We start from the raw sequence: 53,401 nt of genomic DNA on the forward strand, positions 1-53,401 counted from the left end.
GTGTAGGTGAGGTCGCGTCGGCTCATGGGGTCCTCCTATTCGTAGATCTCGGCGACTGTGCAGCCTCGAGAGTGCGTGCGTGTGCTCTCTCTAGCGAAAGCCGTTGGTAGTCGGGGGAGGGGAGTGTATAGATCGACGTGGTCGCGGCATGCTCGTGCCCAAGCTGGAGCTGTGCGAAAGTGACGTCGAAACCCTCGCCGGTGATGAGCTGCGTTGCATAGGAGCGCCGGAAGGAATGCAGGTCGAGGCCAGGAGGGAACCCAAGTTCGTCGACGAGCCCACGGAACCTCCCGAGAAGGTGCGACTCGGAGACGAGCCCGCCGGGACCGGTCGGGAAGATGTCGTCGATCGRATCCCCGAAGCGGGGGAGTCCACGATCAATCCAGTCCTCGATGACGTCCACCGTCCAGGGCCACACGGTCAAGACCGAGCGCACCTTCTTCGCGCTTCCGCGATGTGCCTTGCCCCACCGGACCCGCAGCACCCCGAAGTCGCGCATGTAGGGCGCGCGACCGTTGCGCGAGAAGTCAACGGTCTGCAGATGGCGCAGCTCGTTCGTCCGCAAACCCCAACCGTAGAGAGATTTGAACGCAACGGTATCGCGCCAGGCGGCTAGAGGACCGCGGCGTCCCGCATGGAGGATGCGCTGCACCTCTAGGTCGGCGAGGTCGAAGAACTGCTGCAGCTCGTGCTGGGTGAACGCGCGTTTCTCCGGTCGAGCAGTGTTTCCTTGAGAGTGCGTGACGCGGTTGAGCTCCGTGACGACCTGAGCGAAGACCTGGCCGAAGAGCTTCGCCGCCTGTTCGCTCCAGTCGTATGCGGGGTCGCACGCGAAGTCGCAGAACAGCTTGATCGCGGTCTGATACGACCGCACCGTCGCGTGCGACAGGTTGCGTATCCCTCGGGCGTGCGAGAAGTAGTCGTCGGCGTCGCCCAGAGTCCATTCCCACGGGTAGTGCCCGGTGAAGTCAATAAACGCAAGGACGAGCCGCCGTCGGGTTCGGATCGTCGCGGGGGAGAAGTCCTTCGCACGCTGCTGCCTGCCCCAGCCATCCAGGATCGCGGCCGTGAACAACTCAGGATCCGGCGCCTGCTGCCCGAAGGGTGCGAAGACCACGTTGTCATCGTCCGCCATACCTGCCTCCTGACGCGCCATCGGGGCAATCGAGGATGCTGCAGCAGCCTGCTGCAATCATTGCGAGTCTCGCACGCAAGTTGCGAGAAACGCAATCATCCATCCGGAATTGCCCGGTCAGGAACGGTTCCTACCGAGCCCATTGGCGCCTCTGATGCATGCAAGCCGCCACGCGAGGCGAACATCAGCTGACCGTAACCCCCAGATCAAACTCGAAATCCAACTGGTCGGGGAGGTGTTACCCGATTCTTCACGATTGCGAGAGGCGCACATAGTGTTGATTCTAACTGACATAATGTGCATTATCGGTGATATCGAAGGCGCCGCGGAGACTGCGCACGGTCGAAAAATGGACGGTCGGACGCGGCGACGATGCAACGCCACGTACGGGAGCTGTCTCGGTCGCTGGCCTCGCGCGCGCATCGGATCGTACGCGGTTTCCCGTGCGATCAACGGGACCCGGGGTCTTCGGCGCGAGCACCTTGGGCAGGACAACCGCGTCCGAGACGGATCGGCGCGCTCCTCCCCGAGAGCCCGGCGACGGGGGCCCGAAAAGCTGACATAACGTCGCCCCTCAACCCATTCCTGGTTCTCCCCACTGGCCACCGCCGGGCGGAGTTGGACACGTCGCGTTCTTCGCCTCGGCACCAATCTCCGCGCGGATCGCGACACCACCGTCGGGCATCGACTGCACGGTGAAGACAACACCTTCGAGGGCGCCTCGTCGCGGCACGTTGCCGATCAGAACGCCATCAGCCGGACGATCGGGATCGAGATGACTCGTGCGGTTCGCCAGGAGTCCCGGCGTCGGGTGATCCATCATCCAGTTCGCTACGTCCACGACCGTCGTGCCCGTGACGGTCCAGAAGCCCTTCTCCGTGATCGTCGGCGTGCAGACCCAGCCTTGATACGACGAGAAGGCAGCCCCTGTGCTTTCGACGCGCACCGCGCCCGGAGGCACCGACGCCGTCGCGAGCCACAGATCTGCTCGCTGCTGAGCCTCCTCGACGGCCGGGTCCGCAGGCGTGGGCGACGGCGATGGCGTGGCCGCGACGGCGGTCGGATCTGCCCCGGTGACGCTCTGCGCGCCGCATCCGCACAGCAGGACAGCGGTCGCGATGACGCACAGCGCGACAGGAGTCCCTCTCACCCGGTTCACGCGCTCCCCCGCATGGCCGCGCGCTGCCGTGCGGCCTCGTACAGCATGAGTGTGGCGGCGTTCGAGGCGTTCAGCGAGCTCGCGGAACCGCTCATCGGCACGCGGACGATCACGTCCGCGGCCTCGCGCCATCCGCGCGCGAGGCCGGTCGTCTCATTGCCGATCAGCACCAGCGAGGGCTGGGCGAAGTCGTAGTCCCACACATCGACATCGCCGTGCTCGTCGGTCGCGACCAGCGTGAGCGGCGTGCCCTGCGCGCGAACATCTCGCACCCAGTCGAAGACCGGGCCGCCCGATGCCGCGCGGACCACGGGCGTCGCGAACAGCGACCCCGTCGAGGCGCGGACCGACTTCGGGTCGTACGGATCGGCCGCATGACCCGAGACGATCAGACCGTGCCCGCCGAGCGCGTCCATGGAGCGCAGGATGGATCCGATGTTGCCGGGCTGCGTGGGCCGGTCGAACACCATCCCGAGGAAGTCGCGCGGCACCGGGATCCGGGACAGATCGTCCGGCGGCATCGCCACCACGGCGATGATCTCGGTGGCACCCTCGTCCTTGTCCGCCAGCTCGGCGAGCAGGGCCGGGCTCATCGCGATCGTCTCCTGCGCCTGCTGCAGCGCGTCCCGGGCCCACGGCGACAGCGTGCGCTGTGCGTCGTGGATCACGGTGAGGATCGTCCAGCCGTGCTCGATCGCCTGCGAGATCGGTCGAACGCCCTGCACCACGAAGCGGTGCTCGCGTGAGCGGTGGTTGCGGTTGCGCGTCAGCGCCTCGAGCAGCTGGAACCGCGAGTTGCGCGTCGAGATCCGGAGGTCTGCCATCGTCGCCCCCTCACGCACCCACGTAGGCGGCGAGGTGCTCCCCCGTCACGGTCGACTTCGCCGCGACGAGGTCGGCCGGAGTGCCCTCGTAGACGATGCGCCCACCGTCATGGCCGGCACCAGGGCCGACGTCGATGATCCAGTCGGCGTGCGCCATCACGGCCTGGTGGTGCTCGATCACGATCACGGATCTGCCGGAGTCGACCAGGCGGTCCAGCAGCCCGAGCAGGTTCTGCACGTCGGCCAGGTGCAGACCCGTCGTCGGCTCGTCCAGCACATAGGTCGCGGCGCCGTCGGCCATCTGGGTCGCGAGTTTGATGCGCTGACGCTCGCCGCCCGACAGCGTCGACAGCGGCTGGCCGAGCGAGAGGTAACCCAGGCCGACATCCTCGAGGCGGCTCAGGATCGTCACCGCGGCGGGAATCTTGGCCTCTCCCCCACGGAAGAACTCGTGCGCCTGCGCCACGGGCATATCGAGAACCTCGGTGATGTCCTTCCCGGCCAGCTTGTACTCGAGCACCGCTGCCTGGAAGCGCTTTCCGCCGCAGTCCTCACAGGGACTCTCCACCGTGTCCATGAAGCCGAGCTCTGTGACGATCACCCCTGCGCCCTTGCATGTAGGGCAGGCGCCCTCGGAGTTCGCGCTGAACAGCGCCGGCTTCACGCCGTTGGCCTTCGCGAACGCTTTGCGGATCGGTTCCAGCAGCCCGGTGTACGTGGCGGGGTTGCTCCTCCGCGAGCCCTTGATGGCTGTCTGGTCGATCGAGACGACGCCCTCGCCCTTGGCCACGGAGCCGTGGATCAGCGAGCTCTTGCCGGAGCCGGCGACACCGGTCACCACAGTCAGGACGCCGAGCGGCACGTCGACGTCGACGCCCTGCAGGTTGTTCGTCGTGGCGCCCCGCACCTCGATCGCCCCCGTGCGCTCCCGCACCGAGGGCTTGAGCGCTGCACGGTCGTCGAGGTGACGCCCCGTCAGCGTCCCGCTGGCACGCAACCCTTCGATCGTGCCCTCGAAGCAGATCTCGCCACCGGCAGAGCCCGCACCGGGCCCGAGGTCGACCACGTGATCGGCGATCGCGATGGTCTCGGGCTTGTGCTCGACGACCAGCACGGTGTTGCCCTTGTCGCGCAGCTGCTCGAGCAGCCGGTTCATGCGCTGGATGTCATGCGGATGCAGGCCGATCGTGGGCTCGTCGAACACGTAGGTGACATCGGTGAGCGAGGATCCGAGGTGGCGGAGCATCTTGATCCGCTGCGCCTCTCCCCCGCTCAGCGTGCCGCTCGGCCGCTCGAGAGAGAGATAGCCGAGTCCCAGCGTGACGAATGCGTCCAGGTTGGCCCGCAGCGCCTCGAGCAGGGGTCCGGCACCGGGGAGGTCGAGCGAACGCACCCATGCGGCGAGGTCGGTGACCTGCATGCGGCAGGCATCCGCGATGCTCACGCCGTCGATCTTCGAGGAACGCGCCCCCTCAGTGAGCCGTGTGCCGTCGCACTCCGGGCAGACCGCGAACGTGGCGACCCGCTCGACGAAGGCGCGGATGTGCGGCTGCAGCGCGTCGATGTCCTTCGACAGCATGGACTTCGTGATCTTCGGGATGAGTCCCTCGTAGGTGATGTTGATCCCGTTGATCTTGACCTTGGTGATCTCGCCGTACAGGAACAGCTGACGCTGCTTCTCCGTGAATGTCGAGACCGGCCGGTCCGCCGGATAGAAGCCCGACTCGGCGAACTGACGAACCATCCAGCCGTCAGCGGTGTACCCGGGCACCATGATCGCGCCGTCGTTCAGCGACCGGGTCTCATCGACGACCTGAGTGAGATCCAGATCCGAAACCACCCCTCTGCCCTCGCACCGCGGGCACATGCCGCCGAGGTAGATCGCATCCTTGACGATCTTCTTCTCGCCGCCGGGCCCGGTCATCACGCCGCTGGCCTTCTGCGTAGGGATGTTGAAGGAGAACGCCGTCGGCCCGCCGATGTACGGCGTTCCGAGCTTCGAGAACAGGATCCGCAGCATCGCATTCGCGTCCGTGACGGTGCCAACGGTCGAGCGGGGGTTCGCACCGAGACGCTCCTGATCGACGAGGATCGCCGTGGTCAGCCCGTCGAGCACGTCGACGTCGGGGCGCGGTACCGAGGGCATGAAACCCTGGACGAAGGCGCTGTAGGTCTCGTCGATCATGCGCCGGGACTCGGCGGCGATCGTGTCGAACACGAGCGAGCTCTTACCCGAACCCGACACTCCGGTGAACACCGTCAGCCGGCGCTTCGGSAWYTCGAKSSWGACGTCCTTSAGGTTGTTCTCSCGGGCGCCCTGCACCCGGATCACATCGTGAGTGTCGGCGACGTGCGGCTCTATCATCGGCGTGATTCTCCGGATCGGACGGGGTGGCAAGGGGCGCGTCACAGGATATCGGTGCCCGGCGTCGTCGCCGGGGGCACCGCGCAGGCTTCAGCCCACCTGCTGCAGACGGATCATGTTGCCAGCCGGGTCACGGAACGCGCAGTCGCGGATCCCATAGGGCTGGTCGATCGGCTCCTGCACGACGTCGSCSCCGCGCGMCTCGATCTCGGCGAACGCSGCRTCSACATTCTCCGTCGCGAGCACCACTCCCCCGAAGCTGCCCTTCGCCATGAGCTCCAGGATCGTGCGCCGCTCGTCGTCGTTGATGCCCGGATCCACCGCCGGCGGGGTGAGCACGATGGAGGTGTCCGGCTGGTTCGCCGGTCCCACCGTCAGCCAGCGCATCTGCTGGTAACCGACGTCCTTGCGCAATTCCCACCCGAGCACATCGCGGTAGAAGTGGAGCGACTCCTCGGCATCGGTGTGCGGGAGGAAGCTGGCGTTGATCATGATGTCCATGCCGCTCACGCTACGCGGGTGGATCCTGCGGGGCTTCTCGATTCCTGATCGGTCTGGTGGCCTGCTTCTCGATCCACGACGGGATCCCCGGTCCCAGGCCCGGGTCGGCGCGATAGCGGCTCGGGGAGACACCGACGAGTTCCGAGAACCGAGTGCTGAACGTCCCGAGCGACTGGAATCCGACGGCGAAGCACGCCTCCGTCACCGACACGTCGCCGCGACGCAGCAGCGCCATCGCCCGTTCGATCCGACGCGTCATCAGATAGGAGTACGGAGGCTCGCCGTAGACGATCTTGAACTGGCGACTCAGATGCCCCGCCGACATATGCACTCCTGCGGCCAGTGCCTCGACGTCGAGCGGCTGGGCGTAGTCCCGATCGATGCGGTCCCGGACCCTTCGCAGTGCGGCGAGATCCCGCAGGTGATCCTCGTCGGCGGCCGGGCTCATCCCCCGATCCTCGCACGGCGGCGCGGGGTTCGCGGATCCCTTCCGTGCCGAGCGGTACAGTAAGGCCATCCCAGATTCTCAGGGATTACTCAGAAAGGGTCCCCCATGTCCGAAGCAGTTGCCGATGCGAAGAGCCTCGTGAAGTCGCTTCGCATCTTCCTCGCCGTGTCCGGCATCATCGCACTCATCGCAGGCATCGTGATGCTGGTGTGGCCGGTCAAGACGGCTTTCGTCCTCACCGGAATCGTTGCCGCCTATCTGATCGTCGCCGGCGTGGTCTACATCGGCCTCGGCATCTTCAGCGCCGCGAAGTCCGGTTGGGCCCGAGTCGGCCACATCGCCCTCGGACTCCTCTACATCGTCGCGGGCGTCATCGCGTTCTCGAACATCCAGGCGGCGACCGTCGCGTTCGCGCTCGTCACCGTGATCTTCATCGGCGTCAGCTGGATCTTCGACGGCGTCGTCTCGCTGAGCCTCATGGGGCAGGACGGGTCCAAGACCTGGACGCTGCTCTACGCGCTGCTCAGCATCGTGGCGGGCATCGCCGTGATCAGCCTGGGGCTCGCGGCCGTGCCGTTCTTCTGGCTGTTCCTCGGCATCTCGCTCGTGGTGCTCGGCGTCATGCAGATCGTGCGCGCGATCACGATCGCGAAGGACGCTAAGGCCGTCGCGGACGCTGCCGGTCTCTGACTCCTCCTGCACGCGGAAGCGGCCCGGCGCATCTGCTCCGGGCCGCTTCCGCGTGTTCGGACTACTCGGCGACGAACCCGCTGACGTCGCCGATCAGACGGGTGTGGTCGGCGGGCACGGGCTCGACGGCCGCCAATGCCACCTCAGCGGCGAACTCGGCGACGTTGTACAGACGCCCCGCCGACTCGCGACGCTGCGAGATCGCGCCCGGGTTCGCGCGCTCGAGCAGCGTCGCCGTGATGGTGCCCTCGATCATGTCGCCTGAGACGACGACGAACTCGACGCCCTGCGCCTCGATCGTGGGGATCAGCTCGCGCAGCGCGTCCTCGCCGGCACGCTTGGACAGCGCGACCGGCACGTACTCCGGCATCGTCGGCGTGGTCCGGATGAAGTGGGCCTGGTGGCTGGTGACGAAGACGATGCGCCCGCCCTCGCGCAGCAGGGGAAGCGCGGTCTCCAGCACGTTGACCTGGGCGTCGCGGTTGAGGCGCAGTGCGTAGTCCTCACCCATGTTCGCCTCCATGCCTCCGGAGGCATTCAGCACCAGCACGTCCAGCCCGCCGAACTCCGCCTTGACCGCGTCGAACATCCCGGCGACAGAGGTCGGATCCGTCAGATCGGCGCCGATCACCAGCGCGCGGCGGCCCAGCGCCCGCACCTCGCCGGCGAGCTTCTCCGCGCGCGGAGCCTTGTTGCGGAAGTTGATGACGACGTCCGCCCCGGCCTCAGCGAAGTACCGGATCGTGTCGGCGCCGATGCCACGGGAGGATCCGGTGACGAGGGCGACCTTGCCGGTCAGCGATTCTGCGGGAAGGGTCTGAGACACGGGGACTCCTCGGAGAGGGTGCGCACGCGGCGCGCGGGTGGGACCAGAACACCCTACCAATCCGCGTGATTCCGCGGAGAGTGACGCGGAAGAGGCGCACTGACCGCGTGATAGGTTGGCAAAAAGAGGGGGCGGTATGGACACGATCCTGCAGATGTTCCAGGACTGGGCGTGGATCGGCTGGCTGGTCCTCATGGTCCTGTTCTTCGTCATCGAGATCTTCACTCTCGACATGACCTTCCTCATGCTCGGACTCGGATCGGCCGTGGGCCTGCTCTCCACGCTCACCGGATGGCCCGTCTGGGTGCAGGTGATCATCGCCGCTCTCGCCGCCGTGCTGCTCATCTTCGTGCTGCGCCCGCCGCTGCTGCGTCGCCTCCATCGCGGCGAGGACCAGACCCGATCCAACGTCGCTGCACTGATCGGGCTGCACGGCACTGTGCTGCTCGAGGTCACGACGCTCACCGGTCAGGTCAAGCTCAGCAACGGCGACACCTGGACCGCCCGCCTCGCCTCCGAGGCTCCCGTCATCGCGCCCCTCTCCCCCGGCGCCCCCGTGACGGTGGAGCGGATCGAAGGCGCCACCGCGTACGTCCGTTCCACCCACGTCTAGGAGAAACAGGAGCAGCCCTTCATGGACAGCGCGTCCTTCATCCCCACCGCCATCGGATGGATCCTGGCGATCGCCGTCATCATCTTCGTGCTGGTGACCATCGCCCGTTCGGTCAGGATCATCCCCCAGGCCACCGCCGGCGTCGTCGAGCGGCTCGGCAGGTATCACAAGACTCTGATGCCGGGCCTGAACCTGCTCGTGCCGTTCATCGATCGCCTGCGCCCTCTCATCGACATGCGCGAGCAGGTCGTCTCGTTCCCGCCGCAGCCCGTGATCACCGAGGACAACCTCGTGGTGTCGATCGACACCGTCGTGTACTTCCAGGTGACCGACGCCCGCGCCGCGACCTACGAGATCGCGAACTACCTCGGCGCCGTCGAGCAGCTCACGACCACCACGCTGCGCAACGTGGTCGGTGGACTGAACCTCGAGGAGGCGCTGACCAGCCGCGACAACATCAACGGTCAGCTGCGCATCGTCCTCGATGAGGCGACCGGCAAGTGGGGCATCCGGGTCGGCCGCGTCGAGCTGAAGGCGATCGACCCGCCCGTCTCGATCCAGGACTCGATGGAGAAGCAGATGCGCGCCGAGCGCGACCGTCGTGCGGCGATCCTCACCGCGGAGGGCACCAAGCAGTCGCAGATCCTGGAGGCCGAAGGTCAGCGGCAGGCGGACATCCTCCGTGCCGAGGGTGAGAAGCAGGCCGCGGTGCTGCGCGCCGAGGGTGAGGCGGAGGCGATCCAGAACGTCTTCAACGCCATCCACCAGGGCCAGCCCGACGACAAGCTGCTCGCTTACCAGTACCTGCAGATGCTGCCGAAGATCAGTGAGAGCGCGTCCAGCAAGCTGTGGATCATCCCGAGCGAGTTCACCGAGGCGCTGAAGAACTTCGGCGGCGCCTTCACRCCGGGGGCGGGCGGATCCACTCCGTTCACCTCGACGGCACCCGCAGCGGCGGTCCCGACCACGCGCGCGGCGGCTGCCGCTGCTGCCACTCCTCCCGCGTCAGCTTCAAACGGCGCCGCGTGACGCACCCGTACTTCCAGGGCGCCTCGGCGCCGCGAGTCCTCGCTCATCGCGGTCTGGTGGGCGAGGACTCGTCCGTGTTCGACAACTCCGCTCTCGCCATCGCCGCCGCTGACGCCGCGGGCGCGGAGTACGTGGAGACGGATTGCCGGGCGACCGCTGATGGCGATGCCGTGCTGTTCCACGACGAGACGCTGCAACGACTGCTCGGAGATCCCCGCCCGGTCGCCGAGGTCACGACGGCCGAGCTGGTCGCGCTGTTCGCCGCCCACGGCGGACTGCTCACACTCGCCGACGCGCTCGAGTCCTTCCCGCTGCTGCGCTTCAACGTGGATGTGAAGGCGCTCGCAGCTGCCGGGGACGTGGGACGCGCTGCGGCCGCGCACGGGCATCGGGTGCTGCTCACGAGCTTCGACGACCGCAACCGTCGCGCCGCGCTGGAGGCCGCCGCGGCTGCGGGCGCCGAGGTGCTGCCGGCTTCCTCCGGCGGGCGGACCGCGATCGCGCTGCTGCGTCTGGCGTCGGCCCTGCGTCTTCGCGGCTGGGCGCGCCGCATACTGCGAAGGCTGGACGCCGTGCAGATCCCCGAGCGGTTCGGTGCGCTGCGGGTGTTCACGCCGGCACTCGTGCGCGCCGCGCACGACGCCGGCGTCGAGGTGCACGTGTGGACCGTCAACGATCCCGAACGCATGCGCGCGCTGGTGTCCGCCGGCGCCGACGGCATCGTCACCGATCGTGCGGACGTCGCGATCAAGGCCCTCGCCCCGCACTGAGATCCAGTTTCGTCGTACGGCGGACCCAGTCCCATTTCGCAGGCTGAGCGCTCCCGGGCTGGGTATCGACTGTGAAAGCCTTCATGGTTTGCCCCCTTCGCACCTTCTGCACAGCCCGGGCCGATATACCTGAGGGCGACGAGAGGACCACACAATGGCAGATYGCAGCCTTCGGGGAATCCGACTCGGCGCCCAGAGCCTTCAGAGCGAAGAGGGCGTCGTCTTCATGGAACGCCAGCAGACCGCATACTCCTGCGACACCTGCGGCCACGTGACTACACTGATGTTCGCGGCCGATGCCGAGCCGCCGGCCACCTGGGAGTGCCGCGCGTGCGGCGCTGACGCCCGACTGCAGATCGACGGCAAGTCCGTCGAGATCGCRGSGGACGGCGACAAGGSMGGMCGCACGCACTGGGACATGCTTCTGGAGCGCCGCACCCGTGCCGAGCTCGAGGAACTCCTGGAAGAGCGCCTCGCGTTCATCCGCGCACGTCGCGGCGCCGGCGAAGACCCGACCCGCGAACGGATCGGCGCCTAAGCCTCCGACCGGCCCCGTCGTACCCGACCGGACACACCCGCGACGACGACCACGAGCAGCCCGCCCCACAGCAGGACCTGCTCCAGCCAGGGCCCGATGAGCACACCCGCAGTCGCCCCGGTGCGCAGTTCGACATCTTCGAGCAGTGCACCGGGGCGATCCTCGTCCAGAGAGGCCTGCGTGGAGCCGTCGGCACGGATCACCTGACTGGTGCCGACCGTGGAGATGTTCACGACCGCTCGCCCGGTCTCGACGGCCCGCATGCGCGCGATCCCGAGCTGCTGCAGGTTCTCGACCGTGCCGCGGAAGTCCGCGTTGTTCGTCTGGAACACCAGCACCTGGGCACCGCCGTCGATGCCCTCGGCGATGACCTCGTCATAGATCACGTCGAAGCAGATGGCCAGCCCCACCGTCGTCGCGCCCACGCGCACGGTCGGTGCATCGGCGCCCGGCGTGTACCCTCGGCCGATCAGGCCGATCAGATCCGGCACGATCGCGTTGTAGAACGCACGATCGGGCACGTACTCGCCGAACGGCACGGGGTGCCGCTTCGAATGCGTCTGCACGTCACCCCTCGCCAGCGTGCGGTGATTGTCGGTCGGCCACAGGAACGAGGTGTTGTAGAACAGCTCGCCCTTCTGCGTGGCCGCATTCGCGAGGATCGGTGCCTGCGCGCGTGTGGCGATCCCGTCGAGCGCGTCCGACAGCACCGGGTACTGGAACGGATCGCCGTCGAGACCGCCCTCCGGCCAGACCAGCAGATCCATGCGCTTGCCGTACAGCGGCTCCGTCGCCGCCGCCTGCGCKGTCAGCACGTCGAGTGGCTCGCGCTTGTCGAAATACCCGGTCGGACCGTTGCCCTGCACCGCGCCGATCCGCATCGTGCCGTCCGCTGCGGTGGGGAACGCCGGAAGGAGCGCGAGCAGCGCCACCAGCACGATCGGCGGCACCAGCGCCGCGCCGCGCGAACGCGGGCGACTGCGTGCGAGTTCGACGAGGAACGCCACGAGGAGCACCATCAGGAATCCGAGTCCGCTGATCCCGATCCAGCTCGTCACCCGCGCGGCCGCGGTGTCGGACATCGTGTAGGCGATGCGCGCCCAGGGGAACCCGCCGTAGGGCCAGTTCCCGAGGAACAGCTCGCGGCCGATCCACAGGGCCGCCACCACCACGGAGAGGATGCCGGCGCGGAGCAGACCCGGACGGACCAGCACGGGGATCCAGCGGTACGCGAGCGTCACCGGGATCAGGGCGACCGCCGTCAGCGCCGCCTCGAGCAGGCCGAGTGCGAGCCACGGTATCGGCCCCAGGTAGCGCGCCGTCCAGGAGACGAGGACCAGGAACAGCACTGCGCCGTACACGAACCCCACCAGCAGCGCGGACGAGGTACGGCGTCCGATCAGCGCCACCAGGAGGAGGGCCACGGCGGGGAACGCGGCGATCCACACCGACAGCGCGGGGAACGCCAGGTTGAGGAGCCCGCCTGCCGTCGCCGCGGCGAGCAGCGCCGCCCAGAGCGGCAGCACAGGGCGGGATGCGGGGCGTGTGGAGCGCGCCTCGGCGGGCTCGGCGATGCGGGCGGTCACGGTCACATCGAGGAGTAGGCGACGATGCCGCGGCGGACACCGTCAAGCGCGGCACGGGCCGTGCGCGCGGTGTCGGCGTTCGGAGCGACGATGGAGAGCTGGTCCAGCAGGTCGATGGTCTGCTTCGCCCACCGCACGAAGTCCCCGGCTGCCATGTCGGCATCCTCCAGCACGGCATCGAGCGACATCCCCCGCGCCCAGGCGTGCATCGCGCCGGCGAGTCCCGCCGAGGGGCGATCGGATCCTGGTAGCCGGTTGTCGTGCTCGAGGTCGTCGAGCTCTGCCCAGAGCTCCTGCGTGCGCTCCCAGGCGATGCGGAAGCGGCCGCGTGGCAGATCGCGGGGGTCGATCGAGCCGTCGTCGCGCCGGGGCTCGTAGACGAGGGCGCAGGCCATGGCCGCGAGGGCCGGCGCGTCCAGACCGTCCCACAGTCCGCGTCGGAGCGACTCCGCCACGAGCAGGTCCCGCTCCCCGTAGATGCGCTGCATGGTGCGGCCCGCGTCGGTGAGGGTGAGCTGGTCTCCGCTCCCCTGCACATAGCCGACCTCGGCGAGCACGTCGAGCACCCGGTCGAAGACGCGGGCGACCGTGCCCGTGCGGTTCTCGATCTGGCGCCGGGTGCGGTCGGTCTCCCGCTTGAGCTTCCAGTACCGCTCGGCCCACCGCGCATGCTGTTCACGATCCGGGCAGCGGTGGCAGGCGTGGCGCTGCATCGCGCGACGGAGCGACTCGATCTGATGCAGTCGCTTCTCGCGCACCGCGCGCGGCGCCTGCTGGTCGGCGCGGTTCTTCTTCTCCAGATCGCTGAGCTCGCGCCGGATCCCGGAGTACTCCGTGAAGTCACCACGGTCACAGGTCATCGACCCGAGGTAGCCCTCCAGCGATGCTTCGGCTTCGCGCACGGTGCGCGCGAGTCCGACGACCGCGCGGTCGGCCTGGAACTGGGCGAACGACGACTCGAGGACCTCGCGAGAGCGGTTGCGACCGAACCGGTCCAGCAGGTTCACCGCCATGTTGTACGTGGGCCGGAAGCTGGAGTTCAGCGGGTAGGTGCGCCGCGAGGCGAGCGCGGCGACGGCCTGCGGGTCCATGCCCTCGGTCCACTGCACGACCGCATGCCCCTCGACGTCGATGCCGCGGCGGCCGGCACGACCCGTGAGCTGGGTGTACTCCCCCGAAGTGATCGCGACCCGCGCCTCACCGTTGAACTTCTCCATGCGCTCGAGCACGACAGTGCGCGCCGGCATGTTGATGCCCAGGGCGAGCGTCTCCGTCGCGAAGACGACCTTGAGCAGGCGCTGCTTGAAGAGGTCTTCGACGACCTCCTTGAACGCCGGCAGCAGGCCCGCGTGGTGCGCGGCGACTCCGCGCTCCAGGTTGTCCAGCCAGTCCCAGTAACCGAGCACCGCGAGGTCCTCGTCGCGCAAAGTGCGCACGCGGTCTTCGACGATCGCGCGGATCTCGCGACGCTCCTCCACCGTGGTCAGCCGCAGCCCGGAGCGCCGCACCTGCTGCACCGCGGAATCGCAGCCGACGCGGCTGAAGATGAAGAAGATCGCCGGCAGCAGGTTCGCGCGGTCCAGCAGGTCCACGACCTGGGGGCGGTCGAGCCGCTCGATGCGGCGCACATTGGCCGAGCGCACGGGGCGCTTGCCCCCGCGTTGCGGTCGTCTCCCCTGGGCACCCGCGTGGCGCGCACTGCGGTACTGCTGGGCATCGCGGTTGCGCTCGTAATTGGCCCCACCGAACGAGCGGATCCGGAGCAGCTCCTGGTTGACCTGCGCGGTCGCGATCCCGGCGCGGTCGTCGAACAGCGGGAGCAGGTCGTCTCGCACGAGCACGTGCTGCTCCAGAGGCACCGGACGGATCTCGGAGACGATCACCTCGGTATTGCCGCGGACCGTGTCCAGCCAATCGCCGAACTCCTCGGCGTTGGACACCGTCGCACTCAGCGCGACGAGCCGCACGCTCTGCGGGAGGTGGATGATGACCTCTTCCCACACCGCGCCGCGGAAGCGGTCGGCGAGGTAGTGCACCTCGTCCATGATCACGTAGCGGAGATCCTCGAGGGCGCGGGAATCCGCGTAGATCATGTTGCGCAGCACCTCCGTGGTCATCACCACGATGCGGGCCGAGCCGTTGATGTTGACGTCACCGGTGAGCAGACCCACCTGGTCCGCGCCGTACACGTCGACGAGCTCTCGGAACTTCTGGTTCGACAGCGCCTTCATCGGCGTCGTGTAGAACGCCTTGTCCGCCGGAGTCGACATCGCCTGGTGGATCGCGAACTCGCCCACGATCGTCTTGCCGGCACCGGTGGGCGCCGCAACGAGGACGCTGCTGCCGCGCTCCAGGGCATGGCAGCCCTCGATCTGGAACGGATCCAGCTGAAAGCGCTGCATCGCCGCGAAGGCGGTCGTGGCGGGGTGGTCCTGAGCGGCGCGGGCGGCGGCGTATCGATCCGCCGGCGACGTCATACCGTGGACTCCTCGAGGAACTCCTGCTGGCGCTTGTGCTTGCGCCTGTCGAAGAGCATCGACAGCCCTGCTGCCGCGAAGTACAGCACGATCAGGATGCCGGCGAGCATGAGCATGCTCACCACGTCGGCGGCGGGCGTCGCCAGGGCCGCGAACAGGCACGCGATCAGGATCGCGATCCGCCAGGCCTTCAGAATCGCCCGGCCGGACATGATGCCGGCGAAGTTCAGGGCCACCAGGAACACCGGGATGATGAAGGAGACCCCGATGACGATCATCAGCTTGAAGATGAAGTCGTAGTAATCCTGCGCGTTGTAGAGGTTCTGCGCACCTTCAGGTGTGAAGCCCGCCATCAACTCGATGATGTGCGGCATGACCAGGACGCCCACGTAGCAACCGGCGAAGAACAACGGGACGGCCGACGCGACGAAACCGATCGTGTACCTGATCTCCTTCCGCGTGAGACCGGGCATGATGAAGGCCCAGATCTGCCACAGCCACACGGGCGCGGAGAGGAAGATGCCGATCGAGAACGCCATCCGCATGCGCAGGTCGAACGGCGCGGTCACCGACGAGAACGTGAACCCGACGAGGTCCTTGCCCCGCTCCTCGGCGACCTGACGGATGGGCCCGGTGACGAAATGCAGGATCGGGTCGGTGACGAAGAACGCGATCACCATGCCGAGGACGAGAGCGCCGGCGGCGAAGACGAGTCGCTTGCGCAACTCGATGAGATGCCCGGCCAGGGGCATGGTGCTGTCGCGACGCGGCTTCCGCCCCTTCGTCGCCGGTGACGCGTCGGTCACGCCCGTCAGCGCTGGGTACCGGCGTCGTGCGGCGGGTTGACGGCGGTGGTGTCGGCCGCGTTCTGCACCGGGGTCGGCAGAGCGGTCGTCGCGGGCGCCTGGGTCGATGCGGCGGCGTCCGTCGCGGAAGCTGCTGCGTCCTCGTCCTTCATCGCCTTCATCTCACCCTTGAAGACGCGAGCAGACTGGCCCATGCTCTTGGCGAGCGCGGGAAGCTTGGCCGCGCCGAACAACAGCAGGATGACGGCGAGGATGATGACCAGATGCCATCCGTTGAGTCCGGCGAACATGATGATCTCCCTTGATGGATCGGGTGTTGCGCACAGTCTACCGTGACTGCGGGTTGGTTTGTTCGGAGTACAGCGCAAGTGCTGCGACGGCCCATTCCCGAGCGGCGCAACGCGCCGATGCGGGTTCGAGGATCTCCACCGCGCCGCCGAAACGAGCGGCCAGCCGCTTGAGGCTGAGCGGATCCCCCACATGCAGCGTAGCGGTCATGGAATCGTCCTGGACGCCGGCCTCGGCGCGGCGCAGATAGTCGCGCAGCAACGGCGCGAGGCGCTCCGGGAAGCGGATCACCGCCTCGTCGCTCTCCCCGTCCCCGGCGAACAGCTCGGGCACGGGTTCGTCGCCGTGCGTGATCGCGATGTCGGTGAGCCGCGGCTCGCTGACGCGGTCCAGGTGGAAGGTGCGCATCGCGCGGCGCAGATGGCACCAGCCCTGCAAGTACCACTGCCCGTTCGTGATCAGGACCGTCACCGGGTCCACGGTGCGGGTCGTGGGCGCCGCGTCCGGCGCGCGGTACGTGAACGACACCGCGACGTGCTCTTTCAGGGCGGTCGCGACGACGGTGCGGACTTCATCGACCGGACCCGGTGCGACGATGACGTCCGCCGGCAGGCCGGCGGCACCCCTGGACAGCTTCGCGATGAGCGCCTGCACGACAGTGGAGTCGGCGACGCCCGGCACTGCCGAGGCCAGCTGCAGGCCCGCGACCAGGGCCGCGGCTTCGCGAGCGGTGAACTTCGGCACGCGGCGCAGGCCGACATCGTTGGTGATCTCGATGATCCCCTGCTCATCCAGCAGGTCCCAGTTGATGTCGAACAGCTCCTGCGGCGCCTGCCAATAGCCCTCGTCTCCGGGCAGGCCGATCACCGTGAGCTTCTCGACCATGGCGCGCATCTGCGCCTCGGTCATGTCGAACTCGGCTGCTGCCTCGGCCAGCGAGACCTCGCCGCGTTCGAGCAGATAGGGAACGAGCGTGAGATAGGCGCGGACGCGGTCCGAGCTCAGCAGAGGCTTGCGCTGCGCCATCATTCCCCGTCCTTCGCGTCTGCATGCGCCGCGGCCGCCGCGCGCAGACGCACGATCACCGCGTCGCGGAGCACGGCGGGTTCCACCACGCGGACCTCCGGCCCGTACGAGGCGAGCTCGTCCGCGAAGATGTGCAGATCGACGTAGCGCACGCGGATGCCCTGCGCAGCCGGCTCGGCACGCCGGCCGAGGCGGAGCGCCGCCTCCGTTCCGGGCGTGACCTCCAGCAGGGCCGAGTGCGCAGCGGCGACGGCCCCGAGGCTCGCAAGTGCCCGCTCCCCCGCGCCCTCGCGCATTTCGGCGGGGAACGCGTTGTTCGTGACCGTGACGTCGCCCACGATGCGGGTGAGGAGGAACATGCGATCGCCTTCGGCATCCACATCCCGACCGAACACGTGCCAGCGCGCCTCGTATTCCACGAGGGCGAGCGGTTGCACACGGCGGCGTCGGGGAGCCTGCTCCCCCGGCTTCAGGTAATCGAAGGCGACGGAGACACTGCGTTCGATCGCACCCTGCAACGGGGCGAAGGCGGCCTCGCGCGCGGTGATGCGCGGCGCGAAGCCGATGATCGGCTCGTCCACGTCGATCCCCAGGGCGCGGATCTTGCGCACCCCCGCCTGGGCGTCGGCGGACAGCGACTCCTCACTCCAGACACTGCCGGCCAGGCGCAGCACGGCGAGCTCGGCCGGCGTGAACTCTATGTCGACGGGCAGATCGTATTCCGCCTTCGGAATGCGATAGCGGGCTTCGCGCAGATCGTTCGGATCGGCGTGATCGCCCAGCGTCTCGATCGGGATGCCGAGCGAGCGCAGCTCTTCCTTGTCGCGCTCGAACATCTTGTCCAGGGCGTCCGCCTTGCCCTCCGCCCGCTGGCGGTAGCCCGAGACGGACGCGAGGATCTGCTGCTTGGTCAGCCCGATCTCCGTGGCCATGAGCGCCACGACGAGATTCGTCAGACGCTCCTCCGCGGGGATCCGTTCCGCCATCTACTGACCCGTCGTGGCGGAGTCGTCGATGCCGAGGATGTCGACGACGATCGCCTGCGTGCCGTTGCCGTCGGCACCGGTACCCGCGCTCGCATCCGCAGGCGGAACGATCAGGAGGACCTGCGATCCGACGGTCTGGCCCTCGATGCCCGCGGCACCGGAGATCACCGCGGACTGGGAGTCCCACGTGCTGTTGACCACCTTGCGGGTGTCCCAGTCCACGCTGGTGAACTGCACGCGGACGCCGTCGGTCTTCTTCACCTTCTGGCCCTCGCCGCGGATGAGTGTCTGCACCACCTGCTTGGCGGGCTTCTTCGCGTCCGGGACGATGATGCCGGGGCGCCCGTCCGGGGCGCGCACGACGGTGGGCAGGCCCAGCGCGTCGTTGTACTGCAGCGAGCCCTCCGCGTGCGGCAGGAACACCGTGCGCACGTCGAGCACCGCGACCGCGGCCCCCTCGGCCGCGGTCCCGGCGGGGAAACCTACCAGCAGCCGCGATCCGGCGGTGGCGCACTGCAGCGCGTCGCCGAGCGGCTTGGCCTGTGATGCCAGGGTGTTCACGTCCGAAGCGGCCGTCGTCTTGTCGAAACCGGTCGCGCCGATCTTCTGCCCGGTCCGCGCGTCGTACAGCGCGATGTCGACGACGATCGGCTGGTTCTTCGCCGTGATCGGAGTGCCGGTGCCGACGATGAGATCGTCGACGCTCGCCTTCTGCACCTTGGTGGGCGACGCGATGGTGACGGTCGGCTCGGCGCCGAAGTCGCCCTTCACCGTCACGGAGTCGGTGAGCCCGGACGAACTCGGCTGCGTCGGGCAGGCCTTCCCGGCGAACGAGGGGCCTGCGGAGCAGCCGGCCAGCGCGAGGGCGGCGAGGCCGAGGGTGATCAGAGCAGCGGCAGTCTTACGCACGCGCTCCAGTCTATGCGGACGGATCGCCCGCCTCGGCCCGTTCGGCATCCGCGTCGCGCGATGCGGCGAGGCGGGCGCCGCCGGCGGCCCGCTGCGCCTCGCGGACGCGCTTGCGCAGGTTCTTGTCGGTGATCTCGCGATCGCCGACGGCGCCGGGGGTCCATGCCTCCACATCCTCATCGCCGTAGCTGGGCTTCTTGGCGGCGCGGCGCTTCACGTCGGGCGGGATGGCGCCGGGGGCGAGACGACGTGCGGTGATGAGGAAGCCCGTGTGCGCGACCATGCGGTGATCGGGTCGCACCGCCAGGCCCTCGACATGCCAGCCGCGGACCATGGTCTCCGAGGACTCGGGCTCTGTGAACAGACCCGTGCCGCGCACGTACTCCGCGACGCGGGAGAGCTGCGTCGCCGTGGCGATGTAGCAGAGCACCACTCCGCCGGGAGCAAGAGCCTCGGCGACGGCATCGATGCACTCCCACGGCGCAAGCATGTCGAGCACCACGCGGTCGACCGTGCCCGGCTCGAACACGGCGCCGAGCTCCTGCTGAAGGTCGCCCACGACGATCCGCCAGGAGTCCGGGAGCTCACCCAGGAAGGTCTCGACGTTGGCGCTCGCCACCTCGGCGAAGTCGTCCCGGCGCTCGAATGAGACCAGTCGCCCCGTCGGCCCGATGGCACGCAGAAGCGAGAGCGAGAGCGCTCCGGACCCGACACCGGCCTCGACCACGGTCGCGCCGGGGAAGATGTCCGCCTGGGTGACGATCTGCGCAGCGTCCTTCGGGTACACGATCGCGGCACCGCGTGGCATCGACATCACGAAGTCCCGCAGCAGCGGGCGCAGCGCCAGGTATTCGTTGCCGGAGCTGTTCTCCACGACCGATCCGTCGGGAAGGCCGATCAGGTCGCGGTGCCGTAGTACGCCGTGGTGGGTGTGCAGCTCCCCGTCCGCGCGCAGCGTGATCGTGTGCATCCGCCCCTTGGGACCGGTCAGCTGCACGCGGTCGCCCTCGCGGAACGGCCCGCTCGGCCGCTGCGCGGTCACAGCGCGGCCTCCGCACGGAGCGAGCGGACGCGAGTGAACTCGGCGAGGAGATCGTCGACACTGCGGCCTGCGAGCGACTCCCAGATCGCGTCGGCCCCGAGTCCGTCCAGCTCGACGATGTGCGGGATGCCGATCGCCACCGCACGGGCGGACAGCGCCGCCTGCAGGCCGGTCGGCGAGTCCTCGAGCGCCACCGTGTCGGCGATGTCGACGCCGAGCGCGTCGGCGGCCCGCAGATACGGGTCGGGGAAGGGCTTGGGCCGCTCGACGTCGTCACCGCCCACGATCACATCGAAGGCATCGAAGCCGATGAGCGAGACGATGTCCTCGGCCATCCTCCGCAGCGACATGGTGACGAGCGCCGTCGGGATGCCCGCCGCGCGCAGCTCGCGCAGCAGCTCGCGTGCGCCCGGCCGGAAGGGCACGCCGTCCTGCTGCAGGCGCACGCGCACACGCTCGGTGAGTTCGTCGACGATCTCCTGAGCGCCCATCTTCACCCCGGCGCCCTGGAGGATGATCGCGCTGTCGATCAGGCCGTTGCCGACCAGCTGCAGCGCCTGCTCATGCGTCCAGGTGCCGCCGAAGGACTCGATGAGATCGGTCTCGGCGTCCATCCAGTACGGTTCGGTGTCGACAAGGGTTCCGTCCATGTCCCAGAGGACCGCGCGAGGGTGCTGATTCACTCCCCCATCGTACCGGCGGGCCGCGCCGCCGATGGTGGCGGGGACTAGCCTGGACGGAACACGCGGCGCAGGTCGCCGCAGGAAGGAACACCGTGCAGGTACTCGGAACCCGGATCGTCGTCGCCGCCTTCGACGGCTGGAACGACGCCGGCGAGGCCGCGTCGGCCGCCGCCGAGCAGATCGACGACGGCGGTTATGACGTCGTGCACGCGGCGGATCCGGAGCTGTACTTCGACTACCAGTGGGCCCGCCCGACGCTGGAACGCGACCAGGAGGGCAACCGCAGCCTGCGCTGGCCCTCGGCGCGGATGCTACGGCCCACCGGGAGCGCGGACGGTGCGGAGCCGCGACTCTGGCTGCTCACGGGCACCGAACCCGCCCGCGCGTGGCAGGCGTTCAGCGCGGAGTTCATCGACGCGGCGCTGAGCGAGGACGTCACCGGATTCGTGACCCTCGGCGCGATGCTCTCCGACGTGCCGCACACGAGGCCGATCTCGATCTTCGCGTCGAGCGAGAACGCCGAGGTCCGCGAGGCGCTCGGGATCGAGCGCTCGACCTATGAGGGCCCGATCGGCATCCTCTCAGCGCTCGAGCACGCCGCGGAGCAGGCCGGGATCCCCGCCCTGTCGCTGTGGGCCAACGTGCCGCATTACGTGCAGACCGGCGGTTCGTCCCCGAAGGCCACGCTGGCGCTGCTGGACCGGCTGCACGAGGTGACCGGGGTCGATGTGCCCCGGGGATCGCTGTCCACCGAGGCCGCCATGTGGGAGGCGACGATCGATGCGGCCGCCGCGGAGGACGAGGAGATGGCCGCCTACATCGCGCAGCTCGAGACGAAGCGCGACACCTGGGAGTCGCCCGACGCTTCCGGCGAGGCCATCGCGCAGGCCTTCGAGCGGTTCTTCCGCCGCAACGGCGAGGGCCCGGGCGAGCACAAGCGCTGACGAGCCGCACCCGCCTGGCCGCGTCGACGGGCTCAGGGAGCGATCCTGTGGCCGTTCAGGGCTTGATCACGCCGAGCGAGAGCAGGACGATGAGCACGATGCCGAGCAGGATCCGGTAGACCACGAACGGCAGGAAGCTGCGCTGGGAGATCCAGCGCATGAAGAACGCGATCACGCCCAGGCCCACGACGAAGGCGATGCCCGTCGCGGCGAGCGTCTCGCCGGCGGAGAACACGCTAGGCTCGCCGATGCTCTTCACCGCCTGGTAGACGCCGGATCCGAACACGGCGGGGATCGCGAGCAGGAACGCGTAGCGCGCGGCTGCCTCGCGCTCGTAGCCGAGCAGCAGCCCTGCCGTGATCGTGCCGCCGGACCGGGACACCCCGGGGATCAGCGCGAGGGACTGGGCGAGCCCGTACACGATGCCGTGTCCGAGAGTGAGGTCCTTGAGGGTGCGGCGCCGCGCGCCGATCGCGTCGGCGACACCAAGCAGCACGCCGAAGACGATCAGCATGATGGCGACGAGCCACAGCGAGCGGAAMACGGTCTCGATCTGGTCCTTGAACACCAGCCCGAGCACCACGATCGGAATGCTGCCGATGATGATCAGCCAGCCCATCCGGGCGTCAGGGTCGTTGCGCGGAATGCGGCCGATCAGCGCCGACCACCAGCGCCCGACGATGCGCACGATGTCGCGCCAGAAGAACACCACGACCGCCGCCTCGGTGCCGATCTGCGTGATCGCGGTGAACGCCGCACCGGGATCCTGCGCGCTCGGCAGGAAGGCGCCGACGATCCGCAGATGTGCGCTGGAGGAGATCGGCAGGAACTCGGTGAGTCCCTGCACGATCCCCAGGAAGATGGCTTCGAGAAGGTGCATGGATCGCTTTCGCGTCGTGCGCAGGCTCGCGCGGGTCGGTGTGTGGTCGTGATCCGCAGCGGCGGTCAGTAGGTGCGCAAGAGGTCGGTCAGAACGCGCTGCCCGAAGACGAGGGAGTCGATCGGCACCCGCTCGTCCACGCCGTGGAACATGCCGGTGAAGTCCAGGTCGGCCGGCAGCCTGAGCGGCGCGAAGCCGTAGCCCGTGATGCCGAGGAAGGCGAGCGCCTTGTTGTCGGTGCCGGCGCCGAGCAGGTACGGGATGACCGGGACACCCGGATCGTGCCGCTCGAGCGCCGCCACCATGGCATCGACGAGTGGACCGGCGAACGGGGTCTCCATGCCGATGTCCTGCACGACCATCTCCAGCTCGATGTCGTCGCCGACGAGCGCACGCAGCTGCGCGAGCACGTCTTCCTCCTGCCCCGGGATCACTCGCACATCGACGAGCGCCTCGGCGCGCTCGGGGATCACGTTGTGCTTGTAGCCGGCCTGCAGCACCGTGGGGTTCGTGGTCGTGCGCAGTGTGGAGCGCAGGAACGCCTCCGCGGGGCCCGCCGTCGCGGCGAGGGCATCGGGATCGTCCACAGGAACGCCGGTCAGGGCGCTCATGCGATCGAGGAATTCGCGGGTCGTGTCGGTGAGCTGGATCGGCCACGCCGTACGTCCGATCGTGGCCACGGCCTCGGCGAGCTTCGTCACGGCGTTGTCGGGGTGGAAGCGGCTGCCGTGCCCGGCCCTGCCCTTCGCGATGAGGCGGATCCACATCAGCGCCTTCTCSCCGACCTGCAGCAGGTAGGCGCGCTGGTCACCGACGGGGATCGAGTATCCGCCGACCTCGCTGATCGCTTCGGTCGCACCGGCGAACCATTCCGGACGGTTCTGCACCACGAGGGCAGAGCCTTCGACGCCGCCGTTCTCCTCATCGGCGAAGAACGCCAGGATGAGGTCACGCTCGGGCTGCTCCCCCGCCCGCAGGATCTCAGCCACCGACGTCAGGATCATGGCGTTCATGTTCTTCATGTCGACGGCGCCGCGTCCCCAGAGCATGCCGTCCCGCACGACGCCGGCGAACGGATCCACACTCCAGTCGCCGGCCATCGCCGGCACGACGTCGAGATGTCCGTGCACGACGAGCGCCGGCTTGTCCCGGTTCCGACCCTCCACCCGCGCCATGACGTTGGTGCGCCGCGGGATGGGCTCGTAGTACTCCGGCTGCAGGCCGAGCGACTCCAGGTACGCCCCGACGTACTCCGCAGCCTCGCGTTCGCCCTTCGCGTCGCCACCGCCGAAGTTGGAKGTGTCGAARCGGATGAGCTCTGCGGCGATCCGCGCGACCTCGGGAAGTTCGGCATCCGGCTGGGGCATGGCACCAGGCTATCGAACCCGCGCGACGCGCCCGACGCGCACCCTGGTTCGAGCAGCCCCCCGGATCGTGCTAATCTCGATCTTCGGTTGGGAACAGCCGAAAACACCAGCGCGGGTGGCGGAATAGGTAGACGCGCTAGCTTGAGGTGCTAGTGCCCGAATAGGGCGTGGGGGTTCAAGTCCCCCCTCGCGCACGCTGGTAGGAAGGCCCCGGGTCCGAAAGGATCCGGGGCCTTCTTCGTCTGCGGATCGGCGGTCAGAGCGGAGCCTCGCCGGGATCGGGCCGTTCGGACGCGATGACGCCTATTCCTGTGGCGCGATGGCTCGGCTCCGGTTCATCGTGCTCGTCGTTCGGCGCCTTCGGCTCTTCGTCGACGTCCTTCTCCGTGCTCGGCTTGCGCATCTCCGCGGCGGTCGGTTCATCGGATCGATCGCCTGCATCCGATTCCTGGGAGGTGCGGCTCGGCGTCTGGTCCTGCACACCCTCACGTTCGGCGTTCGACTCGTCGTGCGAGTTGCCCTGGTCACTCATCGCATGCTCCTTTCGTCTGCGCCCAGGATGCGCGCGCAGACGCAGCATGACCAGCGGGTTGACAACAGGGCGCCGTAGCGGGCGGACGATACGCAGCCGGCCGCGTCGCGGAGGGTTCAGCCCATGCTGACGTTGAAGAGCAGACCCAGCACGTAGGTGACCGCGGCCGCGCCGAAGCCGATCGCCAGCTGGCGCAGGCCGCGACGCAGGGGCGGGCCGCCGGACAGAACACCCACGGTCGCGCCGGTGCCGAGCAGAGCGACGCCGACCAGGGCGAGGGCCACGAGCACCGCGGGAGTGCGCTGCATGCCGAAGATCCAGGGCAGCACCGGCACGATCGCACCGGAGGCGAACAATAGGAAGCTCGAGATCGCAGCAGGCCAGGCGTTGCCGATGATCTCATGCTCGTCGCCGTCGCCGGTCGGCACGCGCAACGGCCCGGTGGCGCGCTGCGCCATGCCCGCCTTGGCCGCGCTCACGACCCGGCGGGCGCGCTGCAGCGACTCGTCGGCGTCCATGCCTCTGGCGCGGTACACCAGGGCGAGCTCGTTCTCATCGAGGTCGAGGTCGCTCGCGGTGGCGTCCCCGTGCCCGTTCTCCTCCGTCGCCTCCAGCAGTTCGCGCTGCGAGCGCACGGACACGAACTCGCCCGCGCCCATCGAGAGTGCTCCGGCGAGCAGGCCCGCGAAGCCGCTGAACAGCACGAATCCGCTGCTCACGCCCGTGGCGCCGATGCCGAGCACGAGCGCGAGGTTGCTCACCAGGCCATCGTTCGCACCGAACACCGCGGCCCGGAACGAACCGGAGAGCTGGCGCCGGCCGCGTGCGGCGAGACCGCGGACCACCTCGAAGTGCACCTTCTCGTCGGCGCGCATCGCCGGAGTGGCGTACACCTCGGAGTCGTACGGAGATCGCGCCTCGGCACTCTGCGCGAGGGCCAGCACGAAGATCGATCCGAAGCGGCCTGCCATCCAGCCGAGGATGCGGGCGCGCAGGCCGGGGCGCGGCAGACGTTGCGGCTCCCCGCCCAGCAGCTCGAGCCAGTGCGCCTCGTGGCGTCCCTCGGCCGCGGCCAGTTCGAGCAGGATCTCGCGCTCCTCGCCGTCGCGACGCTGAGCGAGCTGCTGATAGACGTGCGCCTCCGCGCGCTCCTCCACGAGATAGCGCGCCCAGCGGCGGCGATCGGCCGCAGTGGGCTCGGCAGGGGCAGTGGCGGGGCTGTTCATGAGGTCCTTCACGAGTCGGGCAACCGCTCCACGCTATCGATCCGAAGCCGCGGATTCCGCGCCAGGACGGGGATTGACAGCATTTCGGGGATCCGAACCCTTCGACAGGCTCAGGGGCCGATTCCGGGCGCGTCCTTCCGGACGGTTCAGCGGCCGGCCGGCTCAGGAGCGCACGCGGCGCCGGAGCAGATCGATCCGAGACTGCAGCTGGGTCACGGTGGCCTGCGCGACCGCGGGACCGCCGCACAGCCGGCGCAGCTCGGCGTGCACGGCACCGTGCGGATCGCCGGTCTGGCGCGCATAGACGCCGACGAGGCTGTTCAGCAGCTGCCTCTGTTCACGCAGTGTGCGATGCAGCGGCTCCGGCAGCGTCGTGGTCGGTGCGGGAGTGACGGCCTCGCGCGCTTCCCGCAACCGCGACTGCCGGGACTGACGCTGCATGAGCAATTCGTGCACGTGCTCGGGCTCGAGCAGACCGGGGATCCCGATGAACTCCTCCTCCTCGGGCGTGCCGGGCTCGGCGAGCTGGCCGAACTCCTTGCCGTCGAAGACGACGCGGTCGAAGTGCGCGAGCGAGGAGATCGCCTGATAGCTGAACTCCTGGGTGAGTGCGTCGGAGGCTTCGTCCTCGCGGTTCGCGCTCTCCAGCAGCGAGTCCTCGAGGCCGTCGTCGTCCTTCGACTGCCTGTCCAGCGCGTGGTCCCGCTGCCTCTCGAGCTCGTTCGCGAGCTTCATGAGGACGGGGACGTTGGGCAGGAACACGCTCGCGGCCTCGCCGCGACGGCGGGCGCGCACGAAGCGGCCGATCGCCTGCGCGAAGAACAGCGGGGTCGATGACGACGTGGCGTAGACGCCGACGGCGAGCCGGGGCACGTCGACGCCTTCGGACACCATGCGCACCGCGACCATCCAGCGGTCGCCCGACGCGCTGAACTTCTCGATCCGCTCCGACGCGGTCGCATCGTCGCTCAGGACCACGGTGGGGCGCTGCCCTGTCAGCGAGTGCAGGATCTTTGCGTACGCGCGGGCGACGGTCTGATCGGTCGCCAGTACAAGACCGCCCGCGTCGGGGACGTGATGGCGGATCTCGGTGAGCCGGCGGTCGGCGGCCGAGAGCACGGCAGGCATCCACTCCCCCTCCGGGTCCAGCGCCGTACGCCAGGCCTGGGAGGTGACGTCCTTGGTGTTGTCCTGACCGAGGTGCGCCTCGAGCTCGTCGCCCGCGCTCGTGCGCCAGCGCATCTTGCCCGCGTACATGTGGAACAGCACGGGACGCACCACGCCGTCCTGCAGCGCTCGCCCATACCCGTACGCGTAGTCGGTGCTGGAGATCCGCGCACCCGACTCGTCGGGGAGGTACTCGACGAACGGGATCGGCGCGGTGTCGCTGCGGAACGGAGTGCCGCTCAGGAGCAGGCGTCGCTTCGCCGGTCCGTAGGCGTCGCGGATGGCGTCGCCCCAGCTGAGCGCGTCGCCGCCGTGATGCACCTCGTCGAGGATGACGAGCGTGCGCGCATCCTCCGTGAGGTGCTTGTGCACCGACGACTTCGCYGCGACCTGCGCRTASGTCACGACGACGCCGTGGTACTGCCGGGAGGGCGCCCARTGGCTGTTGCGGAAACGCGGATCCAGCCGGATGTGCACGCGCGCGGCGGCGTCCGCCCACTGCGTCTTGAGGTGCTCCGTGGGCGCGACCACGATCACGCGGTCGATCTCGTTCGTGCGCAGCAGTTCGACGGCGAGCGTGAGCGCGAACGTGGTCTTGCCGGCGCCCGGTGTCGCGGCGACGAGGAAGTCCCGGCGCTCGGGAACGCGGAAGTACTCCTCAAGGGCCTCGCGCTGCCACGCCCTCAGCCTGTCGGCGGTACCCCAAGGGGCGCGCTGAGGGAAGGACGGGGAGAGCATGGGATTCCACGATAGACGAGGCCGGAGACATCCCGGACCATGAGCRAACCTCGCCCGCGGTGTCCGCCCCGATGCCGTCGCGCGCGGGTAGTCTCGGATGCTGTGCCGCGCCGCGCAGGCGCCCGCGAGGAGGAGACGATCATGTCCGGTCACGAACCGCGCACCCCGTACATCCCCAACGAGACGCCGCATCCGTGGCACCGCTACGTGGCGATCGGCGACTCGTTCACCGAGGGCATCGGAGACCCCGATCCGGCCGTCCCCGGAGGCCATCGAGGCTGGGCCGATCGCGTGGCCGAGGTGCTCGGGGCGCAGAGCGAGGACTTCGCGTACGCCAACCTGGCCGTGCGCGGCAAGCTCATCGGGCAGATCAGCGACGAGCAGATCGCCCCGGCGATCGCACTGAACCCCGACCTGATCACAGTGTGCGCCGGAGGCAACGACGTCATCCGTCCCGGCACGGATCCCGACGAGATCGCGGCGCTGCTGGACGACATGGTCACGCGTCTGGATCGCACCGGCGCCGCGATCGTGCTGTTCACCGGCATCGACACGAACTTCACCCCGGTGTTCCGCCCGTTTCGCGGCAAGGTCGCGATCTACAACGAGAACGTGCGGGCGATCGCGGAACGGCACGACTGCATCGTCGCCGATCAGTGGGGTCTGAAGTCCATCCAGGATCCGCGCTTCTTCGCCGACGACCGGCTGCACATGAACCCGCTCGGCCACCACGAGGTCGCCCGCATGGTGCTGCGCGCCTTGAACGTGCCCAGCGATCTGCAGGAGATGGTCGCCGACCCGTTCCCCACACGCACGTGGCGCGAGGCACGCAATGAGGACCTGGTCTGGGCGCGCACGCACCTGGTGCCGTGGGTGCTGCGGCGTCTGCGCCACCAGTCGTCCGGGGACAGCATCGAGGCCAAGCGCCCCGAGCCGATGCCGGTGGTGCTGCCGCACGACGAGTGAGTCGTCCCACATGGCATGAGCCGGCCGCGTGCGCGCGACGCGAGCGGCCGTTCAGTCGCGCGGCGCGTGCTGCAGTGCCCAGAGCGCGACGGCCGCAGCGGAGGCCACGTTGAGCGAGTCCACCCCGCCCGACATGGGGATCGTCACCACCGAGTCCGCGACCTCCAGCGCCTGGGCGGTCAGGCCGGGCCCCTCGGATCCGAATGCCAGAGCCACGCGTTCCGGGCGCTGCGCGGCGTMGGCCTCGAGTGTCTCGGCGTCGTCCCGGAGCGCGAGCGCGGCGAGCCGGATCCCCTCGCTCCGCAGGATCGGCGCCAGTTCATCCCAGCCATCGAAACGCGTCCACGGCACCTGGAACACCGTGCCCGTGCTGACCTTCACACTGCGGCGGTACAGCGGATCGGCGCAGCGCGCGGAGACCAGCACCGCGTCGGCGCCGAGCGCCGCGGCCGCGCGGAAGGCGGATCCGACGTTCTGATGTTCGATGAGATCCTCCAGCACCAGGATCGTGCGGGCTCCGCGCACGACATCGGCGAGGGCCGGGAGCGCGGGCCGGTGCATGGCCGCCAGCGCCCCGCGGTGCACCGGGTACCCGGCCACCGCCTCGACCACCGTGTCCGGGCAGATGTAGACCTCGACTTCGGCGTCGCCGCTGAAGAGCGAGCGAAGGCCGCGCAACCAGCGCTCCTGCGTCAGGATGGAGCGAGGGCGGTGTCCCGCGCGCACGGCGCGCTCGATGACCTTGAGCGATTCGGCGATGTACAGACCGTTGTCGACATCGCCGCGAATGCGCAGCGCGGTGTCGGTGAGCCCGCGGTAGTCGTCCAGGCGAGGATCTGCGGGGTCGTCGATGCGGGTCTCGGGCACGGACCCACTCTTGCAGGTCGCTCGGACGGATGACGTCCGCAGCCGCCCAGGGACGCACTGGCGACGCGGCGGGCGTCCATGATCGCGCCCGTAGACTCGAGCGGGGAGGCCGGATGAACAGCAGCATGTCGTCGTTGCACGCGCAGCTCGAGCCCGTCGCGGAACTGCTCGCCGGCCGTCGCATCGCCTTCCTCACAGGGGCCGGGCTCTCCACCGACTCGGGCATCCCCGCATACCGCGGAGCCGGATCGACACCGCGGCGTGCGCCCATGACTGTGCAGACTTTCCTCGGTTCCCAGGACGCGCAGCGCCGGTACTGGCTGGGCGGACATCTCGGCTGGCGCTCGTTCGGCACCGCCGCGGCGAATCCCGGCCACCGTGCCATCGCCGGGCTCGAGAAGGCCGACCGCGCGGCCGGCGTCATCACGCAGAACGTGGACGGCCTCCACCTCGCCGCCGGATCCGCGCGCGTCGTCGAGCTGCACGGCACCATGCGCGCGGTGCTCTGCCTGCACTGCGGGCAGAGCTTCTCCCGCGACGCCGTGGCAGCGCAGATCGAGGCGCGCAACGCCTGGCTCGACGTTCCGGACGAGGTGCTGCTCGGGCCCGACGGCGACGTCCGCCCCGAGACCACCGAGGGCTTCGTCCTGCCGATCTGCACGGTCTGCGCAGGGCCGCTGAAGCCCGACGTCGTCTTGTTCGGCGAGTTCATCCCAGCCCAGCGGTTCGCCACTGCAGAGGCGCTGCTGCGCTCGGGCGACGCGCTGATCGTCGCCGGATCCTCGCTGGTCGTGAACTCCGGGATCCGCATCATCGAGCGCGCCCGCCGCCGCAGTCTTCCCATCGTCATCGTCAATCTCGAGCCCACCCGGGCCGACGCCTGGGCCTCCGCGACCATCGCGGCGTCCACGAGCGTCGTCCTCCCGGCCCTTCAGGAGCTGCTCTCATGACCCTCATCACCCTGATCCGACACGGCGAGACGGACTGGAACCTCGAGGGCCGGATCCAGGGATCCACCGACATCCCTCTGAACGACACCGGGCGCGCCCAGGCGCGAGCCGCCGCCGCGCGACTCGCCGGCGCCTCTTTCGATCACATCTATGCGAGCCCGCTCGGCCGGGCGCGAGAGACCGCGGAGATCATCGCCCACGAGCTCGGGCTCCCGGCGCCGCTGATCACCGTGGGAATGCGCGAGCACGAGTTCGGTGAGGCGGAGGGCCTGCTCTGGGACCAGTACCGGGAGCGGTTCGGAGCGCGTCGCGACGAGGTGCCCGGTGCCGAGACTGCACAGCAGCTGACGGAGCGCGCACTCGCATCGCTCGCCCGGATCGATCTGGCGGCGCGGCGCCGCTCGGCACCACGAGTCGAGTCGGTGCTGGTGTGCACCCACGGCGGCGTGATCCGGGCCCTGCTCGAGCATGCCTCGGGTGGCACGCTCCCTGCGCCCGGCGAACGACTGGGGAACGCCTCCGTGCACCGCTTCGCAATGGACGGCGGCGGGTTGCGGCTGCTCGACACGGCCACCGTCTGAACGTCGATCCCGTGGGGCGGCGACCCGGTCGGGAACGAGGTCGGGCGTAGGATCGAAGACGCCGCCGATCCCGAGGAGAGCCGTGAATCCCGCCCCTGCACCGACCTGGCGGATGTGGCTGATCTGGATCGTGGGCGTGTCGGCCTACGTGCTGTCGATCACGAACCGCACGTCCCTGTCCGCCGTCGGAGTGGACGCCGCGCACCTGTTCCAGGCCGACGCGTCGACGCTGTCGCTCTTCGCGGTGCTCCAGCTCGCGGTGTACGGGCTCATGCAGATCCCCGTGGGTCTGCTGCTGGACCGTTTCGGATCCCGGCCGATCATGGTCGCCGGCATGCTGCTCATGGCCGTCGGCCAGCTCGTGATGGCGTTCGCGCCGAACGTCGGGGTCGCGATCGTCGCGCGCATGATCCTCGGCGCCGGCGACGCCGCGATCTTCCCCGGCGTGCTGCGCCTCGTCGCGATCTGGTTCCCCGCGCAGCGCGGCCCGCTGATGGCCCAGCTGACCGGGATCGTCGGCCAGCTCGGTCAGCTCGTCGCGCTGCTCCCCCTGCCCGTCCTGCTGCACTCCACCACGTGGTCCGTCACGTTCGGCTCTCTCGCGGGGCTCGGCGTGCTGTTCACGGTCCTCGTATTCGCCCTGATCCGCAACCGCCCGCCCGAGCTGACCGAGGACGTCTCGGTCAACACCGACACCGGCGCGATTCGCGTCGTCACCTCTCAGGCGGATCTGCGCGTCTCCCTGCGTGAAGCTCTCGCGCATCCCGGGACCCGACTCGGATTCTGGACCCACTTCACGACGCCGTTCGCCGGTACGGCCTTCATGATGCTGTGGGGCATCCCGTTCCTCACGAGCGGCGAGGGCCTCTCGATCGGCGCGGCCTCGCTCGTGACGACGGTCTACGTGTTCTTCGGGATCCTGTTCGGTCCTGTCCTCGGAACGCTGTCGGCGCGCCATCCGACGAGCCGATCGCTGATGCTCGTGCTGCCGACGATCGCCCTCCAGGTGCTCGTCTGGCTCGGTGTGATCCTGTGGCCGGGCACGGCTCCACTGTGGCTGCTCATCCTGCTGGCCATCGCGCTGGCGACCGGCGGCCCGGCCTCGATGGTCGCGTTCGACCACGCGCGCACGCACAACCCCCAGCATCGGCTGAGCACCGCCACCGGAGTGGTCAACGGCGGGGGCTTCCTCGCCGCACTCATCGCGATCTTCCTGATCGGCCTCGCGCTCGACCTGCAGGGCGCGGGCACGCCCGCCACCTACTCGCTCGATGCGTTCCGCTGGGCGTTCCTCACCCAGGTCCCGCTCTGGGTGCTCGGCACCGTCTTCATCGTGCGGGAACGGCGCCTGACCCGGCGGGTGCTCGGGCTGGACCGCCCCCGGAACCGCTGACCGCGCGGCCCGGGACCACGCGGTCAGTCACGTTCAGCCCAGCAGCATCGCCCGGCCGGGCTCCTGCAGCACGTCGGCGACGGCCTTCAGGAACTGCGCCCCCTCGGCCCCGTCCACGATCCGGTGGTCGAAGGACAAGCTGAGCGTCATGACGTCGCGCAGCGCGATCTCGCCCTTGTGCTCCCACGGCATGCGCCGCACCGCGCCGAGCGCGAGGATCCCGGTCTGCCCCGGCGGCAGGATCGGGGTGCCGGCATCGATCCCGAACACGCCGATGTTGGTGAGCGAGAACGTGCCGCCGACCAGATCGGCCGGCGGGGTCTTGCCGCTCCGCGCCGTGCGGGTCAGCTCGGCGACCGCCGCCGCGAGTTCACCGAGCGGCATCCGTTCGGCATCGCGGATGATGGGCACGATCAACCCGCGCTCGGTGGCGGCGGCGATGCCGAGGTCCACGAAATGCTGCTGCACGATCTCGCCCGCCTCGCCGTCCCACCGCGAGTTCAGCCCGGGATAGGACGCGAGCGCGAGGCAGACGGCTTTCGCGACCACGGTGAGCACTCCGATGCGCGGTGCGTCCGGTGCGGCGCTCGCCCGCAGCGAGGCGATCAGTTCGGTCGTCGCGGTGACGTCGACCGTGTGGAACGTGGTCACGTGCGGTGCGGTGAACGCGCTCTGCACCATCGCCTCGGCGGTGTGCTTGCGCACGCCCCTGATCGGGACGCGGGTGGTCGCCCGTTCCCCCCTGGCGGCGCGGGCGGGCGCTGCGGTCGGCGCCGGAGCTGCAGTCGTCTCGGCGGGCGCGCCTGCGCCGCGCTGCCCGACGCGCTCACGGTAGGCGTCCACGTCCGCGCGGGTGATCACCCGGTCGCCCAGCTCGGCGGAGACGAGCGCGAGGTCCACGCCCAGGCTCTTCGCGTAGGCCCGCACCGGCGGCGTCGAACGCGGACGCTCCCCGCGCACGGGCGGCGCGGGGACGACCACGATGTCATCGTGCGGTGCGGCGACGCGCACGTCGACGTCGGAGGCTACCGTGGTCGTCGCGGACGCGGATCCGGCCGCGGCCCGGCGGGCACGACGCTGCGGGCGGCCGTTCGACGGCGCCGCACCGTAGCCGACGAGGTTCGGCCCTGAGCCCTCCTCGACCTCGGCGGACGCCGGAGCCTTGGGGGCCGTGGCAGCCTGACCTTCGATCTCGAAGCCCACCAGCGGGGCGCCGACCGGAACGACGTCGCCGGCGGCGGCGTGCAGCGACGTGATCACGCCGGCGTGCGGTGAGGGCAGTTCGACGATGGCCTTGGCGGTCTCCACCTCGGCGAGCGTCTGGTTCAAGGTGACGGTGTCGCCCTCGGCGACCAGCCACTGCACGATCTCCGCCTCGGTGAGGCCCTCACCGAGGTCGGGGAGAAGGAACTCCTGCTTCATCGGTCGACCCCTTCCAGCAGTTGCTCGTCGTCGCAGACCCGGTCGACCGCGTCGAGGATCCGGTCGAGGTCGGGGAGGTGGAACTTCTCCAGCTTCGCGGGCGGGTAGGGGATGTCGTGGCCGGTGACGCGCAGCGGTGCCGCCTCGAGCCAGGTGAAGCACTTCTCGGTGATGCTGGCGATGACCTCGGCGGCGACCCCCGCCTCGCGCGCGGCCTCGTGCACGACCACGACGCGACCGGTGCGGCGCACCGAGGCACACACCGTGGCGTAGTCGACCGGCGACAGCGAGCGCAGATCGATCACCTCGAGCGACCGTCCCTCCGCCTCGGCGGCCTCGGCCGCATCGAGCGCGGTGCGCACCATCGCACCGTAGGTCACAACGGTGACGTCGGTACCGTCGCGCACCACTCGGGCGAGCCCCATCGGTGCCGCGTCCGCAAGTGGGGTCTCCAGGTCCACCTCGCCCTTGGCGTGGTAGAGCCGCTTGGGCTCGAAGAAGATGACCGGGTCGTCGCTGGCGATGGCCTGGCGCAGGCACGTGTACGCGTCCTGAGGATTCGACACGGCGACCACGCGGAGCCCTGCGGTGTGCACGAAGTACGCCTCGGGCGACTCGGAATGGTGCTCGGCCGCGCCGATGCCGCCGCCCCAGGGGATCCGGATCGTGATCGGCATCGGGACGGTGCCCTGCGTGCGGTAATGCAGCTTCGCGACCTGGGACACGATCTGGTCGAAGGCGGGATACACGAATCCGTCGAACTGGATCTCGACGACCGGGCGGTAGCCGCGCATGGCAAGGCCGACCGCGGTGCCGACGATTCCGGACTCCGCCAGCGGAGTGTCGATCACCCGCTCCGCGCCGAACTCGTCCAGCAGCCCGTCCGTGATGCGGAAGACTCCGCCGAGCTTGCCGATGTCCTCGCCGAGCAGCACGACCTTCGGATCTGCCGCCAGCGACTGCCGGAGGGCGGCGCCGAGCGCCTTGCCCATCGTCATCTGCGCCATGTCACACCTCCGCGAGAGTCGCGAGGTAGCGCTCGTAGTCGGCGCGCTCCTCGGCGATGCCGGTGTGCGGTTCCGCGTACACCCCGTCGAACACGGCGAGCGGTTCGCGCGTCCTGAGGCTGAGGCAGGCCGCCCGCATCTGCATGGCGGCCTCATCGGCCTCCGCCGCGAAGCCCGCGGCGATCTCGTCGGTGAGCGCACCCTCGGCGCGCAGCAGGGCCTCCACACGCGCCAGCGGATCCTTGCCGCGCCAGTACTCGAGCTCGGCCGGGTCCCGATAGCGGGTCGGGTCGTCAGCCGTGGTGTGCGGACCCATACGGTATGTGACCAGCTCCAGGAACGCCGGGGTTCCGCCACGGGCCTGCTCGAGAGCCCAGCGGGTCGCGGCGAACACCGCGAGCACGTCGTTGCCGTCCACGCGCATGCTGGGGATGCCGAAGCCGGGGGCGCGTCCGGCGATCGGATGCTGCGACTGCACGGCGACCGGCTCGGAGATCGCCCAGTGGTTGTTCTGGCAGATGAAGACGACCGGGGCGCGGTAGGAGGAGGCGAAGACCATGGCCTCGTTGACGTCGCCCTGGCTGGTGGCCCCGTCGCCGAAGTACGTGACCGCGACCTGGTCGGAGCCGTCGTGCAGGATGCCGAGCGCGTAGCCGACCGCGTGCAGGGTCTGCGCGCCGATGATGATCTGCAGCGGAGCCATGTGCATCACGGCGGGGTCGTAGGCGGAGCCTTCCTCACCGCGCCACATCCGCACGTAGTCGCCGGGTTGCGCCCCGCGCGCCAGCATCACGCCGGTCTCGCGGTAGCTCGGGAACACCACGTCGTCGTTCTTAAGGGCGCGGGCGGAGCCGATCTGCGCAGCTTCCTGGCCCTGRCACGGGGCCCACAGGCCGAGCTGWCCCTGRCGCTGCAGYGCGACACCCTCGKWRTCGAGSCKGCGCAGCACGATCATGTCGCGCAGCAGSGASAGCAGCTGTGCGGAGCTGATGTCGGCCACGTACGGGGTCAGACGCGTGTCATTGCGGCGACGGCCGTGGGCGTCGATGAGGCCGGCCGGTTCGTCCAGGCCGATGCCGGTGACGGTGATCGGATCAAGGTGGGTTGACATCTTCGTCCTCCTCAGTGGATCCGCCCTCGTGAGAAGGATCCGGTGCGTCTTCGCTTTGCCTTRAGAGTACGTCCGCTTGACACGTCGCTCAAGCATTCCCGCAGGTCCTGAGCATGTTGCCAAATCAACGCCCTGAGCAGGGTGCTAGCCTTTGGCAACATGGCAACCCTCGATCGCACCGATCTCGACATCCTCGAGATGCTCTCGGCCGACCCTCGCACCACCGTGGTCGCAATGGCCGAGAAGCTGCGGCTCTCCCGAAACACGATCCAGGCTCGGATGGCCCGCCTCGACCAGACCGGCGTGTTCCTCCCCTACGAGCGCGCCTTCTCCCCCGCCGTGATCGGCTACCCGTTGCAGGCGTTCGTGAGCATCGGCGTCCGTCAGACCGAGCTGCCGYGGATCATCGCGGAGCTCGCGCGCGTGCCGGAGGTCGTGCAGGCGCACGGGCTGAGCGGSTCGATCGATCTGCTCGCCCTGGTCGCGTGCCGCGACGCCCGCCATCTCTTCGACACCGACGCCCGCATCCTCTCGATCGACGGCGTCGAGCGGACCGAGACCTCGCTCGCGATGGGCGAGGTCATCCCGTTCCGCGTCGGTGGTCTTATGGGGCTGGCACGGCGAGAGGCCGGAGGAAGCGTCTGATCGCTCCCGCCGCCTCGGCCGGTGTCTCGTAGTGGATCAGGTGCCCGACGTGTGCGATCTCGACGAGCTCGGCGTCGGGGAACAGCGTCGCCAGGCGCCGCTCCGCCTCGATCGGCGTGATGTCGTCGCGTTGCGCCGCGATCAGCAGCGTCGGGACGGCGATGTGCGGCGCGAACTCCCGGACATCGTGCGAGACACTCGTGCGGAAGGCCTGACTCAGGACCCCGCGGTCAGCGAACCGTGAGAAGTACGTGTCGTGCTGGTCGTGCACGAACCGGCGCAGTTCGGGATCCCGGGTCTTCGCCATGGCGATGCTCATGCCCCGCACGATGATCCTGTTGCGCAGGAGCTCGGTGCCGATGCCCTCGGGCAGCCGCGCACCGAGCGCGTAGTAGAGGATCGCGAGACGCGTGAGCACAGCCTTCGGACCCTCCAGTGCCGGCGCGCCGATCGGGTTGACCAGGATCAGCCGCGGGGTCTCCAGCCCGCCGGCGACAGCGGCAGAGGCCACGATCGAACCGAACGAATGCCCGAGGATCACGGCTCCGGGAGCCACCTCCGCGGCGAAGTCGATGAGCCACTGCGCGTACGCATCGATGTCGTGCACGCGGCCGGGCAGCGGCGCGGTCTCACCGAACCCCGGCAGATCAGGCATGATCACGCGGATCCCGGCGGCGAAGCCTGCCCCACCGGCACCGTGCAGGTGCGCGACAACGGGCTCCAGCCCGTGGTGCTCGCCACGGAAGCCGTGCACTGCCAGCACGGTGACCTCGGCGTCGTCGGGGCCGTAGCTCCAATACGCCGTACGCCCGCCGAGGACCTCGGCCTCCTGCCGGTGCACCGCGATGCGATCCAGACGCGCAGCATAGGGCGAGGGTGCGGGCATGCATCGAGTCTACGGGCGGGATCGGCATCGCCTGAGCGCACTGCCGCGTGCCGGAACGGCGATGTCCGAGCCGCACCCTACGGTGGCGTCATGACCGCTTCGACGCCCCTTCCGCCCTGGTTGACCCGCGTCGGAGTGTTCGACCTGGAGACCACCGGGATCGACGTCACCCGGGATCGCATCGTCACCGCGCACGTCGGTGTGCTCGACCACCACGGCGCAGAGATCGCGGCCCGCACCTGGCTGGCAGACCCGGGGATCCCCATCCCCGCCGGTGCCACGGCGATCCACGGCATCACGTCCGAACGCGCGTACCGCGACGGTTCCCCTGCTGCGCAGGTCGTCGCCGGGGTAGTGGCCGCACTGCGGTCGCTGCTCGATCAGGGCGTCCCGGTCGTGGCGTACAACGCGGCCTTCGATTTCTCCCTGCTCGCTCATGAGGCGCGTCGGCACCGGATCTCGCCCCTGGAGAACCCCTCCCCGGTGATCGACCCATTGATCATCGACAAGACCTACGACCGGTACCGGCCGGGCAAGCGGACCCTGGAGATCGTGGCCGCGCACTACGGCGTCGATCTGACCGGCGCGCACGACGCCTCGGCCGACGCCGTCGCGGCAGGGCGGGTCGCGCAGGCACTCGCGCAGCGCTTCCCCCTGCCGGAGAGCGCAGGCGAGCTGCACACCCGGCAGATCGGCTGGGCACGTGCGCAGGCCGCGAGCCTGACCGACTACTTCGTGCGGATAGGCCGGATCGAGCCCACCGAACGCGTCGACGGCCGCTGGCCCGTCCGCGACGACGATTCCTCCCGCCGTCACGCCCCCGCGGGATCCTTCTGACGCTGCCGCTCGATCGCGAAGAACCCGGCGCCATACCGCCTCCACGGTCCGGGTCGTAAAATGGAGGGTTACCCGATGGAGGGAGACGCGATCGCCATGACGACCGACACCGAGCGCATCGAGATGCTCGAACACGAGATCGAGAGGATGCAGACGGTCATCGACTTCCTGCACATGACGTTCGCTCAGGAGCCGAAGCGCAAGAATCGCTTCCGACGCGTGATCCGGCACGCAGAGGGCAAGATCGACGGCATCCGCTTCGCCCTCGAGACGATCCGCTCGACGGCGCCCGCCGTCGACGGCCCGGGCGCCGCATAGACAACGGAAAGCCCCCGCCTCGATCGAGGACGGGGGCCTTCGCAGAGGCGATTACTTGGAGGAACCGCCGAAGTTCTTGAAGCGCTGGTTGAACTTCTCGACGCGTCCGGCCGAGTCCATGATGCGCTGCTTGCCCGTGTAGAACGGGTGCGAGGCCGAGGAGATCTCGACGTCGATGACGGGGTACTCCACGCCGTCCAGCTCGATCGTCTTGTCGCTCGTGACCGTCGAACGGGTCAGGAAGGTGTCGCCCGAGCCGAGGTCGCGGAACACGACGGCCTGGTACGTGGGGTGGATGTCAGTCTTCATGGGATTCCTTACGTGGTGCCCTGGATTGTGCCAGGGGCGAGGGAAGTCTGTGGCGCAATGAGCACCAAGGATCGATTCTAACAGATCACGCGGCGCGCGCCGCGTACCGCCCGTCGGCCCGGTCCAGCGAGATGGACATGCCGAAGGCCTCGCTCAGCGCTTCTGCGGTGAGGGTCTGCTCGATCGGCCCCGCCGCGACGATCGCGCCGTCGCGCAGCAGCAGCACGTGCGTGAACCCGACGGGGATCTCCTCGACGTGATGGGTCACCATCACCATCGCCGGCGTCGTGGGCGACTGCGCGAATCCGCCGAGCAACGCGAGCAGCTCCTCGCGTGCGCCGAGGTCGAGGCTCGCGCTGGGCTCGTCCAGCAGCAGCAGTTCCGGGTCGGTCATCACGGCTCGGGCGATCTGCACGCGCTTCTGCTCGCCGTCGCTGAGCGTGCCGAAGTGACGTTCGGCGAGGTGCTCCAGGTGCCATTGCTCGAGCACCCGCATCGCACGGCGCTCGTCGATCGACTCGTACGACTCGTTCCACCGCCCCATCACGGAGTACGCCGCCGTCATGACGGTGTTCAGCACGGTCTCATCGGCAGGGATCCGGCGGGCCATCGCCGAAGAGGCGAAACCGATCCGCGGACGGATCTCGAAGACGTCGGCCCGCCCGAGAGTCTCCCCCAGGATGTCCACCCGGCCCTGCGTCGGGTGCATCAGCGTGTCTGCGAGCTGAAGGAGCGTCGTCTTGCCCGCGCCGTTCGGCCCCAGCACGACCCAGCGCTGGTCGTCCTCGACGGTCCAGGAGAGATGATCGACGATGTTGCGTCCGTCGCGGCGCACCACGACGTCCGAGAATTCGAGGACGGCAGACATGCCCTCAGCCTATCGGTCGGGCCGTGAGCTCCTCGTAGAGCGCCGTCGTCGTGTCGGCGATCGCGGCCCAGCTGAACTCCTCCGCCGCACGGCGCCGACCCGCCTCACCATATGCCCGAGCCTGCTCCGGATCCGAGACGACCTCGGTCAGCACGGCGGCAAGATCCGACACGTAGCGGTCCGGATCCACGGGCGTCCCSGTGCCGTCCTGCACCTGCTCGATCGGTACCAGCCGTCCTGTCACGCCGTCGACGACCACCTCGGGTATGCCTCCTGTCGCAGTGCCCACGACCGCGGCGCCGCAGGCCATCGCCTCGAGGTTCACGATGCCCAGCGGCTCGTACACCGATGGGCAGACGAACGTCGTGGCGGCAGTGAGGATGGCGGACAGCTCGTGACGCGGAAGGAACTCCTCGATCCAGACCACCCCGGTGCGGGTCGCGGTGAGCTCGGCCACCAGACCGCGCACCTCATCCAGGATCTCCGGGGTGTCCGGTGCTCCCGCGCAGAGCACGAGCTGCACCTCAGGGGGCAGCTTCTCGGCGGCGCGGAGGAAATACGGCAGGCCCTTCTGCCGAGTGATGCGTCCGACGAAGACGACGGACGGCCGCGACGGGTCGATCCCGTGCTTCGCGAGAACCGCGGGATCGTCGACCGGCTGCCAGGCGTCGACGTCGATGCCGTTGTAGATCACGTGCACCTTCGCCGGGTCCACCTGCGGGTACGCGCGCAGGATGTCGTTGCGCATGCCKCCGCTCACCGCGATGATCGCGGCCGCGTTCTCGTATGCGAGCCKYTCSAYGCCGCTCGAGACSGCATAGCCGCCGCCGAGCTGYTCSGCCTTCCACGGACGCAGCGGTTCCAGGCTGTGCGCGGTGAGCACATGAGGGATGCCGTGCAGCTGCGAGGCGATGTGCCCGGCGAAGTTCGCGTACCAGGTGTGGCTGTGCACCACGTCGGCCCCGGCGATGTCCGGCACCATGTCGAGATCCGTGCCGAGCGTCTGCAGTGCGGCGTTCGCATCGGCGAGTTCGGCAGGAGTCCGATAAGCCGTAACCCCCTGTTCATCCCTGTCCGCACCGAACGCCCTGACCCGTACGTCGACGCTCCCGCGCAGCGCTTTCACCAGTTCTGCGGCGTGCACGCCGGCCCCTCCGTAGATCTCGGGCGGGTACTCCTTGGTGATGATGTCGACGCGCATGTCCTGAAGGTAGTACATCGCGGCGACGGGGCTCTATGGTGGACGCATGTCGGCACCAAAGAAGGTTTTCGGGATCATCCTCGCCGGCGGCGAGGGCAAGCGACTCATGCCTCTGACGGCGGATCGGGCCAAGCCCGCCGTGCCGTTCGGCGGGCAGTACCGGCTGATCGACTTCGCGATCTCCAACCTGATCAACTCGGGACTGCGGCAGATCGTGGTGCTCACCCAGTACAAATCGCACAGCCTGGATCGGCATATCTCGCAGACGTGGCGGATGTCCGCGCTGCTCGACTCCTACGTCACCTCGGTGCCCGCTCAGCAGCGTCTCGGCAAGCGCTGGTTCTCCGGTTCCGCCGACGCGATCCTGCAGAGCCTGAACCTGATCCTGGATGAGAAGCCGGACATCGTGGTCGTGAGTCGCCGGCATCCGTCAACCGCTCGCACTCGCCTCGCAGTTCGGCGTCATCGACGTCGCGGGCGATGACTCCGGCCGCATCAACGAATTCCTGGAGAAGCCCTCCGATCCGACCGGGCTGCCGGACTCGCCGCACGAGGTGCTGGCCTCGATGGGCAACTACGTGTTCGACGCCGACGCTCTCATCGAGGCCGTCGAGGCCGACGGCGAGCTCGCAGGGTCCGACCATGACATGGGCGGCGACATCATCCCGTACTTCGTGAACCGCGGCGAGGCCGGGTTCTACGACATGAAGCAGAACGAGGTTCCCGGTTCCTCCCCGCGCGATCGCTCCTACTGGCGGGATGTGGGCACGATCGAGTCGTTCTTCGACGCGCACATGGATCTCATCTCGACGCTGCCGATCTTCAACCTCTACAACATGGAGTGGCCGATCCACTCCCAGGCGGTGAACTCGCCGCCGGCGAAGTTCGTGCGGGACTCCGTGGGGCGGATCGGAAACGCGATCGACTCCATCGTCTCGCTCGGATCCGTGCTCTCCGGCACACACCTGGAGCGCAGCGTGGTCGGCCCCTGGACCCTCGCCGCTGGCGGATCGACCATCACCGACTCCGTGCTCTTCGACGGGGTGAGGGTGGGCCAGGGCGCGCGCGTGCACCGGGCGATCCTGGACAAGAACGTGGTGCTGCTGGACGGTGCGACCGTGGGCGTCGATCGTGAGCGCGATCTCGAGCGCGGCTTCACGATCACGGAGACCGGGCTCACGGTGGTGGGCAAGGGGCAGCGCATCGAGCGCTGACCACTCCCCTGCCGTGATCGTCACAGCGGCGGAGACGGCCGACCCCGGCCGCTACGCTCGTCGAGTGACTTCCGCGCGCTTCCTCGTCGTCCTCGATGCCGATTCCACGCTGATCCGCAACGAGGTGATCGAGCTCCTCGCGGACGAGGCCGGGCGCCGCGCCGAGGTGCAGGCCGCAACCGAGGCCGCCATGCGCGGGGAGGTCGACTTCGCAACGAGTCTGCGCTCGCGCGTGGACGCGCTGGCGGGAGTCCCCACAGCGGCGTTCGAGCGTGTGCGGAGCCGCATCCAGCCCACCCCTGGCGTGCGCGAGCTCATCGCAGCGGTGCACGAGCGCGGCGGCGTGGTCGGCGTGGTCTCGGGCGGTTTCCACGAGATCCTCGACGCCGTCGCGCCCGCACTCGGCGTGGACCGGTGGCGCGCCAACCGTCTCGAAGTCCGCGGCGACGCCCTGACCGGACGGGTCGACGGAGACATCGTGGACGCCGCGGCCAAGGCGGCCTCATTGCGGGAATGGGCCGCCGAGCTGGGCGTCGCGCCGCACGCCACGATCGCGATCGGCGACGGAGCGAACGATCTGCAGATGATGGCCGCGGCCGGGCTCGGTCTGGCCTTCAACGCCAAGCCCGCCGTCCGCGCCGCGGCCTCGCTCGTGGTGGGCCCTGTCGACCTGTCCGAGGTCATCCCGCTGCTCCCCTGATAGCACACCCGTGTCGCCAGACCGGACGGCGCCGGGTCTGGCGCTTTGTCGGTGGGCCTGCTTAGCGTGGATCCATGGACATCCTCCTCGTTCCCGGCCTGTGGCTCGACGCCGACTCGTGGGCACCCGTGCTCGAACCGCTTCGCGCCGCCGGTCATACGCCGCGCCCGCTGACCATGCCCGGAGCCGGCGTCCCTGCGCCGGAATCGTCCGGCATCCGCATGAGCGACTGGGTCGACACGGTGGTCGCCGCGATCGACGAATCCGCGGGCGATGTGGTGCTCGTCGGCCATTCCGGAGGCGGCAACGTCATCTGGAGCGCCGTCGACGCCCGGCCCGATCGCGTGCATCGCGCCGTGTTCGTCGACACCGTCCCGCCTCCGCCCGGCAGCGGCATCAGCGAGTTCCCCGTCGTCGACGGAGTGATCCCGTTCCCGGGCTGGGACTTCTTCGACGCCGATGACGTCGCCGACCTCGATGCCCGGGCGCGGGCGGCGGCTGCCCAGACCGCGCAGAGCGTGCCGGCACAGGTGCCGACGGATCCGATCGCGCTCACGGATCCGCGTCGCTACGACGTGCCTGTGACGCTGCTCATGGGATCGCTCACTCAGCCCGAACTCGAGGGATACCTCGAGCAGTGGGGTTCGTACGGCGACGAATACCGCAGCATCCGCAACGCCGAGGTCGTGCGGATCGGATCCGGCCACTGGCCGCAGTATTCGGCGCCGGAGCGGCTCGCAGAGCTCCTGGTCGCGGCTGTGCACTGACAGCAGCGATCCCCGCCGGCTCGGCCCGTCAGGACTGCTTCAGTGCCCCATGCCGAGGCCGCCGTCGACCGGGATCACGGCGCCGGAGATGTATGCGGCGTCATCGGAGGCGAGCCAGGTGACCACCCCGGCCACCTCGTCGGCCGAGGCGAAGCGGCCCGCGGGGATGCTGGCCTTGTACTGCTTCTGCGTGTCCTCGGGCAGCTCGGCGGTCATGTCGGTCTCGATGAATCCGGGCGCGACGACGTTCGCGGTGATCCCGCGGGCGCCGAGCTCGCGGGTGAGGGAGCGCGCGAAGCCGACCAGCCCGCTCTTCGACGCGGCGTAGTTGATCTGCCCCGCCGAGCCGTAGAGCCCGACCACGCTGGAGATGAGGATCACCCGACCGAACCGCGCCTTGAGCATCCCCTTCGACGCGCGCTTCACGACGCGGAACGATCCGCCCAGGTTCGTCGAGACGACGCTGTCGAAGTCGTCCTCACTCATCCGCAGCAGCAGCGTGTCCTTCGTGATGCCCGCGTTCGCGACGACGATCTCCACGGGGCCGAGCTTCTGCTCGACCTCCGTGAACGCCGCGTCCACGGCCGCCGCGTCGGTGACGTCGGCGCGCACGGTCAGTGTGCCTTCGGGACCTTCGCCGCTGCGCGCGGTGACGGCGACGCGGTAGCCGTCACGCACGAAGCGCTCGGCGATCGCGCGACCGATGCCGCGGTTTCCGCCGGTGACGAGGACGACGCGATCAGTGCTCATGCGGGCTCCCAAGAATCGAGGTGTACGGCACGCAAGCCTATCGAGCGGAAGTGGCGGCAGGAATTGACAGAGCCCTGACGGCACGCGAATCTGTGAGGTGACCAGTCTCTGTGATCGACCGCGAGGAGCAGCATGAGCAACGACAACGGCGGCATCCCGCCCCAGGGCCAGCAGCCCCCCGCCTATCCCGGCGCGCCGGTGCCCCCGCAGCAGCCCGCCTACCCGGCCGCCGCCCCGCAGGCTCCGGTGCCGCCGGCGCCGGGCTACCCGGCCTCGGCCCCGCAGCAGCCGGCCTACCCCGCGCCGCAGCAGTCGACTGCGCCGTCTTATCCGGGTGCCGCCCCCGCGTCCCCCGGATACCCCGCGCCGTCGTATGCGCAGCCGTACGGCCAGCCGTACGCTGCGCCGCTGAAGTCGAACGGCCTTGCGATCACGGCTCTCATCTGCGGCATCGCGGGCGTACTCCTGTGCTGGCTCGCCTACATCGTGATCCCCTTCCTCGCATCGCTCACCGCGATCATCACGGGCCACATGGCTCTGGGGAAGATCAAGCGTGATTCGGCGCTCGGCGGCAAGGCTCTCGCGATCACCGGCCTCGTGCTCGGCTACGTCGGCGCGGTCCTCAACCTGATCATCGGCGTGGGCTTCCTCCTGCTGATCATCTACGGCATCTCGCAGGGCAGCAGCAGCTACTGATCCGCCGCCCCCGGCATCCCGCCCGGTCGCGGCGGCGTAGGCTGGAGTCATCGTGAGAAGGACTCCAGACGCCGCCGTGACCTCCCTCCCGCGCGCACCGCGTGACGAGGCGAGGAATCGTGTGCGCCACTACGTGATCACGATGTCGATCCGCATGATCTGCTTCGTGCTGATGTTCGTGGTGCAGCCGATGGGCTGGTGGACCTGGGCGTTCGGCATCGCCGCCGCCGTGCTGCCGTACATCGCGGTCGTCTTCGCCAATGCCGGCGACGACTCCGTACCCACCGGCGTCGAATCGCCGCGCATCGAGATCGAGGCCCCTGCCGAGGAGCGGCCCTCCGCGTCGCAGGAGCCCCCGGTGATCACGATCTCCGAGACCGTCGCGCATCCCGCCGAGCCGCGCTCGTGAACCCCAGGGAACCCGTCCTGAAATGCTCGCGTGCCGGCTGTCGCGCGGCGGCGACGCATCGGATCGTGTGGCGCAACCCGCGAATCCACGGACCCGAGAGGGAGAAGGTGTGGCTCGCGTGCGGCGAGCACCTGAGGTTCCTGTACGACTATCTGCGCGCCCGCGACTTCCCGGCGCGCATCGACACGGCCGTGGGTGAGGGCGAACTCGAATGATGCGCCAGCGCCTGCTCCGCTGGAGCGCGTACCTCGCCGTCGCACTCGTCTTCGCGGTCGTGTGCGCCTATCTGTCGAACTGGCAGTTCTCCCGCAATGACGGCCGTCAGACGCAGCTCGAGCTGGTGCAGCAGAACTACCATGCGAAGCCCGTGCCGCTCGGCGAAATGCTGGCGCCGGGAGAGGCTCTTCCCGAGAAGGCGCAGTGGCACCCGGTCGAGTTGCACGGCCGGTACGAGCCATCGGGACAGCTGCTGGTGCGCAACCGACCGCACGGCGGCACCAGTGCCTTCGAAGTGCTCGTGCCGTTCCGCACCGACGACGGACGCGTGTTCATCGTCAATCGCGGCTGGGTGATCGCCGGGGACGGATCCGACGTGCCGACGTCGATCCCGGCGCCTCCCGCCGGAGAAGCCACGGTGGTCGCACGGCTGCGTCCCGCCGAACCGCTGCCGCCGTCGGGCCGCGGGGCCCCTGAGGGCCAGGTGCCCAGCATCAACCTCGCACTCGTGGCGGACAAGATCGGCGACGGGTCCGCCGTCGACACCGGCGCATACGGAGAACTCGTCAGCGAGTCCCCTGCGCCGGCCACCCGCCCGCACGCCTTCGAAGCACCCTCCGACGACCCCGGTCCGTTCCTCTCCTACGCGATCCAGTGGATCCTGTTCGCGATCATGGGCTTCATCTTCATCGGATACGTGATCCGCACCGAGGTCGTCAAGCACCGCGACGAGGCCGCCGGTCGCGCCCCGCGCGGGCCGCGGCGCCGCCGCGACCGCGACATGGCCGACGAGGACGCCCTGCTGGACGCCGTCGAGCAGCACTGAGGCGCTCGATTCGCACCTCCGCGTCGTCGCCGCTCCGAGAGCGACGGCGGTCGAGCGTCAGGCGAGCTCGATGAGGTCCTGATACTCCTGGGACCAGATGTCCTCGACACCGTCGGGCAGGATCAGCACCCGCTCCGGGTTGAGCGACTGCACCGCACCGGGGTCGTGGGAGACGAGCACGACGGCGCCCTCGTAGTGCGCGAGCGCACCCAGGATCTCTTCGCGAGAGGCCGGGTCGAGGTTGTTCGTGGGTTCGTCGAGCAGCAGCATGTTCGCCGCCGAGACGACCAGCGTCGCGAGTGACAGACGGGTCTTCTCGCCACCGGAGAGCACGCCCGCCGGCTTGAGCACGTCGTCGCCGGTGAACAGGAACGATCCCAGCACCTTGCGCGCCTCGGTCTCATTGATGTCGGGGGCGGCCGACATCATGTTCTCCAGCACCGAGCGGGAGACGTCGAGGTTCTCATGCTCCTGCGCGTAATAGCCGACCTTGAGGCCGTGCCCGGGTTCGAGCTGACCGGTGTCGGGCTGGTCGACCCCTGCGAGTATGCGCAGCAGCGTCGTCTTGCCGGCGCCGTTGAGACCGAGTACGACGACTTTCGAGCCGCGGTCGATCGCCAGGTCGACATCGGTGAAGATCTCCAGCGAACCGTAGGACTTCGACAGCCCCGAGGCCATGAGCGGGGTCTTGCCGCAGGGCGCCGGCTTCGGGRAGCGCAGCTTGGCGACGCGCTCGACCTGGCGCACCTCGTCGAGCCCCGAAAGCAGCTTCTCCGCACGGGCGACCATCTGATGCGCGGCGGCAGCCTTGCTCGCCTTCGCGCCGAACCGGGCGGCCTGCTGCTGCAGCGAGGTCGCCTTCTTCTCGGCGTTCGCACGCTCCTTCTTGCGGCGCTCCTCATCGGCCACCCGCTGGCGCAGGTAGTTCTTCCAGTTCATGTTGTAGATGTCGATCATCTGACGGTTCGCATCCAGGTAGAACACCCGGTTCACCGTCTCGCCGACGAGCTCCACGTCGTGGCTGATCACGATCAGCCCACCCTTGTAACCCTTCAGGAACTCGCGCAGCCACACCACGCTGTCCGCGTCGAGGTGGTTGGTGGGCTCGTCCAGGATCATGGTCTCGGCATCGGAGAACAGGATCCGGGCAAGCTCGATGCGCCGCCGCTGACCGCCGGAGAGCGTCTTGAGCGGCTGGTCGAGGATCCGGTCCGGCAGCGACAGGTTGTTCGCGATCGACGCGGCCTCCGCCTCGGCGGCGTAGCCACCCAGCGCCTCGAACCGCTCGGTCAGGTTCCCGAATCGCTTCATCGCCTTCTCGGCGACGGCCTGATCCGACGAGCCCATCTGCTCCGAAGCCTCGCGCATGCCGAGCTGCAGGGAGCCGAGGCCGCGTGCATCCAGGATCCGGGTGCGTGCGAGCATCTCCGGATCGCCGGAACGAGGATCCTGCGGCAGGTACCCGAGCTCACCGCTGCGCTCCACCTTGCCGTCGGCGGAGATCAGATCTCCTGCCAGCACCTTCGTGAGCGTGGTCTTGCCGGCGCCGTTGCGGCCGACGAGACCGATCTTGTCGCCGTCGGCGACGCGGAAGGAGACGTTCTCCATGAGGAGACGCGCTCCCACGCGGATCTCGAGATCGTGCACGGCGAGCACAGCAGACGTCCGTTCTTCAGAAGGGGGTGAGCGGCCGGATGGCCAGCCTCCCAGTATAGGACGCGTGGCTGGGCCGGATCTGCGTGCCGGGGACGGGACGAGCGGGCCTCAGTCCAGCCCCCGCGCGGCGAGGGCCTCCCCCACCGCGTCGGCGTGCCGCAGCGTGCGCACGAGCAGGGGAACAGCCATCCGCGGCCCCAGTCGCACACCGCGGGCTTCCTGCGCTTCGCGGACGCGGCGCACGAAGCCGCCGACGACCGGGACCATCGTGAGAGTCAGCGACAGGACGAGGGCCACGGCCTCGGGGTTGACCCCGAGCGGTCGCAGCGGTCGGAGCAGCCATGCGATGACCGCCATCAGCTCGCTGGTCGATGTGGTGCGGGTGAGCAGTTCGGCCAGCAGCAGGAGCGCAACGAGCCGACCCGTGTTCACGATCGCCGCCGGGATGCCCACGAAGACCACGAGCGTCGCGCCCAGGATGAGCACCAACCAGCGCAGACGCCACCAGGCCTCCCCCAGAGCGCGAGCGCCGAGCCCGCCCAGCAGGAACAGCGCGCTGATCGCCGCCGCCGCACCGCCGACGGCGATGCCGGCGCCCTGCGTCGCCGGGACGAACGAGAAGGAGAACGCACTCAGCGCCAGGAGCGCGAGCTTGACCCCCGCGGGCGTCCGGTGCAGGAAGCCGGATCCGGGACGGTAGAGCGAGATCATCCCAGGGCCCTCAGGCGCAGACCTGCAGGTATGCGGAGATCACGTCGTCCGGCGCGCCCTGCGCGAGCACGCGCCCCTGCTCGATCAGCACGACCTCATCACAGCGCCCGGCGAGGTCGAGGTCATGGGTCACCAGGACGAGAGGCGCCTCCAGCTGCAGCAGCGCATCGCCGATGCGGCGGCTGTTGCGCAGGTCCAGGCGCGTGGTGGGCTCGTCGGCGACGACGAGCTCCGGACGGCCGATCAGCACCGAGGCCAGGGCGAGCAGTTGCTTCTGACCACCGGAGAGCTCCGACGCGGGCGCGTCGCGCAGCGCGCCCAGGCCGCACCAGTCCAGCGCCTCCTCCACGCGCGCGGTGCGCTCATCCGCGGGGAGGCCCCGCAGCGACAGCGCCAGATCCTCCGCGGGCGTCGGCATCAGGATCTGAGCCTCCGGATCCGCGAACACGAAGCCCACCCGGCGTCGCACCTCGCGCGTGTTCCGCGCCGGATCCAGGCCTGCCACGCGCACGGATCCGGTCGTCGCGACGTGAAGCCCGTTCAGCAGCCGGACGAGACTCGACTTGCCGGATCCGTTCGCGCCGATCACGGCGGTCCTTCGCGCCGTCAGCGTCATCGACACGTCGTCGAGGATCGTCCGCCCGTCCAGCTGCAGCGAGACCGCGCTGAGCTCGACGTCAGGCGACACGCGCAGCCGTCCGCAGGAACGCCCGCGGATAAGCCCGCTGCAGCGCGACGCACAGCACGGTGGCGGCGGCCGCCTTGATCAGGTCTCCCGGAAGGAAGACGAGACTCGACAGCGCCGTGGCGCCGAGCGGTACGCCTGTGACGAGCGCCTGTACGGGGATCCCGAACAGGTACACGACTCCGATACCCCCGAGCACGGCGGCCAGACCCGCTCGCCACCACGTGACACGACGCGAACCGAGGACCAGTCCGATCACGACGACGCCCGCGATCCAGCCCAGCAAGTACCCTGCGCTCGGACCGACGAACACCCCCAGGCCGCCTCGGCCGCCCGCCAGCACCGGAAGGCCGATCGCGGCCAGGGCGAGGACGGCGAGCACGGACAACGGCGCCAGACGCGGACCGAGGATCAGGCCGGCGAGCATGACGCCGAGCGTCTGTTCGGTGATCGGCACTCCCCCGGGCAGCGGGAAGATCACGAGCCCCAGTGCGATGATCAGCGCTGCGAAGACGGCGATGCGGGCGGCGTCGGCGCCCCACGGACGGGAGGTCGAGGTCATGGGTTCCCCTTCGGATCTGCATGCGCGCGGCGGATCGGTCACGGCCGGCGCGCTTCCTGAACAGTGTTCACCTGAACGGCGTTCAGTATACTCATCCGCATGACCCCTGCGCGCACCGGACGCCACGATCGCGAGCAGATCATCGGCGTCGCCCTCGAGCTGCTCGACCGCTATGGCCTGCCTGATCTGACCATGCGACGCCTCGCCACGGAGCTCGAGGTGCAGGCGAGTGCCCTCTACTGGCACTTCGACAGCAAGCAGGACCTGCTGTCAGCCGTCTCGGACCGGATCCTCGCGGGCATCCCCGAACCGACCCCCGGTGAGGACCTGCTCGATGCGGCGCACGCCGTACGCGATGCCCTGCTGTCGTACCGCGACGGCGCCGAGGTCGTCATGAGCTCCGCGGCTCTGCGTCCCGGGCCCTCCCGCGCAGAGGACGCGCTCCGCGCGGCGCTGTCGCCGACGCTTCCCGACGCGGGTCTCGCGGCCACGGCCGTCTTGCAGTTCATCCTGGGCCACACCACCCTCGTGCAGCAGCGCATGCACGGCGAGAGCTATGGCGCCGCGAGTTCCAYGGGCGCCCTGGACCGCGGTGGCCATGACGCCGCGGTGTTCGACGCGGGGATCACCCTGCTCAGCCGCGGTGCGGATCTGACCTCGACACCGCGCTGACGGCATCCGCGTCGGTCGCACCGGGTCCGTCCCCGATCCGCAGCCCGGGCAGCACCGCGATCACGATGGCGGCTGCCGACACGGCGAACACCGCAGGGAACCCCGAACCGCCGATCGGCAGGCTCACGAACAGCAGCCCCGCGAGGGCGATCGTCACCGCGGATCCCGTCGAATCCGAGATCGAGAGCGCCGAGGAGTTGAACCCTTCGTCCGCAGGCGTCGAGTAGGCCAGCGTGAGCACGTTCAGACGGGGGTAGAGCAGCCCGATTCCGCCGCCCGCGATCCCCCAGAGCACCACGACCGCCCACGGCATCGACCTCGTGACGGCGAGGGCGACGAGCCCGAGCAGCGACGCCGACAGCAGCGTCAGGCTGATGACGACCATCCGTCGGCTGCCCAGCCTCTCGCCGTACCGTCCCTGCACGGCGGACGCCGCCGACCAGGCGAGGGCGGACGTGGTCAGGGCGAGTCCGGCGATGGTGGGGCTGAAATCGAACCGCTCCATGAGCATCCTGGGCACGTAGGCCTCTGCCGCGAAAAACGCACCGGCGACGAGGCCGCGCATCAGCACGACACTGGGAAGTCCCGGCGCCGCACGCAGCGCCCCGGACGGAAGCAAGGGGCGGATCGCGAGGGCGATGGCGACGATCGCCGCGAGGGCGACGGGCCAGCCGACGGCAGGGGCGGCATCGGAGGCGAACCCGACGGCGACCGCGGCGACCGCGACGACGACGGAGAGCAGGATCCGGACGCCGATCCGCCCTGCGGACGGCGCCGTGTCCGCAGGGGCGGCGTGATCCTGTTGCGTGCGCAGGTCGACGGCGCGGAGCCGGACGATGACGAGCAGGAATGCGATCACGTTCAGCACGGCGACGCCGAGGAAGGTCCAGCGCCAGTGCACGAACTGCGCGACGGCACCGGCGAGGAACGGGCCGATCATCGACGGGACGACCCAGGCGGCCGCGAAGGCGGCGAAGATGCGCCCGTGCAGTGACGGAGGGTAGACCCGCGCCACCACGACGTACAGTGCGACCGTCTGCCCGCCACCGCCGAGTCCTTGGATGAGCCGGCCCAGCACCAGCGTGTACATGTCGGTGGCGGCCCCCGCGATCACCAGCCCCACGATGAACAGCGCGACGGCCGTGTACAGCGGCGCCCTCGGGCCGACCCTGTCACTCCATGCCCCGCTGGCGACCATGCCGATGACGCCGGTCGCCAGCGTCCCGGCGAAGGCCACCGCGTACAGCGCATCACCGTGCAGATCGGCCGCGACCAGCGGCATGACCGTCGTCACCGCCAGCGCCTCGATGGCGCCGAGGAAGATGAGCACGACGGATCCGACCGTGATGCCGAGTCGGTGGCGGTCCCAGATGGTCGCGGCGGGGGCCGGCGTGGTCACCCGCGCACCAGCGCCGCGATCCGGAGCACGGCTTCGGTCAGCACCTCCGGCGAGCAGCCCAGATTGATGCGGACATGCCCGCGTCCTTCCGCGCCGAATGTCGGTCCGCGGTTGAGCGCGACCTTCGCCTCGCGCAGTATCCGGCCGGCGGGGTCGTCGCCCCAGCCGAGGTCGCGGAGGTCGACCCAGGCGAGATAGCCCGCATCCGGGAGGCGGTAGCGTGCACCCGGGATGTGCTCGGCGAGCAGTCGACCGAGCAGTCGCCTGTTCTCATCGAGGGCGACGAGGAGGCCGTCCAGCCAGGCGTCGCTCGCGGGATCCCAGGCGGCTACCGCCGCCATTGCGCCGAAGAGGCCCGTGCGCCACTCCACCTCGGGCGGCAGTCCGCGCACCACAGCGGCGGTCTGCTCGCTCGCGGTGACCATGATCGCGCATTTCAACCCGGCGAGGTTGTATGCCTTGCTCGCACTGGTGACCGCGTAGCCGATCTCCGCCGCGAGCGGTGACGCGGCGAGGAACGGCGTGAAGTCGATTCCCGGCTGCACCAACGGCGCGTGGATCTCGTCGCTCACCACGACGGCCCCGTGTGCCGCGGCGATCTCCGCCAGCCGCGCCAGCACGGCGCGGCTGTGCACCGTGCCGGTGGGGTTGTGCGGGTTGCACAGCAGCACGGCGCGCGCACCGCCGGCGAGGGCGCGTTCGATGCCGTCGACGTCGAGGACCCAGGATCCGTCCGAGTCCAGGAGCGGCACGCGCTCCGCGACGCCGCCGGCTTCCTCGATGCAGTCGAAGAACGGCGGATACACCGGCGGCGCCACGACCACCCGGTCCCCCGGTGCCAGCACCGCGCGCAGGATCTCGACCACGCCCATCATCACGTCGCACGTGGATCTAATGTGCGAGCCCTGCACGCTCCAGCCGAACCGGCGCTGCGCGTACGCGACGAACGCGTCCCGCAGGCCGGGGTCGGGCGGGGTGTATCCGGTGTCGCCCAGCTCGATCGCCTGGTGCAGACGCTCGGTGATCGCTTCGGCCAGGGGGAAGTCCGTCTCCGCCACGAACAGCGGCAGCACGTCGTCCGGATAGGTACGCCATTTGGTGCTGGAGCGGCGACGAAGCTGTTCGAGCGGCAGCGCGCGGAGGGCTGGGGTGCGTGCGGCGGCGAAAGTCACCCTTCGAGACTATCGACGCGGGAACGCCGAAGGGTCTGACGCCGTCATAC

General features: G+C 69.3%; 56 protein-coding genes, 1 tRNA gene and 1 pseudogene. 22 read left to right on the forward strand and 36 right to left on the reverse strand.

What is annotated here, in order from left to right:
- Window positions 1–22: 22 nt before the first annotated feature.
- The 6 genes from AC1DMN_RS15210 to AC1DMN_RS15235 form a co-directional block, all read right to left on the reverse strand.
- Entirely contained in the window at window positions 23–1,135 is a 1,113-nt protein-coding gene (locus tag AC1DMN_RS15210; protein ID WP_477384512.1) for a tyrosine-type recombinase/integrase, read from the reverse strand.
- Window positions 1,136–1,709: 574 nt separating this feature from the next.
- A complete protein-coding gene (locus AC1DMN_RS15215; RefSeq protein ID WP_477384514.1) occupies window positions 1,710–2,081 on the reverse strand; it encodes a hypothetical protein in 372 nt (123 codons plus the stop codon).
- Between the two features lie 209 nt (window positions 2,082–2,290).
- Window positions 2,291–3,118 carry a TrmH family RNA methyltransferase gene (locus tag AC1DMN_RS15220; RefSeq protein WP_440731735.1) on the reverse strand — a complete coding sequence of 276 codons (828 nt, stop codon included), beginning with the start codon at window positions 3,116–3,118 and terminating at the stop codon, window positions 2,291–2,293.
- A 10-nt stretch (window positions 3,119–3,128) separates the two neighbouring features.
- Window positions 3,129–5,483: an ATP-binding cassette domain-containing protein gene (locus AC1DMN_RS15225; RefSeq protein ID WP_477384516.1), complete on the reverse strand. Its 2,355-nt coding sequence runs from the start codon at window positions 5,481–5,483 to the stop codon at window positions 3,129–3,131.
- Window positions 5,484–5,573: 90 nt separating this feature from the next.
- Complete coding sequence (locus tag AC1DMN_RS15230; RefSeq protein ID WP_477384518.1) at window positions 5,574–5,984, reverse strand: VOC family protein; 411 nt, start codon at window positions 5,982–5,984, stop codon at window positions 5,574–5,576.
- A 10-nt stretch (window positions 5,985–5,994) separates the two neighbouring features.
- Window positions 5,995–6,432, reverse strand: a complete 438-nt coding sequence (locus AC1DMN_RS15235) for a helix-turn-helix transcriptional regulator (protein ID WP_477229121.1) — start codon at window positions 6,430–6,432, stop codon at window positions 5,995–5,997.
- 105 nt (window positions 6,433–6,537) lie between these two features.
- Between AC1DMN_RS15235 and AC1DMN_RS15240 the strand changes: the two genes are divergently transcribed.
- Window positions 6,538–7,122 (forward strand): HdeD family acid-resistance protein, encoded by a 585-nt coding sequence (locus tag AC1DMN_RS15240; RefSeq protein ID WP_045252047.1) that lies wholly within the window; start codon window positions 6,538–6,540, stop codon window positions 7,120–7,122.
- Window positions 7,123–7,183: 61 nt separating this feature from the next.
- On the opposite strand, the gene AC1DMN_RS15245 is transcribed toward AC1DMN_RS15240, so the two are convergent.
- Window positions 7,184–7,948, reverse strand: a complete 765-nt coding sequence (locus AC1DMN_RS15245) for an SDR family oxidoreductase (RefSeq protein WP_440731730.1) — start codon at window positions 7,946–7,948, stop codon at window positions 7,184–7,186.
- 136 nt (window positions 7,949–8,084) lie between these two features.
- On the opposite strand from AC1DMN_RS15245, the gene AC1DMN_RS15250 reads away from it, so the two are divergent.
- From AC1DMN_RS15250 to AC1DMN_RS15265, 4 genes are all read left to right on the forward strand, one after another.
- On the forward strand, window positions 8,085–8,561 hold the full coding sequence (locus AC1DMN_RS15250) for an NfeD family protein (protein ID WP_440731729.1): 477 nt from the start codon (window positions 8,085–8,087) through the stop codon (window positions 8,559–8,561).
- 21 nt (window positions 8,562–8,582) lie between these two features.
- Window positions 8,583–9,590 carry an SPFH domain-containing protein gene (locus AC1DMN_RS15255; RefSeq protein WP_440731728.1) on the forward strand — a complete coding sequence of 336 codons (1,008 nt, stop codon included), beginning with the start codon at window positions 8,583–8,585 and terminating at the stop codon, window positions 9,588–9,590.
- A complete protein-coding gene (locus tag AC1DMN_RS15260) occupies window positions 9,587–10,360 on the forward strand; it encodes a glycerophosphodiester phosphodiesterase family protein (RefSeq protein WP_477229122.1) in 774 nt (257 codons plus the stop codon). The genes AC1DMN_RS15255 and AC1DMN_RS15260 overlap by 4 nt, the downstream gene beginning before the upstream one ends.
- A gap of 154 nt (window positions 10,361–10,514) precedes the next feature.
- A complete protein-coding gene (locus tag AC1DMN_RS15265) occupies window positions 10,515–10,898 on the forward strand; it encodes an RNA polymerase-binding protein RbpA (RefSeq protein ID WP_477384520.1) in 384 nt (127 codons plus the stop codon).
- On the opposite strand, the gene lnt is transcribed toward AC1DMN_RS15265, so the two are convergent.
- The 9 genes from lnt to AC1DMN_RS15310 are packed head-to-tail and all read right to left on the reverse strand — an operon-like array spanning window position 10,895 to window position 20,701.
- Window positions 10,895–12,484 carry an apolipoprotein N-acyltransferase gene (lnt, locus tag AC1DMN_RS15270; protein WP_477229123.1) on the reverse strand — a complete coding sequence of 530 codons (1,590 nt, stop codon included), beginning with the start codon at window positions 12,482–12,484 and terminating at the stop codon, window positions 10,895–10,897. The genes AC1DMN_RS15265 and lnt overlap by 4 nt on opposite strands.
- A 2-nt stretch (window positions 12,485–12,486) precedes the next feature.
- Window positions 12,487–14,961 (reverse strand): DEAD/DEAH box helicase, encoded by a 2,475-nt coding sequence (locus tag AC1DMN_RS15275; protein WP_477229124.1) that lies wholly within the window; start codon window positions 14,959–14,961, stop codon window positions 12,487–12,489.
- Window positions 14,958–15,713, reverse strand: a complete 756-nt coding sequence (gene tatC, locus AC1DMN_RS15280) for a twin-arginine translocase subunit TatC (protein WP_440732427.1) — start codon at window positions 15,711–15,713, stop codon at window positions 14,958–14,960. The genes AC1DMN_RS15275 and tatC overlap by 4 nt, the downstream gene beginning before the upstream one ends.
- Window positions 15,714–15,772: 59 nt before the next feature.
- On the reverse strand, window positions 15,773–16,057 hold the full coding sequence (tatA, locus tag AC1DMN_RS15285; protein WP_440731723.1) for a Sec-independent protein translocase subunit TatA: 285 nt from the start codon (window positions 16,055–16,057) through the stop codon (window positions 15,773–15,775).
- Between the two features lie 37 nt (window positions 16,058–16,094).
- Complete coding sequence (locus tag AC1DMN_RS15290; protein WP_440731722.1) at window positions 16,095–17,084, reverse strand: helix-turn-helix transcriptional regulator; 990 nt, start codon at window positions 17,082–17,084, stop codon at window positions 16,095–16,097.
- Complete coding sequence (locus AC1DMN_RS15295) at window positions 17,081–18,067, reverse strand: helix-turn-helix transcriptional regulator (protein ID WP_477229125.1); 987 nt, start codon at window positions 18,065–18,067, stop codon at window positions 17,081–17,083. The genes AC1DMN_RS15290 and AC1DMN_RS15295 overlap by 4 nt, the downstream gene beginning before the upstream one ends.
- The gene (locus AC1DMN_RS15300) at window positions 18,068–18,976 is read right to left on the reverse strand and encodes an FKBP-type peptidyl-prolyl cis-trans isomerase (protein ID WP_440731720.1); all 909 of its coding nucleotides are present in this window, start codon (window positions 18,974–18,976) and stop codon (window positions 18,068–18,070) included.
- A 10-nt stretch (window positions 18,977–18,986) separates the two neighbouring features.
- Window positions 18,987–20,018: a tRNA (adenine-N1)-methyltransferase gene (locus AC1DMN_RS15305; protein ID WP_477229126.1), complete on the reverse strand. Its 1,032-nt coding sequence runs from the start codon at window positions 20,016–20,018 to the stop codon at window positions 18,987–18,989.
- Entirely contained in the window at window positions 20,015–20,701 is a 687-nt protein-coding gene (locus AC1DMN_RS15310; protein WP_441975878.1) for an HAD family hydrolase, read from the reverse strand. The genes AC1DMN_RS15305 and AC1DMN_RS15310 overlap by 4 nt, the downstream gene beginning before the upstream one ends.
- 92 nt (window positions 20,702–20,793) lie before the next feature.
- Here AC1DMN_RS15310 and AC1DMN_RS15315 point away from each other — a divergent pair, with 92 nt between their 5' ends.
- Window positions 20,794–21,645, forward strand: a complete 852-nt coding sequence (locus tag AC1DMN_RS15315; RefSeq protein WP_477229127.1) for a PAC2 family protein — start codon at window positions 20,794–20,796, stop codon at window positions 21,643–21,645.
- A 55-nt stretch (window positions 21,646–21,700) separates the two neighbouring features.
- Here the strand turns inward: AC1DMN_RS15315 and AC1DMN_RS15320 are convergent, their stop codons facing one another.
- Window positions 21,701–22,525, reverse strand: coding sequence for an undecaprenyl-diphosphate phosphatase (locus AC1DMN_RS15320; protein ID WP_477229128.1), 825 nt, complete (start codon window positions 22,523–22,525; stop codon window positions 21,701–21,703).
- A 65-nt stretch (window positions 22,526–22,590) separates the two neighbouring features.
- Window positions 22,591–23,892, reverse strand: a complete 1,302-nt coding sequence (locus AC1DMN_RS15325; RefSeq protein WP_441975875.1) for a M20/M25/M40 family metallo-hydrolase — start codon at window positions 23,890–23,892, stop codon at window positions 22,591–22,593.
- 109 nt (window positions 23,893–24,001) lie between these two features.
- On the opposite strand from AC1DMN_RS15325, the gene AC1DMN_RS15330 reads away from it, so the two are divergent.
- A tRNA-Leu gene (locus tag AC1DMN_RS15330) sits at window positions 24,002–24,086 on the forward strand.
- Window positions 24,087–24,148: 62 nt separating this feature from the next.
- Here AC1DMN_RS15330 and AC1DMN_RS15335 read toward each other — a convergent pair.
- The 3 genes from AC1DMN_RS15335 to AC1DMN_RS15345 all read right to left on the reverse strand — a co-directional run bounded on the left by AC1DMN_RS15335 (window position 24,149) and on the right by AC1DMN_RS15345 (window position 27,555).
- A complete protein-coding gene (locus tag AC1DMN_RS15335) occupies window positions 24,149–24,424 on the reverse strand; it encodes a hypothetical protein (protein WP_477229129.1) in 276 nt (91 codons plus the stop codon).
- 116 nt (window positions 24,425–24,540) lie between these two features.
- The gene (locus tag AC1DMN_RS15340) at window positions 24,541–25,650 is read right to left on the reverse strand and encodes a VIT1/CCC1 transporter family protein (RefSeq protein WP_477229130.1); all 1,110 of its coding nucleotides are present in this window, start codon (window positions 25,648–25,650) and stop codon (window positions 24,541–24,543) included.
- A 162-nt stretch (window positions 25,651–25,812) separates the two neighbouring features.
- Window positions 25,813–27,555 carry a DEAD/DEAH box helicase gene (locus tag AC1DMN_RS15345; protein ID WP_477229131.1) on the reverse strand — a complete coding sequence of 581 codons (1,743 nt, stop codon included), beginning with the start codon at window positions 27,553–27,555 and terminating at the stop codon, window positions 25,813–25,815.
- 141 nt (window positions 27,556–27,696) lie between these two features.
- Between AC1DMN_RS15345 and AC1DMN_RS15350 the strand changes: the two genes are divergently transcribed.
- Window positions 27,697–28,521: an SGNH/GDSL hydrolase family protein gene (locus AC1DMN_RS15350; RefSeq protein WP_441975872.1), complete on the forward strand. Its 825-nt coding sequence runs from the start codon at window positions 27,697–27,699 to the stop codon at window positions 28,519–28,521.
- 51 nt (window positions 28,522–28,572) lie between these two features.
- On the opposite strand, the gene AC1DMN_RS15355 is transcribed toward AC1DMN_RS15350, so the two are convergent.
- Window positions 28,573–29,388 carry a TrmH family RNA methyltransferase gene (locus AC1DMN_RS15355; protein WP_477384522.1) on the reverse strand — a complete coding sequence of 272 codons (816 nt, stop codon included), beginning with the start codon at window positions 29,386–29,388 and terminating at the stop codon, window positions 28,573–28,575.
- A gap of 113 nt (window positions 29,389–29,501) precedes the next feature.
- Between AC1DMN_RS15355 and AC1DMN_RS15360 the strand changes: the two genes are divergently transcribed.
- The 3 genes from AC1DMN_RS15360 to AC1DMN_RS15370 all read left to right on the forward strand — a co-directional run bounded on the left by AC1DMN_RS15360 (window position 29,502) and on the right by AC1DMN_RS15370 (window position 32,312).
- Window positions 29,502–30,338, forward strand: a complete 837-nt coding sequence (locus AC1DMN_RS15360) for a Sir2 family NAD-dependent protein deacetylase (protein WP_477229133.1) — start codon at window positions 29,502–29,504, stop codon at window positions 30,336–30,338.
- Complete coding sequence (locus AC1DMN_RS15365) at window positions 30,335–30,919, forward strand: histidine phosphatase family protein (protein ID WP_440731709.1); 585 nt, start codon at window positions 30,335–30,337, stop codon at window positions 30,917–30,919. Before AC1DMN_RS15360 ends, AC1DMN_RS15365 begins: the two co-directional genes overlap by 4 nt.
- Before the next feature lie 112 nt (window positions 30,920–31,031).
- Entirely contained in the window at window positions 31,032–32,312 is a 1,281-nt protein-coding gene (locus AC1DMN_RS15370) for an MFS transporter (protein ID WP_440732426.1), read from the forward strand.
- A gap of 33 nt (window positions 32,313–32,345) precedes the next feature.
- On the opposite strand, the gene AC1DMN_RS15375 is transcribed toward AC1DMN_RS15370, so the two are convergent.
- Genes AC1DMN_RS15375 through AC1DMN_RS15385 form a run of 3 tightly spaced genes read right to left on the reverse strand, consistent with a single transcriptional unit; the run spans window position 32,346 to window position 35,852 of the window.
- Window positions 32,346–33,734, reverse strand: coding sequence for a dihydrolipoamide acetyltransferase family protein (locus AC1DMN_RS15375; protein WP_441975868.1), 1,389 nt, complete (start codon window positions 33,732–33,734; stop codon window positions 32,346–32,348).
- Window positions 33,731–34,741, reverse strand: coding sequence for an alpha-ketoacid dehydrogenase subunit beta (locus tag AC1DMN_RS15380; protein WP_440731707.1), 1,011 nt, complete (start codon window positions 34,739–34,741; stop codon window positions 33,731–33,733). Before AC1DMN_RS15380 ends, AC1DMN_RS15375 begins: the two co-directional genes overlap by 4 nt.
- A 1-nt stretch (window position 34,742) precedes the next feature.
- A complete protein-coding gene (locus AC1DMN_RS15385) occupies window positions 34,743–35,852 on the reverse strand; it encodes a thiamine pyrophosphate-dependent enzyme (RefSeq protein WP_477384524.1) in 1,110 nt (369 codons plus the stop codon).
- Between the two features lie 159 nt (window positions 35,853–36,011).
- On the opposite strand from AC1DMN_RS15385, the gene AC1DMN_RS15390 reads away from it, so the two are divergent.
- The gene (locus AC1DMN_RS15390) at window positions 36,012–36,497 is read left to right on the forward strand and encodes an Lrp/AsnC family transcriptional regulator (RefSeq protein WP_477384525.1); all 486 of its coding nucleotides are present in this window, start codon (window positions 36,012–36,014) and stop codon (window positions 36,495–36,497) included.
- Here AC1DMN_RS15390 and AC1DMN_RS15395 read toward each other — a convergent pair.
- Window positions 36,457–37,383, reverse strand: coding sequence for an alpha/beta fold hydrolase (locus tag AC1DMN_RS15395; RefSeq protein WP_441975865.1), 927 nt, complete (start codon window positions 37,381–37,383; stop codon window positions 36,457–36,459). The two genes, AC1DMN_RS15390 and AC1DMN_RS15395, sit on opposite strands and share 41 nt — an antisense overlap.
- A gap of 90 nt (window positions 37,384–37,473) precedes the next feature.
- Here AC1DMN_RS15395 and AC1DMN_RS15400 point away from each other — a divergent pair, with 90 nt between their 5' ends.
- Together AC1DMN_RS15400 and AC1DMN_RS15405 are read left to right on the forward strand one after the other, a co-directional pair.
- Window positions 37,474–38,220, forward strand: a complete 747-nt coding sequence (locus tag AC1DMN_RS15400) for an exonuclease domain-containing protein (RefSeq protein WP_441975864.1) — start codon at window positions 37,474–37,476, stop codon at window positions 38,218–38,220.
- 75 nt (window positions 38,221–38,295) lie between these two features.
- Complete coding sequence (locus tag AC1DMN_RS15405) at window positions 38,296–38,538, forward strand: hypothetical protein (RefSeq protein ID WP_477384527.1); 243 nt, start codon at window positions 38,296–38,298, stop codon at window positions 38,536–38,538.
- Between the two features lie 51 nt (window positions 38,539–38,589).
- Here the strand turns inward: AC1DMN_RS15405 and AC1DMN_RS15410 are convergent, their stop codons facing one another.
- The 3 genes from AC1DMN_RS15410 to glgA form a co-directional block, all read right to left on the reverse strand.
- Complete coding sequence (locus AC1DMN_RS15410; protein WP_233309421.1) at window positions 38,590–38,847, reverse strand: type B 50S ribosomal protein L31; 258 nt, start codon at window positions 38,845–38,847, stop codon at window positions 38,590–38,592.
- Window positions 38,848–38,932: 85 nt separating this feature from the next.
- Complete coding sequence (locus AC1DMN_RS15415; protein WP_477229135.1) at window positions 38,933–39,715, reverse strand: ABC transporter ATP-binding protein; 783 nt, start codon at window positions 39,713–39,715, stop codon at window positions 38,933–38,935.
- Between the two features lie 4 nt (window positions 39,716–39,719).
- A complete protein-coding gene (glgA, locus tag AC1DMN_RS15420) occupies window positions 39,720–40,916 on the reverse strand; it encodes a glycogen synthase (protein ID WP_477384529.1) in 1,197 nt (398 codons plus the stop codon).
- A gap of 46 nt (window positions 40,917–40,962) precedes the next feature.
- Between glgA and AC1DMN_RS15425 the strand changes: the two are divergent.
- From AC1DMN_RS15425 to AC1DMN_RS15435, 3 genes and pseudogenes are all read left to right on the forward strand, one after another.
- Window positions 40,963–42,130 (forward strand): annotated as a pseudogene (locus AC1DMN_RS15425) (glucose-1-phosphate adenylyltransferase).
- Window positions 42,131–42,194: 64 nt separating this feature from the next.
- Window positions 42,195–42,830 carry a phosphoserine phosphatase SerB gene (gene serB, locus AC1DMN_RS15430; RefSeq protein WP_441975860.1) on the forward strand — a complete coding sequence of 212 codons (636 nt, stop codon included), beginning with the start codon at window positions 42,195–42,197 and terminating at the stop codon, window positions 42,828–42,830.
- Between the two features lie 74 nt (window positions 42,831–42,904).
- On the forward strand, window positions 42,905–43,597 hold the full coding sequence (locus tag AC1DMN_RS15435; protein WP_477229137.1) for an alpha/beta fold hydrolase: 693 nt from the start codon (window positions 42,905–42,907) through the stop codon (window positions 43,595–43,597).
- A 39-nt stretch (window positions 43,598–43,636) separates the two neighbouring features.
- On the opposite strand, the gene fabG is transcribed toward AC1DMN_RS15435, so the two are convergent.
- Entirely contained in the window at window positions 43,637–44,347 is a 711-nt protein-coding gene (fabG, locus tag AC1DMN_RS15440) for a 3-oxoacyl-ACP reductase FabG (RefSeq protein WP_440731696.1), read from the reverse strand.
- A gap of 132 nt (window positions 44,348–44,479) precedes the next feature.
- On the opposite strand from fabG, the gene AC1DMN_RS15445 reads away from it, so the two are divergent.
- The 4 genes from AC1DMN_RS15445 to AC1DMN_RS15460 all read left to right on the forward strand — a co-directional run bounded on the left by AC1DMN_RS15445 (window position 44,480) and on the right by AC1DMN_RS15460 (window position 46,494).
- Window positions 44,480–45,043: a DUF4190 domain-containing protein gene (locus AC1DMN_RS15445; RefSeq protein WP_477229138.1), complete on the forward strand. Its 564-nt coding sequence runs from the start codon at window positions 44,480–44,482 to the stop codon at window positions 45,041–45,043.
- Between the two features lie 76 nt (window positions 45,044–45,119).
- The gene (locus AC1DMN_RS15450; protein WP_441975857.1) at window positions 45,120–45,452 is read left to right on the forward strand and encodes a DUF3099 domain-containing protein; all 333 of its coding nucleotides are present in this window, start codon (window positions 45,120–45,122) and stop codon (window positions 45,450–45,452) included.
- A gap of 65 nt (window positions 45,453–45,517) precedes the next feature.
- Complete coding sequence (locus AC1DMN_RS15455) at window positions 45,518–45,667, forward strand: hypothetical protein (protein ID WP_440731693.1); 150 nt, start codon at window positions 45,518–45,520, stop codon at window positions 45,665–45,667.
- Window positions 45,664–46,494, forward strand: a complete 831-nt coding sequence (locus AC1DMN_RS15460) for an SURF1 family cytochrome oxidase biogenesis protein (RefSeq protein ID WP_440731692.1) — start codon at window positions 45,664–45,666, stop codon at window positions 46,492–46,494. The genes AC1DMN_RS15455 and AC1DMN_RS15460 overlap by 4 nt, the downstream gene beginning before the upstream one ends.
- 57 nt (window positions 46,495–46,551) lie before the next feature.
- Here the strand turns inward: AC1DMN_RS15460 and abc-f are convergent, their stop codons facing one another.
- The 4 genes from abc-f to AC1DMN_RS15480 all read right to left on the reverse strand — a co-directional run bounded on the left by abc-f (window position 46,552) and on the right by AC1DMN_RS15480 (window position 50,108).
- Window positions 46,552–48,150: a ribosomal protection-like ABC-F family protein gene (abc-f, locus tag AC1DMN_RS15465; protein ID WP_477384531.1), complete on the reverse strand. Its 1,599-nt coding sequence runs from the start codon at window positions 48,148–48,150 to the stop codon at window positions 46,552–46,554.
- Window positions 48,151–48,258: 108 nt separating this feature from the next.
- Window positions 48,259–48,861, reverse strand: coding sequence for an energy-coupling factor transporter transmembrane component T family protein (locus AC1DMN_RS15470; protein ID WP_441975855.1), 603 nt, complete (start codon window positions 48,859–48,861; stop codon window positions 48,259–48,261).
- 10 nt (window positions 48,862–48,871) lie between these two features.
- Window positions 48,872–49,549 carry an energy-coupling factor ABC transporter ATP-binding protein gene (locus tag AC1DMN_RS15475; RefSeq protein ID WP_477229139.1) on the reverse strand — a complete coding sequence of 226 codons (678 nt, stop codon included), beginning with the start codon at window positions 49,547–49,549 and terminating at the stop codon, window positions 48,872–48,874.
- The gene (locus AC1DMN_RS15480; RefSeq protein WP_477229140.1) at window positions 49,539–50,108 is read right to left on the reverse strand and encodes a biotin transporter BioY; all 570 of its coding nucleotides are present in this window, start codon (window positions 50,106–50,108) and stop codon (window positions 49,539–49,541) included. Before AC1DMN_RS15480 ends, AC1DMN_RS15475 begins: the two co-directional genes overlap by 11 nt.
- A gap of 99 nt (window positions 50,109–50,207) precedes the next feature.
- Between AC1DMN_RS15480 and AC1DMN_RS15485 the strand changes: the two genes are divergently transcribed.
- Window positions 50,208–50,780 (forward strand): TetR family transcriptional regulator, encoded by a 573-nt coding sequence (locus AC1DMN_RS15485; RefSeq protein ID WP_477384533.1) that lies wholly within the window; start codon window positions 50,208–50,210, stop codon window positions 50,778–50,780.
- On the opposite strand, the gene AC1DMN_RS15490 is transcribed toward AC1DMN_RS15485, so the two are convergent.
- Window positions 50,743–52,179 carry an MFS transporter gene (locus tag AC1DMN_RS15490; RefSeq protein ID WP_441975851.1) on the reverse strand — a complete coding sequence of 479 codons (1,437 nt, stop codon included), beginning with the start codon at window positions 52,177–52,179 and terminating at the stop codon, window positions 50,743–50,745. The two genes, AC1DMN_RS15485 and AC1DMN_RS15490, sit on opposite strands and share 38 nt — an antisense overlap.
- Entirely contained in the window at window positions 52,176–53,351 is a 1,176-nt protein-coding gene (locus tag AC1DMN_RS15495; RefSeq protein ID WP_477229142.1) for a MalY/PatB family protein, read from the reverse strand. Before AC1DMN_RS15495 ends, AC1DMN_RS15490 begins: the two co-directional genes overlap by 4 nt.
- Window positions 53,352–53,401: the final 50 nt, after the last annotated feature.

It is taken from the genome of Microbacterium sp. 01T413_2 (assembly GCF_056398985.1).

Bases quoted from the DNA above. Each gene is read 5' to 3' on its own strand.
- AC1DMN_RS15220 (WP_440731735.1), bottom strand. From the start codon at position 3,118: ATGGCAGACCTCCGGATCTCGACGCGCAACTCGCGGTTCCAGCTGCTC.
- AC1DMN_RS15235 (WP_477229121.1), bottom strand. From the start codon at position 6,432: ATGAGCCCGGCCGCCGACGAGGATCACCTGCGGGATCTCGCCGCACTG.
- AC1DMN_RS15240 (WP_045252047.1), top strand. From the start codon at position 6,538: ATGTCCGAAGCAGTTGCCGATGCGAAGAGCCTCGTGAAGTCGCTTCGC.
- AC1DMN_RS15250 (WP_440731729.1), top strand. From the start codon at position 8,085: ATGGACACGATCCTGCAGATGTTCCAGGACTGGGCGTGGATCGGCTGG.
- AC1DMN_RS15275 (WP_477229124.1), bottom strand. From the start codon at position 14,961: ATGACGTCGCCGGCGGATCGATACGCCGCCGCCCGCGCCGCTCAGGAC.
- tatC (WP_440732427.1), bottom strand. From the start codon at position 15,713: ATGCCCCTGGCCGGGCATCTCATCGAGTTGCGCAAGCGACTCGTCTTC.
- tatA (WP_440731723.1), bottom strand. From the start codon at position 16,057: ATGTTCGCCGGACTCAACGGATGGCATCTGGTCATCATCCTCGCCGTC.
- AC1DMN_RS15290 (WP_440731722.1), bottom strand. From the start codon at position 17,084: ATGATGGCGCAGCGCAAGCCTCTGCTGAGCTCGGACCGCGTCCGCGCC.
- AC1DMN_RS15295 (WP_477229125.1), bottom strand. From the start codon at position 18,067: ATGGCGGAACGGATCCCCGCGGAGGAGCGTCTGACGAATCTCGTCGTG.
- AC1DMN_RS15335 (WP_477229129.1), bottom strand. From the start codon at position 24,424: ATGAGTGACCAGGGCAACTCGCACGACGAGTCGAACGCCGAACGTGAG.
- AC1DMN_RS15340 (WP_477229130.1), bottom strand. From the start codon at position 25,650: ATGAACAGCCCCGCCACTGCCCCTGCCGAGCCCACTGCGGCCGATCGC.
- AC1DMN_RS15350 (WP_441975872.1), top strand. From the start codon at position 27,697: ATGTCCGGTCACGAACCGCGCACCCCGTACATCCCCAACGAGACGCCG.
- AC1DMN_RS15360 (WP_477229133.1), top strand. From the start codon at position 29,502: ATGAACAGCAGCATGTCGTCGTTGCACGCGCAGCTCGAGCCCGTCGCG.
- AC1DMN_RS15365 (WP_440731709.1), top strand. From the start codon at position 30,335: ATGACCCTCATCACCCTGATCCGACACGGCGAGACGGACTGGAACCTC.
- AC1DMN_RS15370 (WP_440732426.1), top strand. From the start codon at position 31,032: ATGTGGCTGATCTGGATCGTGGGCGTGTCGGCCTACGTGCTGTCGATC.
- AC1DMN_RS15375 (WP_441975868.1), bottom strand. From the start codon at position 33,734: ATGAAGCAGGAGTTCCTTCTCCCCGACCTCGGTGAGGGCCTCACCGAG.
- AC1DMN_RS15380 (WP_440731707.1), bottom strand. From the start codon at position 34,741: ATGGCGCAGATGACGATGGGCAAGGCGCTCGGCGCCGCCCTCCGGCAG.
- AC1DMN_RS15395 (WP_441975865.1), bottom strand. From the start codon at position 37,383: ATGCCCGCACCCTCGCCCTATGCTGCGCGTCTGGATCGCATCGCGGTG.
- AC1DMN_RS15400 (WP_441975864.1), top strand. From the start codon at position 37,474: ATGACCGCTTCGACGCCCCTTCCGCCCTGGTTGACCCGCGTCGGAGTG.
- AC1DMN_RS15405 (WP_477384527.1), top strand. From the start codon at position 38,296: ATGGAGGGAGACGCGATCGCCATGACGACCGACACCGAGCGCATCGAG.
- AC1DMN_RS15410 (WP_233309421.1), bottom strand. From the start codon at position 38,847: ATGAAGACTGACATCCACCCCACGTACCAGGCCGTCGTGTTCCGCGAC.
- AC1DMN_RS15415 (WP_477229135.1), bottom strand. From the start codon at position 39,715: ATGTCTGCCGTCCTCGAATTCTCGGACGTCGTGGTGCGCCGCGACGGA.
- AC1DMN_RS15435 (WP_477229137.1), top strand. From the start codon at position 42,905: ATGGACATCCTCCTCGTTCCCGGCCTGTGGCTCGACGCCGACTCGTGG.
- fabG (WP_440731696.1), bottom strand. From the start codon at position 44,347: ATGAGCACTGATCGCGTCGTCCTCGTCACCGGCGGAAACCGCGGCATC.
- AC1DMN_RS15445 (WP_477229138.1), top strand. From the start codon at position 44,480: ATGAGCAACGACAACGGCGGCATCCCGCCCCAGGGCCAGCAGCCCCCC.
- AC1DMN_RS15460 (WP_440731692.1), top strand. From the start codon at position 45,664: ATGATGCGCCAGCGCCTGCTCCGCTGGAGCGCGTACCTCGCCGTCGCA.
- AC1DMN_RS15470 (WP_441975855.1), bottom strand. From the start codon at position 48,861: ATGATCTCGCTCTACCGTCCCGGATCCGGCTTCCTGCACCGGACGCCC.
- AC1DMN_RS15480 (WP_477229140.1), bottom strand. From the start codon at position 50,108: ATGACCTCGACCTCCCGTCCGTGGGGCGCCGACGCCGCCCGCATCGCC.